Origin of the sequence: Streptomyces atratus (genome assembly GCF_014648655.1) — a bacterium.
Lineage (GTDB): Bacteria > Actinomycetota > Actinomycetes > Streptomycetales > Streptomycetaceae > Streptomyces > Streptomyces atratus.
Window position 1 is genome coordinate 225,803 of sequence record NZ_BMRN01000005.1, and the last position, 55,948, is coordinate 281,750.

Below are 55,948 nucleotides of genomic sequence, written 5' to 3' on the forward strand. Positions count from 1 at the left end.
CTCCTCCTCGAGGCGTGCGATCGGCAGGATCTTGGAGGCGTGCACGATGGCCGAGTCGAGTCCGGCCTTGACGCACTCGTCGAGGAAGACGGAGTTCAGCACGACGCGGGCGGCCGGGTTGAGGCCGAAGGAGATGTTGGACAGGCCCAGCGTGGTCTGGACGTCGGGGTGGCGCTTCTTCAGTTCGCGGATGGCCCCGATGGTGGCGATGCCGTCGCCCCGGGATTCCTCCTGACCGGTGCAGATGGTGAAGGTCAGGGTGTCGACGAGGATGTCCGACTCCTTGATGCCCCAGTTGCCCGTCAGGTCCTCGATGAGCCGCTCGGCGACGGCGACCTTGTGCTCGACGGTACGGGCCTGGCCCTCCTCGTCGATGGTCAGGGCGATCAGCGCGGCGCCGTGCTCGACGGCCAGCGCGGTGACCTTGGCGAAGCGGGACTCGGGTCCGTCGCCGTCCTCGTAGTTGACGGAGTTGAGGACGGCACGGCCGCCGAGCTTCTCCAGACCGGCCCGCAGGACGGGCAGTTCGGTGGAGTCGAGCACGATCGGGAGGGTGGAGGCGGTGGCGAAGCGGCCGGCCAGCTCCGCCATGTCCGCCACACCGTCGCGGCCCACGTAGTCGACACAGAGGTCGAGCATGTGGGCGCCCTCGCGGATCTGGTCGCGGGCCATCTCCACGCAGTCGTCCCAGCGGGCCTCCAGCATGGCCTCGCGGAACTTCTTCGACCCGTTGGCGTTCGTGCGCTCGCCGATCGCGAGGTACGAGGTGTCCTGGCGGAACGGGACGGTCTGGTAGAGGGACGCGGCGCCCGGCTCGGGGTGCGGGGTGCGGGGAGTGACGGCGACGCCGCGGACCCGCTCGACAACCTGACGCAGGTGCTCCGGGGTCGTACCGCAGCAGCCGCCGACCAGCGAGAGGCTGTACTCGCGTACGAAGGTCTCCTGGGCGTCGGCCAGCTCGGCCGGGGACAGCGGGTAGTGCGCGCCGTCCTTGCCGAGCACGGGAAGGCCGGCGTTGGGCATGCAGGAGAGCGGGATGCCCGAGTGGCGGGCCAGGTAGCGCAGGTGCTCGCTCATCTCGGCGGGGCCGGTGGCGCAGTTCAGGCCGATGAGGTCGATGCCGAGCGGTTCCAGGGCGGTGAGCGCCGCGCCGATCTCGGAGCCGAGCAGCATCGTGCCGGTCGTCTCCACGGTGACGGAGCAGATCACCGGAAGATTGGCACCGGTGGCCTCCAGGGCGCGGCGGGCGCCGATGATGGAGGCCTTGGTCTGCAGGAGGTCCTGGGTGGTCTCGATCAGGAGGGCGTCGGCGCCGCCGGCGATCATGCCCTCGGCGTTCTGCTGGTAGGCGTCGCGGAGCTTGGGGTACGGGGCGTGGCCCAGCGTGGGCAGTTTCGTGCCCGGGCCCATGGAGCCGAGGACCCAGCGCTGCTGTCCGGTGGAGGCGGTGAACTCGTCGGCGACCTCGCGGGCGATGCGCGCGCCTGACTCGGAGAGCTCGAAGACCCGCTCGGCGATGTCGTACTCGCCCAGGGCCGCCAGGTTGGCGCCGAAGGTGTTCGTCTCGACGCAGTCCACGCCGACGGCGAAGTACTCCTGGTGCACGGAGCGCACGATGTCGGGGCGCGTGACGTTCAGGATCTCGTTGCAGCCTTCGAGGTTCTGAAAGTCCTCGAGGGTGGGGTCCTGTGCCTGGAGCATGGTGCCCATGGCACCGTCGGCCACCACCACCCGGGTGGCAAGTGCCTCGCGGAGGGCTTCGGCTCGGTTCCGGCTGTCGGCGGAAGGGGTCGGCGACGAGGCCATGGATGTACTCCCTGGGATGCGACGGCTGTCGGCTTTGCGTCTTCGGCGGAAGGCGCACCACGCCAGCGTAGCCGGGCGACGCCCGGGGCCGTCACTCCGTCCCACGGAACGGACGGCATGCTGTGCCGGGAGATGTCCGGATCGGAGTGGTGCGGCAGTTTTCCTGCGGGATCGAGCACAGGTCGGCATCGACCGATAGTGTTCAGCATTGTCGAACCACAGTGGAGGAGTACGGCGCGATGGCCAAGAACATCCAGTCGCTGGAGCGGGCGGCGGCGATGCTGCGCCTGCTGGCAGGCGGCGAGCGTCGGCTGGGGCTGTCCGACATCGCCTCTTCACTGGGCCTGGCCAAGGGCACCGCGCACGGCATCCTGCGCACGCTCCAGCACGAGGGCTTCGTCGAGCAGGACGCGGTGTCCGGCCGCTATCAGCTGGGCGCCGAGCTGCTGCGTCTGGGCAACAGCTATCTGGACGTCCACGAGCTGCGGGCCCGCGCGCTCGTCTGGACGGACGACCTGGCCCGCTCCAGCGGCGAGAGCGCCCATCTGGGGGTCCTGCACCAACAGGGCGTCCTCATCGTCCACCACGTCTTCCGGCCCGACGACAGCCGGCAGGTCTTGGAGGTGGGGGCCATGCAGCCACTGCACTCCACGGCCCTGGGCAAGGTGCTCTCGGCGTACGACCCAGTGGCGCACACCGAGGCCCTGGAGGCCGAGCGGAGGTCTTTCACCCCGCGCACCGTCACCGATCCGGAGGAGTTCGAGACGATGCTCGACCTGATCCGGGCCCGCGGCTGGGCGGCCGATGTGGAGGAGACCTGGGAGGGCGTCGCCGCGGTGGCCGCCCCGATCCACGACCGGCGGCGGATGCCGGTCGGCGCGGTGGCCGTGACCGGCGCGGTGGAGCGGGTCTGCGCGGACGGGGAACTGCGCCCCGAGCTGATCGCCGCAGTGCGGGACTGCGCCCGCGCGGTCTCCAGGGATCTGGGCGCCCGGCCCTTCTGACCGCCGCAGCCGGTGATCGTTACCGACGAGCCGTCGGTAACGATCGAGTTATAGGCCACACAACCCTTGACGCCTGATTCACCTGGGGGAAGCATTGCCGTTCACCGGTCGGCATTGTCGAACAGCTAACGGAATTTCGCGTTAAGGTGTGACAGCGCCAAGGACCGGAAAACGCCCTCACATGAGGGCGCGGACCACCGGAGGGACCCGGGGTTCGGCTTCCCTGGACGAAGGACAAAGGAGTCGCGGGTGTCCAGCTCCGACATCTTCATCGGCGAGACCATAGGTACCGCCGTACTCATCCTGCTCGGCGGCGGTGTCTGTGCCGCCGTCACGCTCAAGCGCTCCAAGGCGCAGAACGCCGGCTGGCTCGCCATCACCTTCGGGTGGGGTTTCGCCGTGCTGACCGGCGCATATCTGGCCGGTGGCGTTTCCGGCGCGCATCTCAATCCGGCGGTCACGATCGGTCTCGCGATCGAGGGCGGCACCAAGTGGGGCGACGTACCGCTGTACCTCGGCTCCCAGCTGCTCGGCGCGATGATCGGCGCGGTGCTGGTCTGGCTGACGTACTACGGGCAGTTCCGGGCGCATCTCACCGATCCGGAGATCCTGGGCGCCCAGTCGGGTGAAGAGGGCCTGGTCGACAAGGCCGCCGCCCCGAAGGCGGGCCCGGTGCTGGGCATCTTCTCCACCGGCCCCGAGATCCGGCACGCGGTGCAGAACCTCGTCACCGAAATCATCGCCACCGTGGTACTCGTGCTGGCGATCCTCACCCAGGGCCTCAACAACGAGGGCAACGGCCTGGGCACGCTCGGCGCACTGGTCACCGCTCTGGTCGTCGTCGGTATCGGTCTCTCCCTCGGCGGGCCGACGGGTTACGCAATCAACCCGGTTCGCGACCTCGGTCCGCGTATCGTGCACGCGCTGCTGCCGCTGCCGAACAAGGGCGGCTCCGACTGGGGCTACGCATGGATCCCGGTCGTCGGACCGCTCATCGGCGGCGCGATCGCGGGCGGGCTCTACAACGTCGCCTTCGCCTGAGCCGCGGCGCACAGAGCCGTAACCCTCAAGACCACACAGACTTCCGGGAGCACACCGTGACCGACGCACACACCACCGGCCCGTTCATCGCGGCCATCGACCAGGGCACCACCTCCAGCCGCTGCATCGTCTTCGACAAGGACGGCCGGATCGTCTCCGTCGACCAGAAGGAGCACGAACAGATCTTCCCGAAGCCGGGCTGGGTCGAGCACAACGCGACCGAGATCTGGGAGAACGTCCAGGAGGTCGTCGCCGGCGCCATCGTCAAGGCGGGCATCACCGCCGCCGATGTGAAGGCGATCGGCATCACCAACCAGCGCGAGACCACACTGCTCTGGGACAAGAACACCGGTGAGCCCGTCCACAACGCCCTGGTCTGGCAGGACACCCGCACCGACGCGCTCTGCAAGGAGCTCGGCCGGAACGTGGGCCAGGACCGCTTCCGCCGCGAGACCGGTCTGCCGCTCGCCTCGTACTTCGCGGGCCCCAAGGTCCGCTGGCTGCTCGACAACGTCGAGGGGCTGCGCGAGCGCGCCGAGCGCGGCGACATCCTCTTCGGCACCATGGACTCCTGGGTCATCTGGAACCTGACCGGCGGCACGGACGGCGGCGTCCATGTCACCGACGTCACCAACGCCTCGCGCACCCTCCTGATGAACCTGCACACCCTGGCGTGGGACGACAAGATCCTCGCGTCCATGGAGATCCCGGCGGCCGTGCTGCCCGAGATCCGCTCCTCCGCCGAGGTGTACGGCACCGCCAAGGGCGGCGTCCTGGACGGTGTCCCGGTCGCCTCCGCTCTCGGCGACCAGCAGGCGGCCCTCTTCGGCCAGACCTGCTTCTCCGAGGGCGAGGCCAAGTCCACGTACGGCACCGGCACCTTCATGCTGATGAACACCGGTGAGACGCCCGTCAACTCGTACAACGGACTGCTGACGACGGTCGGTTACCGGATCGGCGACCAGAAGCCGGTGTACGCCCTGGAGGGCTCCATCGCCGTCACGGGCTCGCTGGTGCAGTGGATGCGTGACCAGATGGGCCTGATCAAGTCCGCGGCCGAGATCGAGACCCTGGCCTCCTCGGTCGAGGACAACGGCGGTGCGTACTTCGTGCCCGCCTTCTCGGGTCTGTTCGCCCCGTACTGGCGCTCCGACGCCCGCGGCGTCATCGCCGGTCTGACCAGGTACGTCACCAAGGCGCACATCGCCCGTGCCGTCCTGGAGGCCACCGCCTGGCAGACCCGCGAGATCACCGACGCCATGACGAAGGACTCCGGTGTCGAGCTCGCCGCCCTCAAGGTCGACGGCGGCATGACCTCCAACAACTTGCTGATGCAGACACTCGCCGACTTCCTGGACGCACCCGTGGTGCGGCCCATGGTCGCCGAGACCACCTGCCTCGGCGCCGCCTACGCCGCCGGTCTCGCCGTCGGCTTCTGGCCGGACACCGACGCACTGCGCGCCAACTGGCGCCGGGCCGCCGAGTGGACACCCCGCATGGCCGCGGACACCCGCGACCGCGAGTACAAGAGCTGGCTCAAGGCCGTGGAACGGACCATGGGCTGGCTCGAAGACAGCACAGTCGAGGAGTAATCACAATGACCACCCTGCAGAGCGTCCCGTCACTCGGGACGCACCCGGCCTCCGGCTCCCTTCCGAGCCGCGCCGAGACTCGGGAGCAGCTCTCCAAGGCGACGTACGACCTCCTGGTGATCGGTGGCGGCATCCTGGGCATCTCCACCGCCTGGCACGCCGCGCAGTCCGGGCTGCGGGTGGCCCTGGTGGACGCCGGCGACTTCGCCGGCGCCACCTCCTCCGCCTCTTCCAAGCTGCTCCACGGCGGTCTGCGCTACCTGCAGACCGGCGCGGTGAAGCTGGTCGCGGAGAATCACTTCGAGCGGCGCGCGGTGTCCCGTCAGGTCGCCCCGCACCTGGCGAATCCGCTCACCTTCTACCTGCCGGTCTACAAGGGCGGCCCGCACGGCGCGGCCAAGCTCGGTGCGGGTGTGTTCGCGTACTCGGCGCTCTCCGCGTTCGGTGACGGGGTCGGGCACGTGATCAGCCCGTCGAAGGCGCAGCGCGATGTGCCGGAGCTGCGTACGGACAATCTGAAGGCCGTCGCGGTCTACGGCGACGACCAGATGAACGATGCCCGGATGGCACTGATGACGGTCCGCGCGGCCGTCGACGCGGGCGCGGTCGTCCTGAACCACGCGGCGGTGACCGGGCTGCGGTTCACGAAGGGCCGGGTGACGGGCGCCGACCTGGAGGACCGGACGGACGGCACGGAGTTCGGTGTCGATGCCCGCCTCGTGCTGAACGCCACCGGCCCGTGGGTCGATCACCTGCGCAAGATGGAGGACCCGAACGCGGCGCCTTCGATACGTCTGTCCAAGGGCGCACACCTGGTGCTCAAGCGCACGCGTCCCTGGAAGGCCGCGCTGGCCACCCCGATCGACAAGTACCGCATCACGTTCGCCCTGCCGTGGGAGGACATGCTGCTGCTCGGTACGACGGACGAGGAGTACGAGGGCGATCCGGCGGACGTCGCGGTCAACGAGAAGGACACCGCGCAGATCCTGGACGAGGCAGCGTTCTCCATCAAGGACCAGCAGCTGTCGCGCGATCTGATCACCTACTCCTTCGCGGGCCTGCGGGTGCTGCCGGGCGGCCCGGGCGACACGTCCAAGGCCAAGCGCGAGACGGTCGTGACGGAGGGCCGCGGCGGGATGCTCTCGGTCGCGGGCGGCAAGTGGACGACCTTCCGCCACATCGGCCGTACGGTGATGAACAAGCTGGCCGCGCTCCCCGGGCACCCGCTGGCCGAGGACATGGAGCCCATGGCGCATCTGCCGAAGAAGCTCCCGCTGCCCGGTATCGCCAACCCGAACGCAGTCGCTCACCGGCTGCTGATCGACGGTGGAACGCCCGGACCGCGGATGTCCGCCGACACCGCCCGCCACCTCGCCACGCACTACGGCTCGCTCTCCTTCGACATCGCACGGCTGGCGAACGAGAACCCGGCGCTGGCCGAGCGCATCCACCCGGACGCGCCGGAGATCTGGGCTCAGGTCGCCTACGCACGTGATCACGAGTGGGCCGAGACGGCGGACGATGTGCTGCGCCGCCGCACGACGCTGACGATCCGGGGCCTGGCGACGGACGAGATCCGGGCCGGCGTCGAGTCCATGCTCGGCGACCGGAGCTGACGGGGCCGGACGGATCGGACGGGGCGGCTGCCACGGGGGAGCCGCCCCGTCCGTGTGTCCGGGATGCCACGGCCCGGTGGACGCGCCACACGGTTGCCATACGGGTGCAATGTGACGCGGGGACAGTTGAACCATGAAGCTTTCCGTGCTTTCTCTCATCGGTCACGCCCCGCACCCGCTGACCGGCCATCTCCCCTCCCCCGCCGAGCGGTTCGAGGAGGTGATCGAGACCGGGGTCGTCGCAGAGCGGCTCGGCTTCGACGCGTACGCGATCGGCGAGCGGCATGCCGGCCCCTTCCTCTCGTCGAGCCCGAGTGTGGTGCTCGGTGCGCTGGCGGCCCGTACCTCCACCATCCGGCTCCTGACCGGTGTCACGGTCGTCGCGATCCTCGATCCGGTGCGGGTGGCCGAGGACTTCGCGACGCTCGACCAGATGTCCAGGGGCCGGATCGAGCTGGTCGTCGGGAAGGGCGCGGAGGCCGGTCACTTCGACCTCTTCGGGCTCGACGAGGAGCGGCAGTGGGACCTCCAGAAGGAGAAGTACGAACTGCTGCGGCGGCTGTGGACCGAGGAGGGCGTCGACTGGGAGGGCGAGTTCCGTCCCGCGCTGAAGAACACGACGACCCTGCCACGCCCGTACGCCGGGGTGCCGCGCGTCTGGCACGGTTCGGCGACCAGCCTCAACTCCCCCGAACTGGCGGCGCTCCACGGCGATCCGCTGTTCACCGCCAATGCCGTCCAGCCCCGTGCGGCGTACGCCCGGCTGATCGACCACTACCGGGAGCGCTTCGAGGCGTACGGGCACGATCCGGCCCGCGCGCATGTGGCGGCGGGCTCGGGCGGGCTGCTGATCGCCGACAGTTCGCAGCAGGCGGTGGCGCGCTACAAGGAGCTGTACGAGGCGAAGGTGAAGCAGTCTTCCCGGCCGCACCTGGAGGGCCGGGCCGGCTACAACACGCCGTTCCGGACGATCGAGGAGGCCATCTCGGACGGGCCCCAGCTGATCGGCAGCCCGCAGCAGATCATCGACAAGATCCTCGGCTGGCACGAGGTGTACGGACACGACCTGCAATCGATCACCGTGGACGGCTTCGGACTCAGCCACCCCGAGCAGATCGAGACGCTACGGCGGTTCGCCGAGGACATCGCTCCGGTGGTACGGCGTGAGGCACCGTCCGCGCTCTGGGACTGACCCCGCCCGGCCCCGATGACCGTGCGGCAGCCGCGCACCTGGGACGACCTGCGGCAGACCTGGTCCATCCGCCTCTTCCGACCCGCATAATGAAGAGAGACATCGGATGTCTGATTCCAGTCCGGATCCAGGAGGACCGTCATGGCTGTCACCGACGAGGCGATCGAGAAGATCAAGGGAATGATCGTCTCGGGTGCGCTGCGGCCCGGCGACCGGCTCCCCAAGGAGAGCGAACTCGCGGCGGAGCTGGGGCTCTCCCGCAACTCTCTGAGGGAGGCGGTGCGCGCCCTGTCGCTGATCCGCATCCTCGATGTGCGGCAGGGCGACGGCACGTATGTGACCAGCCTCGATCCGCAGTTGCTGCTGGAGGCGCTGAGCTTCGTGGTGGATTTCCACCGCGACGACACGGTGCTCGAATTCCTCGCGGTCCGCCGCATTCTGGAACCGGCCGCGACGGCGATGGCCGCGACCCGGATCAGCGAGGCCCAACTGGACGTACTGAGCTCACAGTTGGATGCCCTGGGTGCGCAGCCCTCGGTGGAGGAGCTGGTCGCCTGCGATCTGGAGTTCCACCGCGGCATCGTGCAGTCTTCCGGTAATTCGGTGCTCTGCTCGCTGCTCGACGGGCTGTCGGGGCCGACGACCCGGGCGCGGATCTGGCGCGGTCTGACGCAGGAGGACGCGGTCAGCCGCACGCTCCATGAGCACCGGGCGATCGTATCGGCGCTGCGGGACCGGGATACCGAGGCTGCGCGGGCCTGGGCGACGGTGCACGTGGCGAGCGTCGAGCAGTGGTTGCGGTCGACGCTGTAGCGCACGGCGGGTGGGTGACCGGGGCTTTGCACCGGGCCCTGCACCTCGAACGCCGGCGGGGCTGAGTAATCAGCCCCGCCGGCGTCTGCGAGAACGGGTTCAGTCCTGCTTCTCGCCGCTCGCGAAGCGGGAGATGACCAGCGCGACGATGATGATGGCGCCGTTGAGGAACTGGTTCCAGAGCGCCGGGACACCGCCGAGGGTCATCACATTGACCACCAGCTGGAGCGTCAGTACGCCGGTCAGCGCACCGAACAGGGTGCCCCGGCCGCCCTTGAGGCTGATGCCGCCGATGACCGCGGCGGCGAACACCTGGAAGATCCAGCCGTTGCCCTGGGTCGCCGCGACCGATCCGTAGTGGCCGGTGTAGAGGATGCCCGCGAAGGCCGCCAGCAGACCGCCGATGGCGAGCACGATCCAGGTGACCCGGTCCACCCGGATACCCGCGGCTCGCGCCGCTTCCGGGTTGCCGCCGATGGCGTACAGCGAGCGTCCATGGCGCAGCCAGGCCAGTGCGGCGCCACCGACGGCGAACAGCGCCAGGCAGATCCAGACGGCGGCCGGTGCGCCGAGCCATTCGCTCTTGCCGAGGTAGCGGAAGGACTCCGGGACGTCGGTGATGGACTTGCCCTCGGTGATGCCGATGTGCAGGCCGCGCAGCATGGTGAGCATGCCGAGCGTGGCGATGAAGCCGTTGACCCTCAACTTCAGCATCAGGAAGCCGTTGACCGCCCCGATGGCGAGGCCCACCAGCAGACAGAGCGGGATCGCCGACCAGGCGGGCAGCAGACCGAGGCCCGCGAAGCGGCCGCCCTCCGCGGGCAGGACCAGCCACATCGCGACGACCGGCGCGATGCCGATCGTCGACTCCAGTGACAGATCCATCCGTCCGCAGATCAGGATCAGCGCCTGGCCCAGGACCAGCAGGCTCAACTCGGAGGACTGCTGGACGACGCTGATCAGGTTCTCGGAGGTCAGGAACACCGGCGAGACGATGAACCCGATCACCATCAGCACCAGAATCACCGGTACCAGGGAGAAGTCGCTCCACCGGATCAGCTTCAGCCGGTCCAGCGAGCTCTCGCCCGCCGGGGAGCCCTTCAGCCCGCCGTCGATGCCGTCGGCCGCCACAGGCCGTACCGTTCCGGTCATTCCCTTTCCCCCACACCTTCCATGGCGGCGACGAGTTCCCCGTCGGTCCACCCGCTTGCGAATGTTGCGACCACGCGCCCGTGGAACAGGGCGAGCACTCGGTCGCAGACCCGCAGATCGTCCAGTTCGTCCGAGATGATCACTGCGGCGTTGCCCTCGTCGGCGACCCGCCGCACGACTGTGAGCAGCGAGTCCTTGGACTTGATGTCCACACCCGCGGTGGGCCGCACGGCCACCAGCACGCTCGGCTTGCGGGCCAGCGCACGGGCGACGACCACCTTCTGCTGGTTGCCGCCGGAGAGCCCGGAGACGGGCTGCTGGGGCCCCTGTGTCTTGATGTCCAGCGAGGCGATCACCGACCGTGCGAACTCCCGGGTACGGGAGGGCAGTACGGTCCCCCACGGGCCGAGCTGGTCGGTGACCGTGAGGGTGGCGTTCTCGGCGACGCTGCGTTCCAGGACGAGGCCCTGGTCGTGCCGGTCCTCGGGGATGTAGCCGATCCCGGCGTCCAGTGCGTGCGGCACACTGCCGGTGCGCACGGTCCTTCCGTGTACAAAGACCGTGCCGCCGCCCGCCTTTCGCATACCGGCCAGGGCCTCGCCCAGGGCCGTGTTGCCGCTGGCCGCGGAGCCGGCGAGGCCGACCACCTCGCCGGGGCGGACCTCCAGGTCCAACGGTTCGAACCGGCCCTCCAGCGTGAGCCCTTCGGTACGCAGAACGGGGGCGGCCGACTGGTCCCGTACCGCCGCACGGTCACCGCCCGCATGCCAGGCGGTGGCGCCGGCGGACTGCTCTCCGGTCATCGCCGCCACCAGTTCCGCCTTGGCGATGTCGGCGACCGGGGCGCTCAGCACATGGCGTGCGTCGCGGTAGACGGTGACCGCCGTGCACAGTTCGTACACCTCCTGCAGATGGTGGGAGATGAAGAGGAACGCCACTCCCTGGCTCTGCAGTTCCCTGAGCTTGTCGAAGAGCCGCCCGATGCCACGGGCATCGAGCTGGGCGGTCGGCTCGTCCAGGATGATCAGCCGGGCGCCGAAGGACAGCGCCCGGGCTATCTCGACGAACTGCCGCTGCTCGACGGCGAGATCGCGCGCCCGGGTGCTGGGGTCGACCTGGACCCCGTAGTCGGCGAGGAGCCGCTCGGCACGCCTGCGGAGCTTCCCCCAGCTGATCCACCGGGAGTTGTCGTCGAAACGGTTGAGAAAGAGGTTCTCGGCGACGGTCAGGTCGGGGACGACCATGGACTTCTGGTAGACGCAGGCGACCTTCGACTGCCAGGCCGTGGTGTCCCCGAAGGCGGGCGCGCGCTCCCCGCCGAACGTGACCGTGCCCGCGTCCGCCTTGTGGAGTCCGGTCAGGACGCTGACCAGCGTCGACTTGCCCGCACCGTTGCGACCGACGAGGGCATGGGACTCACCGGGCTGTACGGTGAGCCGGACCCCGTCGAGCGCCACGGTGGGCCCGAAGCGTTTGACAACGCCTTCCGCCTGTACAGCAGGTGGTGGTGCCTTTTCCATCAGACCCCTTCTCAGCGAAGCGCTGCAGCAATGTCTGTGTCCTGCCCCCGGGCAGCGGTCAGGGCTTGGCCGCTGCCCGGTTCCTCGGAGCCGGGAGGGAAGCCCTCTCGGTGACGAGAGAGAGGAGTCACGGCCGGCTCTTCTTCTCCAGCTGATTGGCCCACAGTTTCGGGTCGTCCACGTTGTCCTTGGTCACCAGGGGGGCGGGAAGCTGGTCCTCGAAGCCGTTCGGGATCCTGATGATGTTCGAGTCATGGTCGGTGGGGCCTTCCTTGAAGGTCTTGCCGTCCAGCGCGGCCTTGGCGTAGTACAGCGCGTACTTCGCGTACAGGTCGGCGGGCTGGGAGATCGTCGCGTCGATCTTCCCGGCCTTGATGGCGTCGAACTCCTCCGGGATGCCGTCGTTGGAGATGATCGTGATGTGGCCCGGCGTGCCGGCCGGCTTCAGCAGCTTCTTCTGCTCCAGCAGCGCGAGGGTGGGCTGCAGGAAGACACCGCCGGCCTGCATGTAGATGCCGTTGATGTCGGGGTTGGCGGTCAGGGTGGCCTGGAGCTTGGCGGAGGCGACATCGCCCTTCCAGTCGGTGGCCAGCTCGAAGACCTCGATGCCGGGGAATTCCTTGTCCATGCAGGACTTGAACGCCTCGGACCGGTCGCGGCCGTTGATCGAGGCGAGGTCGCCCTGGAACTCGACGACCTTGCCCTTGCCCTTCAGCTGCTCGCCGAGGTACTTGCAGGCATTGGTCCCGTACGCCTTGTTGTCGGCCCGCACCACCATGTAGATGTTGCCCTTGTCGGGGCGGGTGTCGACGCTGACGACCGGGATCTTCTTCTCGTTCAGGGTGTTGAGCGACTCGGCTATCGCACCGGTGTCCTGGGGTGCCATCACGACGGCCTTGGCGCCCTGGTCCGTGAAGGTCTGGACGTTGGCGACCAGCTTGCCGATGTCATTCTGCGAGTTGGTCAGCGGCAGCGCCTTGACCTCGCCCGCCTTGACCCCCTTCTCCACGTAGTTCTGGTACGAGTTCCAGAAGTCGCTGTCGCTGCGCGGCAGGTCGATGCCGACCTTCCCGCTGCCCGCACCGTCCGCGGTGGACTCGCGGTTGCAGCCCGCGAGGGCCGTGACGGCCAGCAGTACGGCGCAGGCTGCCGCACTCGTCGTACGCACTCTCATTGGTGTCCCGTCCTTTGTGGAGTACCGGCTCGGAGCTCTGTCGGCAAAACGGCGGTGCATGGTGCACAGGGGTGCGGCCCGTCTGTGCGGCTCGTGCCTGTCCGGCCCTGGTCCGCCGGACAGGCCCGAGGGCCGCGCGCCCTTGATCAGTTCTGGGCGGGGCGCAGGCGCAGGCCCTGCATTCCGCCGTCGACGGCCAGTGCCGTGCCGGTGATCGAGGCGGCGGCGGGGCCGGCCAGGTAGACGATCGCGGCGGCCACCTCGTCCGCCGAGACCAGCCGTCCCAGCGGCTGGCGGGCGTCCAGCGCGGCTCGCTCAGCGACCGGGTCGTCGGCCTGGCCCAGGAGCCGCCCGATCCACGGGGTGTCCGCGGTGCCCGGATTGACGCAGTTGACCCGGATGCCCTCACGGACATGGTCGGCGGCCATCGCAAGGGTCAGCGAGAGGACCGCGCCCTTGCTCGCGCTGTACAGCGCGCGCTGCGGCAGTCCGGCGGTCGCGGCGATCGAGCAGGTCTGGGTGATCGAGACGGCACCGGGGCGGTCGGCCGCCGCGCGCCGCAGATGGGGCAGGGCGTGCCGGGCGGTGCGGACCATGCCGAGGACGTTGATGTCCAGGACCCGGGTCCACTCGTCGTCGGTGTTGTCCTCGACCGTGCCGATGGAACCGATGCCCGCGTTGGACACGACGGAGTGCAGACCGCCCAGTTCACCGGCGGCCAGGTCGACCGCCTCGCGCACGGCCGCGTCGTCGGTGACGTCCGCCTTGAGGGCGAGCGTGCCGTCGGGGGCGCCTGCGGTCTCACGGTCGAGTACGGCCACACGCGCACCGCGCGCCAGCAGCATCGTCGCCACGGCGGCCCCGATGCCGGAGGCGCCTCCCGTCACCAGGGCGTTCATGCCCTCGAAGTCGCTTGTGCCGGTCATCGGTCATCCTCCTCGGTGGTGCGGCGGGCCTGCCATACGGGGCCCTCCGGATAGCGGTGCGCGGCGATCGATTCGGGGAGCATCCGGGCGGAGAAGCCCGGGGAACTCGGGGCGGCGTATCTGCCGGACTCGATCACGGTGGGGTCGGCGAAGTGTTCGTGGAGATGGTCGACGTACTCGATCACACGGTTCTCCCAACTGCCGGAGACCGCCACATAGTCGAACATCGAGAGGTGCTGCACCAGCTCGCACAGTCCGACACCGCCCGCGTGCGGGCAGACCGGTACGCCGTACTTGGCGGCGAGCAGCAGGATCGCCAGGTTCTCGTTGACTCCCGCGACCCGGGCCGCGTCGATCTGGACGAAGTCGACGGCTCCGGCCTGCAGCAGCTGTTTGAACACGACCCGGTTGGCGACATGTTCGCCGGTGGCGACCTTGACCGGCTGCCCGGCGCGGACCGCGGCGTGGCCCAGGATGTCGTCGGGGCTGGTCGGCTCCTCGATCCAGTGCGGGTCGTACGGCGCGAGCGCGGTCATCCACTTCACCGCGTCGGCGACGTCCCAGCGCTGGTTGGCGTCGACGGCGATCCGGATGTCCGGCCCGACGGCCTCGCGGGCCAGGGCGAGTCTGCGGACGTCGTCGCCGAGATTGCCGCCGACCTTCAGCTTGATCTGGGTGAAGCCGTCGACGACGGCCTCCTTCGCCAGCCTGACCAGCTTGTCGTCGGTGTATCCCAGCCAGCCGGGCGAGGTGGTGTATGCCGGGTAGCCCTCGGCGCGCAGCCGCTCGGCGCGCTCGGCCCGGCCCGGTTCGGCGGCCCGCAGGATCGCGAGGGCCTCATCGGGGGTGAGGGCATCGGTGAGATAGCGGAAGTCGACGAGGGAGACGAGCTCCTCGGGCGTCATCTCGGCGAGGAACTGCCAGACGGGCCTGCCGGCCTGCTTCGCCGCGAGGTCCCAGGCGGCGTTGACGACCGCGCCGGCCGCCATGTGCATCACACCCTTTTCGGGGCCGAGCCAGCGCAGTTGGGAGTCATGGGTGAGCTCACGGTGCAACGCGGCGAGGTCGGCCGCGGTGCGGGGCACCGGGCGCCCCACCACGTACGGGCGCAACGCTTCGATGGCGGCGGCCATCACCTCGTTACCGCGCCCGATGGTGAAGCAGAAGCCATGCCCCTCGATGTCAGTGCCGTGAGCGCCGTCAACGGGGACAGTGCTCAGTACGACATAGGCAGCCGAGTAGTCGGGGTCGGGGTTCATGGCGTCCGAGCCGTCCAGTTGTTCCGAGGTCGGAAAACGGATGTCGTGGACCTCGAAATCCGTGACGGTCTGACTCATGTGCGCCCCCAGGGGAATAACATCGGACCTCTGCTCTGGTCATCCGATGTATAGCGTCACGAAGGCCCCAACGTCCAGGGCTGGAAGGAAATTGACTGGACACAGCTCGGATGTATTCAGAGACTGATGCCCTGATTCGACCGGTGATGCACCTCCGCGGGTCAGGTTCACCCGGCTGTGCACAGGGGCTGCGGCGAGCGTGGCCGGAAGCCGTAAGGTTGGTGGGTACGCAAGGGAACTTCGGAAGGAGGCCTGGGTGATCGAGCTCGAGGGGGTTCCCGAGCTGATCGACCCGGTCATGGTGGCCGCGTTCGAGGGATGGAACGACGCAGGTGACGCCGCGTCCACGGCGGTCGCGCACCTGGACCGGGAGTGGAAGGGCGAGGTGTTCGCGGCGCTGGACGCCGAGGACTACTACGACTTCCAGGTCAACCGGCCGACGGTCTGGCTGGACGGCGGGGTGCGCAAGATCACCTGGCCGACCACCCGGCTCTCCGTGGTCCGCATCGGCGGGGACCAGCCCCGCGATCTCGTCCTGGTCCGCGGTATCGAGCCGTCCATGCGCTGGCGCTCGTTCTGCAACGAGATCCTGGCCTTCGCCCATGAGCTGGGCGTGGAGATGGTGGTGGTCCTGGGCGCACTGCTCGGCGACACCCCGCACACCCGCCCGGTACCGGTCAGCGGAGTCACCTCCGACCCGGATCTGGCGCGGACCATGGACCTGGAGGAGACCAGGTACGAGGGTCCGACGGGCATCGTCGGCATCCTCCAGGAGGCCTGTACGCACGCGGGCGTGCCCGCGGTGAGCCTGTGGGCGGCGGTGCCGCACTACGTGTCGCAGCCGCCCAACCCGAAGGCCACTCTCGCGCTGCTGAACCGTCTGGAGGACCTCCTCGGCCTGCGCATCCCGCTGGGCGAACTGCCCGAGGACGCGCGTGCCTGGCAGCTCGGGGTCGACCAACTGGCCGCCGAGGACAGCGAAGTGGCGGAGTACGTGCAGACGCTGGAGGAGGCCCGGGACACCGCGGAGCTTCCCGAGGCGAGCGGCGAGGCCATCGCCCGGGAGTTCGAGCGCTATCTGCGCCGCCGGGACGTCGGTCCGGGCCAGGCGCCCGGCGGGCATGCGACGGAGAGCGGCGACGCCTCGTACCTGCGTGACACCTCCAGCGGCCGCACCCGTCCGCCGAAGCCGGTCCGGCCGGACACCGGGGGCGAGACGGGACCCGGCTCGCCGCCCACGAGCGGGCCCGGCCGGCAGCCATCGGCCGACCAGGAGAACGAGGACGGCGACGACGGCCCACAGGATTCATCGGAGGACTGATGGGACCGAAGGAGCGCCGGGCGGGTACATCCCCGCCCGGCGCTCCTTCGCCGTCCGGGTCGTTCAGGAACAGGTGAACCGCGCCGCGGCCCAGTCCCCGTGGTCACCGGTCTTGGATCCATTGGTGTCCGTGACCTTCAGGTTCACATGGCGCGCACCGTCGAGCTTCACATCGACCGGTACGATCGCCGACGCCCCCGTCACCTTCGGCGAGGTCCACAGCACCTTGCCGTCCGCCTCGACGGAGAACGCCACTTCGCCGTAGCCGTTGATCTCGTCGTCGATCCCCACGTCCGCGGTGAAGGCGGTGCAGCGCCCGCCGAGATAGACCTCGATGTCGGAGTCGGCGTGGGTGCCGATCCCCTTGTCGTACGTCTTCCCCGCGAGGGTCAGCCGGTGTCCGTCGGCCGCGCCCGACTCGCCGTTGCTGCGGTCGCGTTCGGCGGGCCCGTATCCATTGACCGACTTCAGCCACACCAGATCGCTCGCCCATGCCTCACCGGCGGGCGGCGGTGGCATCACACCGGCAGCGAACCGCTGGACGGAGGTCCGGGCCTCGCCGGCCGCCCGGTAGCGGGCGAGTGCGGTGATCCTCGCCTCCCCCGCCGTGGCGTCCTTGGCCGGGGTGACCGACACCTCGACCCGCCGGGTGGTGCCCGCCGGAATCCGGTCCACGGCCTGGGCCCGGGTGACCTGCCAGCCCTCGGGAACGTCGAGGGTGACCGCGGCGTCCGTCACGTCGGCGTTGCCCGCGGTGACATCGACGGCGACGGTGCCTTCGACCCCGGCGCCGATCTCCTGCCCGGCCGGTGCGGAGACGACGGCCGTCGCGGCCGCGTTCCTCCCGCCGACCGCGCTCGTGTTCTCCAGCTTCACGGAGAACTTCTTGCCGGTGGAGAGCGGCGCAGTCTTGATCTTCACGACACCGCCGCGGTCGTCCTGGTCGTACCACCAGCCCTGCTTCGCGGCCTTGTACGCGGCCGCGGAACCCAGCCGGGGCAGCTTGCCGTTGAGCTTGACCGCGCTCGGCGCGGAGCCGGTGTGCACGCTGAACTCGTACGGGCGGGTGCTCTGCTTGCCGGTGAACTCCCCCTCGCTCTCACCGATCCGCACGGTGACGTCGCCCGCGCCCCGTACCGGTGCGTCGACGACGGCGGTCTGTGTGGCGTACTTGCCGTCGCGGTGCTGCCGGGTGACACCGTCGTCCTCGTAGAGCGTGAAGGACGACGTGCCCTGCGGGTAGATGTCCCAGGCGAGCGGGGAGTCGGCGGTGCGGTCCTTGTACGAGCGGATGCCCGGCCACATCGGCACGCCGGCACCGCCCTTGACGAACAGCGGCAGGGTGTCGAGCGGGGCGCTGTAGTGGTCGACGGTGGTCGGCCCCTCGTACGTGCGGCCGCTCCAGTAGTCGATCCAGGTGCCCTTCGGCAGATAGATCCCGCTGCGCTCGGTGCTGTCCTGGTAGACGGGCGCGACGAGGAAGTCCTCGCCGGACATGAACTCGTACTTCGCCGCGTCCGTCGCGGCCTTCGGGTCGTCCGGGTATTCGAGGACGAGCGGGCGGACCATGCCGACGCCGGTCTTGGTCGCCTCGTGCGCGTAGGAGTACTGGTAGGGCAGCAGCGACTCCTTGAGCTTGAGGTAGTCGCGGTTGATGGAGGTGTAGGGCTCGCCGTACCGGAAGGGCTGCTTGTCGCTGGCCGCCCAGCCGTCCATGGTCATCGTGGTGCCCAGGAACATCTTCCACTGGAGATCACGGGTGTACGTCTTGGCACTGCCGCCGAAGATGCCGTCGACGTCGCCGGTGGTGTAGGCGAGACCGGACATCGTGGCGCCGGCGTAGGTCGGGATCTGCCAGCGGATGTAGTCCCAGGTGCCGTACTGGTCGCCGGACCACTGGACGCCGCAGCGCTGCGCGCCCGACCAGCTCTCGGGGGCGTAGGTGAAGCCGCGGGCGTCACTGTTGTCCTCGATGCCCTTGTACGCGTCCTTGCAGCCGTCGAGAGCGAACTTGTAGCCCGAGCCGACCCAGGCGACGTCCAGCTTGGCGACCCGCTGGCCCGCCTTGACCTGGTCGGCGATCTTGTCGATGCCGTCCTCGGTCCACAGGCCGAGCTGCATGTCGCGATCCTGGAGGCCCTTGGCGGTCTCGGCGAGGTCCTCGTAGCCGCAGCCGTATCCGTCGTTGACCAGCATCCAGCCGTTCGGCATGTCGTGCTCGACGTAGCCGTCGGCGATCTTCAGCGAGTCCAGGGTGCGGCGCTCGCCGCGGTTGGCGTTGTGGAGGTAGCAGTCGGCGTCGCCGATCTCCATTCCGTACACGGGTGGCAGGAAGGGCTTGCCGGTGAGCTTCGTGTACTGCCCGATGACGTCCTTGGCGCTGTCGCCCGCGAAGTAGTAGGCGTCGAAGCGCTTCTCCTTCGCGCTGGTGGTCACCGGGTCGGTGAACGCGTAGGTGTTGGGCGCGTAGGTGTTGCGGTAGACGCCGTAGCCGGCCGAGGAGAGGTAGAACGGCACGGAGTTGGGGTGGCCCCCGTCGTTCCAGTTGTAGTCGACGCCGACCTCGACCGTCTTGTCGCGGTGCGAGGTGTTGCCGCGCCCGTTCTGCATCCCGGCGCCGTAGAACTGCTCGTCGGCGCCGCGAGCCAGGGTCTGGGTGGTCCGCTCCCCGTCCCAGCTCAGCCCCTTGGCCTCGGACCAGATCTGGGTGCCGTCCGCCCGGTACAGCGCGAAGCGCAGGGGCGCCTTGTAGGCGCGCAGGGTGACGCTGCCGGTGGAGAGTTCGTAAGCGTCGCTCCGCTCCTTCCACCGGGTGTGCGGCGGGGTGCCCTGCGGCATGACTATGTCCTCGCCGGTCGGGTCGGAGAACGTACCGTCCGGGGCGAGTTCGATACGGAAGGTCTCGTCGGAGACGAAGCTGACGCGGGCCTCGGCGGCGCCGGCCCTCAAGTGGTAAACGGATCCGTCGGCGGAGAATCCGGTGAGGTCGCCGACCGTGGTGGTGTCCGGTTCGGCGGCGCCGGCCTGGGCTGCGCCGGGCCCCGCGAAGACGGCCATCAGCCCCAGCAAGGCTGCAAGTGCCGCCGTTCTGATGCGTGTTGATGATTGCATAGAGCGCTTTTAGCGCAACATCGAGCACTTGACCATGGACAAAACGGAACCGGCCCTGAACTTCGTCGAGAAGTCCAAGGCCGGCTCATCGGATGGCGATCAGCGGGTTGTCACCGTGCGCGGCACTACAGTGCGACACCCAGCAGCGCGTCGACGGTGCGCGAGACGAGGCCCGGTGCGCCCTCGTCCGTACCGCCCTCGGCGTTCTGGCGCTCGGCCCAGCGGTCCACGGCCGCCAGGGCTGCCGGTGCGTCCAGGTCGTCGGCGAGGGCCTCGCGGACCTCCTCGACCAGGGCCTCGGCGGGCAGTCCGTCGGGCCGGGAGACGGCGGCACGCCACCGCCCGAGCCGCTCGACGGCATCGGCGAGCACCTGGTCGGTCCACTCCCAGTCGGACCGGTAGTGGTGCGACAGCAGGGCGAGCCGGATCGCCGCCGGGTCCACGCCGTCCTGACGAAGCTTCGAGACGAAGACCAGGTTGCCCTTGGACTTGGACATCTTCTCGCCGTCCAGGGCGACCATTCCGGCGTGCACATACGCCTGGGCGAACGGGTACTCGCCGGTCAGCACCTGGGCGTGCGAGGCACCCATCTCGTGGTGCGGGAAGGCGAGATCGGACCCGCCTCCCTGGACGTCGAAGCCCATGCCGAGGTGGTCCAGGGCGATGGCGACGCACTCGATGTGCCAGCCGGGCCGGCCGGGGCCGAGCGAGGCGCCGTCCCAGCTCGGCTCGCCCTCACGGGCGGCCATCCAGAGCATCGGGTCGAGCGGGTTCTTCTTGCCGGGGCGCTCCGGGTCGCCGCCGCGCTCGGCGGAGAGCAGCCGCATCGCCTCGGCGTCGAGGTTCGAGACCCCGCCGAAATGCGGGTCGGTCTCGACGGAGAAGTACACATCCCCGTCGAGTTCGTAGGCGGCGCCGGCGTCCCGGAGCCGCTCGACGAGCGGGACGATGCCCGGTATCGCCTCCACGGCACCGATGTAGTGCTTCGGCGGGAGCATGCGCAGGGCAGTCATGTCCTCGCGGAACAGGGCCGTCTCGCGCTCGGCGAGCTCGGTCCAGTCCTGACCGTCGCGCACGGCCCGCTCCAGCAGCGGGTCGTCCACGTCGGTCACGTTCTGGACATAGTGAACCTGCCGCTTGGTGTCGAGCCACACGCGCTGAACGAGGTCGAACGCGTTGTAGGTCGCCGCATGACCCATGTGGGTCGCGTCGTACGGCGTGATGCCGCAGACGTAGATACGGGCGACGGGACCGGGGTCAAGAGTGATCCGTCCGCCGGTCGCGGTGTCGTGGATCCGAAGGTCGCGGCCCTTGCCAGGCAGGGCGGGGACCTCAGAAGCGGGCCAGGCATGCATGCCACGAGCGTAACCGGATGCATGTTCCGGATACGAACCGGATGCCGGTTCTTGACCGAAGAGGCGGTCTTGCGCGGCGTGGGTTCATCTGCTCCGGTACGGACCTCGCCCGCCTGACCCCGCTCCGCCACCGCCGGTATGGCTTGATCTCGTCACACCGGCGGCCAGGGGATCGACGGCCACTCACCGCTCGGCTCCGGGTGCTTCCCCGACGTCCTCAGCCCCTCCACGCGTCCCCGCAAGGCCTCGATCTCGACCTCGGTGATCAGCTCGGCCAGCCGGGTGACGAGCGAGCTCCCGGGCGCCAGCTCCGCACCGAGCCGGTCCACGACCTCGACGGCCTCGGCCGTCAACGGCTCCCCCGCCCAACCCCAGAGCAGGGTGCGCAGCTTGTCGTCGGTGTTGAAGGTCACTCCGTGGTCGATGCCGTAGAGCCGGCCGTCGGGTGCGGGCAGCAGATGGCCGCCCTTGCGGTCACCGTTGTTGATCACGGCATCGAGGACCGCCAGCCGCCGCAGCCGCGGATCGTCCGCGTGGACCAACAAAGCCGTCTTCCCCTCCCCGACCTCGGCGCGGGCCACGGCCTTCCAGCCCTCCCCCGGCTCCTCGTCCTCGACGAGCGCCAGGAGCGGGGGCTGACCGTCCGCGGAGGATTCGTCGCCGTCCGGCGCCGCTTCGATCCACAGCTGGCACATGCCCTCGCCGTACGGCCCGTCCCGCAGCACGGTGGGCGGTATGAGCCCCCATCCCGTTGCCTCGGAGATCTCGTACGCGGCCACCTCACGCTGGGCGAGCGTGCCGTCCGGGAAGTCCCACAGGGGCTGTTCCCCGGCCACCGGCTTGTAGACGCACGTCACCTCGTCGCCCTCGTGGGCGACCGTGCAGTAGAGCACCGCGTTGGACGCACCGCGGATCTGGCCGCGGACGGTGAGCCGGCCCTCGGTGAGGAGGGTGACCCGCTCGGTGTCGGTCAGGCTCCGCGACGGTACCCGTTCTGGCGCGGGCATACGTGTCCTTCCGGGTCGAGCGGCAGGCTGCACAGCGGACACGGCGGGCGCCCGGCGTTCACGACATCCAGGGCACGCTTGGCGAAGGCGCGGGCCTGTGCGCCGCTGAGGCGGACCCGGAGCATCGGCGGACCGTTCTCCTCGTCCTGGAGCAACCGCTCCTCGGCCTCCGCGAGATCCTCGTCGGAGTCCACGTCGAGCTCGACCAGCGCCTGCGCCTCGACGATCATGCGCTGCTCCTCGCCGTCCCAGGCGAGCGCCATCGTGCCGACCCGGAACTCCTCCTCGACGGGCACGTCGAGCGGCGCTGTGTCGGTGACATCCATCGGAGCCACGGCGGGCACCGGAGAATTCCCCCCGGTCCGCCGCACCACTTCGTCGAGCAGTTCGTCGATGCGCTCGGCGAGCGCGGCGACCTGAGTCTTCTCCAGGGCCACGCTGGTGACACGTCCGCCTGAGGATGCCTGCAGGAAGAACGTACGACGTCCAGGCAACCCGACCGTACCGGCCACGAAGCGGTCCGGGGGGTCGTAGAGGAACACCTGACGGGACACGTCCTGTCTCCCTTGAAAATTGACGGCAGATGAGGGGCGGCCGGGGTCCGGGGGATTCCCCCGGAAAGGGCGCCTACGGCGCGTCCACCCTACTGCGCAAAGCGATCACGGCGCCCCAGCGCCGCCCCCGACCGCCGCGTCCGCATCGGCGTCCGCCGCCGGGCGCCGGCCCTCGTCCGTTGCGGCTGTGTGCTCACGGGGCGCCAGCGGGGCGAGGTCCCCCGTGTCGCCGAGCCGCAGCAGGAAGGGCCGCAGCCTGGTGTAGCGGATCGCGGTGACCGAGCAGGGGTCGGCGTGGATCCGCTGGAAGAGGTCGAGATGCATGCCGAGCGCGTCGGCGACGAGGGCCTTGATGATGTCGCCGTGCGAGCACATCACATAGGCGGCGTCGTCGCCGTGCTCGGCCTCGATCCGCGCGTTCCAGTCCCGTACCGCGTCGACGGCGCGTGCCTGCATGGCGCGCATGGACTCGCCGCCGGGGAACGCCGCGGCCGACGGATGCTGCTGCACGACGCTCATCAGCGGTTCGTCGGTGAGTTCCGCCAGCTTGCGCCCCGACCAGTCGCCGTAGTCGCACTCGCTGATCCGCTCCTCGGTGTGCAGCGCCAGTCCCGGCCGCGCTTCGAGCAGCGGCTGCAGGGTTTCCCGGCAGCGCTGCAGGGGGCTGCTGACTGCGGCGGCGAGGGGCAGCGCGGCCAGCCGTCCGGGCAGCGCCGCGGCCTGGGCGGCACCGCGCTCGTCGAGCGCGACACCCGGGGTGCGGCCCGCGAGCACCCCGGCCGTGTTGGCGGTGGAGCGTCCATGGCGTACGAGGATCAGGGTGGGCATACGGGCCAGCGTAGGCCGCTGCCGCCGGTGAGGTGCGCCGGGGACCGGAGCAGGGAAGAATGCACGCCGTGATTGTGGACAGTGCGATCTACCGGGGTGGGCGTCGTACCGAAGGCCCCGCCGATCTCTCCGATGCCCTCGCGGAGGCACGTGCCACTGGGGACGCGTTTCTCTGGATCGGTCTGCACGAGCCGACGGAGAAGGAATTCGAGCTCGTCAGCAGCGAGTTCGGACTCCACCCGCTGGCCGTGGAGGACGCCTTGAGCGCGCACCAACGGCCCAAACTGGAGGTGTACGACGACTCGCTCTTCGCGGTCATCAAGCCGGTGGTGTATGAGCATCTGAGCGACACGGTCACCACCGACGAGCTGATGGCCTTCATCGGCGATTCGTTCGTCGTGACGGTCCGGCACGGGGAGGGCGCCCCGCTCGCCGCGGTACGCCGTCGTCTGGAGTCCGAGCCGGAGGTTCTCAAGCACGGGCCGACCGCGGTGCTGTACGCGATCAGCGACGCCGTCGTCGACCACTACATCGAGGTGGCGGGCGAGCTCCAGGTCGACCTGGAGGAGCTGGAGACCGAGGTGTTCGCGCCGACCGGCGCCGTGGACACCAAGAACACCGCGTCCCGCATCTACACCTTCAAGCGGCAGATCATGGAGTTCCGCCGTGCCACTGGTCCGCTGAGCGCCCCCATGGCCCGGCTGGCGAGCGCGGAGGTGCCGTTCGTCCACGAACACTCGCAGCCGTTCTTCCGCGACGTGAGCGACCATCTGACGCGCGCCAACGAGTACGTGGAGGGGCTGGACAGGCTGCTCTCCGACATCCTCTCGGCGCAGCTGGCCCAGGTGGGCGTGCGGCAGAACGACGACATGCGCAAGATCTCGGCCTGGGCGGCGATGGCCGCCGTACCGACCATGGTGGCGGGGATCTACGGCATGAACTTCGAGCACATGCCGGAGCTCCGCTGGGTGTGGGCCTATCCGGCGGTGATCGTGCTGATGGGCTCCGTGGTCTTCGGCCTCTACCGGCAGTTCAAGCGCCGCGGCTGGCTCTGACGGGCGGCCGGGCGCGGCGCCCGGATCAGGCGAACTCGGGCGCCTGCGTCGCGGGACCGCCCAGTGCGTCGCGCCGCTCGGGCGGCGCCAGGCTCACCATGCGCCGCCACCCCACGAGCCGTTCGTACGCGTAGACCCCGTGGATCCCCGCGGCCAGCACCGCCGCCCTGGCCCGGGGCCAGCCCAGGATGCGGCCCATGTGATCCATCACGGCGAGACTGACATCGCGGTACACCCGGATCTCGGTGAGCGCGCACTCGCGCAGAATGCGCTGGATCGTGCGGCCGTGTCCGAAGCGGGCGAAGCGAAGCAATTCCTCATGGCAGTAAGCCAGGTGGTTGTCCTCGTCGTCCGAGATCATCTTCACGGCGCGGCCGAGGTCGGGGTGGTCGGCGAAGTACTTGCACAGCAGCGTCATCTGCTCGGAGGCTCGCTGTTCGGTGACCCGGCTGTGGGCGAGGTAGGTGATGATGTCCCGCTCGGAGAGCGGCTCCTGGCGTCCCAGCTGCTCATGGGCGAGGCCGATGCCGTGTTTCTCCAGCAGCATCGTGTAGTCGGCCTCGCGCGGAACCTCTACCGGCTGCAGCCCGCGCTTCTTCAGCAGCGCGTTGAAGATCCGGCCGTGCTTGTCCTCGTCGGCGCCGTGCCGCGCGATCTTGGGCGCCAGGGCCCGCTGGCTCTCGGGCGCGAGGGCCGCGATACGCCCGTTCTCCCAGCCCCCCTGGGACTCCCCGCTGGCCGCGATGGAACAGAACAGCCGGAACGACTCGTCTTCGTCGAGAATCTCCAGGAACAGGTTCCTTGCCGAGAGCATCACTGCCACCTCCGTACCGGCCTCCGCCCATCGACAGTCAAGTGCGACACGCCCACCCGGGCAACAGGAACGCCCCACGGCTACGCCGGACGGGCTGCAACGCTCCAGCCCGTCCGGCGTTTGAGGACGGCACCGTCAGCCCGATGACCACGCACCGAACCGCACGCCGTTCGGCGTAACCACACGCCCCCGGATGCGTTGTTCTCCGTAACGGCCGTGGCGGGGTGGACCCCCGAGCCCCCACCACGGCCGTGGCGCTGTCCCAGAACCCCCGGAAGTCCGGAGCCCGCGCTACGCGAGCCCGGACCGCTCCAGCGCATCCGTACCGGCCCGCAGAGCCGTGATCCGCTCATCGAGCGTGAATCCGGCCGGAGCCAGAGTCAGCGTCGTGACACCCGCCGCGGCATACGCCTGCATCCGCTCGGCGATCCGCTCGACCGAACCGAGCAGCGTGGTCTGGTCGATCAGCTGGTGCGGCACAGCGGCAGCGGCGCCGTTCTTGTCGCCGGACAGGTACTTGTCCTGGATCTCGGCGGCTTCCTTCTCGTACCCCATGCGCTGCGCGAGCTGGTTGTAGAAGTTCTGCTTGCGGCTGCCCATACCGCCCACGTACAGCGCGGTGTACGGACGGAACATGTCCGCGAGGCCAAAGATGTCGTCACCGACGGCCAGCGGCAGCGTCGGGCAGACGTCGAAGCCCTCCATGGTCTTGCCGGCCTTCTCGCGGCCCGCCCGCAGGTACTTCACCGCGGTGTCCTCAAGGTGCTCCGCGGACGGGAAGATCAGCAGCGCGCCGTCGGCGATCTCGCCGGTCTGCTCCAGGTTCTTCGGGCCGATCGCGGCGATGTAGAGCGGGATGTGCTCGCGCTGCGGGTGGACGGTGAGCTTGATCGGCTTGCCCGGGCCGTCCGGCAGCGGGAGCGTCCAGTGCTGCCCCTCGTACGACAGCCGCTCACGGGACATCGCCCTGCGGACGATCTCGACGTACTCCCGGGTGCGGGCCAGCGGCTTGTCGAACTTGACGCCGTACCAGCCCTCGGAGACCTGCGGTCCCGACACGCCGAGGCCGAGCCGGAAACGGCCGCCGGAGAGCGAGTCGAGGGTGGCGGCGGTCATCGCCGTCATCGCGGGCTGGCGGGCCGGGATCTGCATGATCGCGGAGCCGACGTCGATCGATTCGGTCTGGGCGGCGACCCAGGAGAGCACGGTCGGCGCGTCGGAGCCGTACGCCTCGGCCGCCCAGCAGACGTCGTAACCGAGCCGGTCGGCCTCCTGGGCGACGGCGAGGTTGTCGCCGTCCATTCCCGCGCCCCAGTAGCCGAGATTGATGCCGAGCCGCATAGCCGCTCCCCTTACTGATCAGTAACGTCCCTGAGCCTCGGACTCTAGCGCGCGACAACAGGTTCCGGCAGGGGCGACTTGATGCCGGGTTGTCCACAGGCTTCCGCCCGGTGGGGCTCTGGCCAGTAATCTCAGCGCACATGGAGCAGAGGCATCTCGGCCGCACCGGCCTTCGAGTGTCCCGGATCGGGCTCGGCACCCTGACCTGGGGCCGGGACACCGACCAGCACGACGCTGCCGAACAGCTGAAAGCCTTCTGGGAAGCGGGCGGCACGCTGGTCGACACGGCAGATGTGTACGGCGGTGGGGAGGCCGAATATCTGCTCGGGCGGCTCACCGAGGGCCTGGTGCCACGGCGCGATCTGGTCATCGCGACGAAGGCGGGCAGCGTGGCCGACCCGTACCGCCGGTTCAACGGATCCCGCGGCCATCTGCTGGCCGCGCTGGACGCCTCCCTGGAACGGCTCGGTACGGATCACGTGGATCTGTGGCAGATCCACGCCTTCGACCCGGTGACTCCGCTGGAGGAGACCCTTCAGGCGGTTGACCTGGCCGTGTCCACCGGCCGCGCCCGGTACGCGGGGGTGTCGAACTTCTGCGGGTGGCAGCTGGCCAAGGCGGCGACCTGGCAGCTCGCGTCGCCCGGGGTGCGCACCCGGCTGGCGAGCACCCAGATGGAGTACTCCCTGTTGCAGCGAGGTGTGGAACGCGAGGTGCTGCCGGCCGCGCTCGACCTGGGGGTGGGCCTGCTGCCTTCCTCCCCGCTGGGCCGGGGTGTCCTGACCGGCAAGTACCGGACGGGCACTCCGGCGGACTCACGCGGCGCCTCGGAGCTGCTGGCCCCGTTCGTCGAGCCGTATCTCGACGACCCGGCCGGCCGCATCGTGGACGCGGTGGCAACAGCGGCCGACGGCCTGGCCACGACGGCGCTCCAGGTTGCTCTCGCCTGGGTGCGGGACCGGCCGGGAGTGGTGGCCCCGATCGTCGGTGCACGCAACGCGCAGCAGCTCACGGAGGCATTGTCAGTGGAGGCGCTTAGTCTTCCTGACGAGATCTGCCAGGCGCTCGACGATGTGTCGGCGCCCGTGCACCGCTATCCCGACCAGGACTGGAGCACGCTGTGACTGCGCTTCCCCGGGGGGAAACCCCCGGCTCCCCGGCCGCCGACGACGACAGCGTTGTCGCGGACCCCTCCGCCGCCGTGCCCGCTCCGTCCTCGCAGGACGAGGGTCACGACGGGGGCACGGGATCGACGACGGCCGATGACGCCGCCGACGCCGCGGAGACGGACGGCGACGAATCCGGGACCTCAGGGACCGACGGGGCAGCCGAAGCCGGTGCCGGGACCGGCGGCACGACCGACACCGATGAAACGGCCGACGGGACCGGCGGCACGACCGACACCGACGGGACAGCCGCGGCCGACGACGCCGTGGACCCTTCGGCTGCCGCCCCCGCACCGCTCTCCGAGGCCGAGTCCGAGCTCGCCGCCCAGCGTGAGCTGAGGGAGCGGATCGAGAAGCGCAAGGCCGAGAAGGAAGGCCCCATCGCCGCCGGTGCGAAGCTGAGCGGCCAGGCGGCCGATCTGCTGGCGGCCGTGCGTGCCGTGGAGAGCGGTGAGAAGCCCGCCGCCGCGTTCTTCGACTCGCCCGCACCCGCCGCCCCTCGCCGGACCGCTCCCGCGCCCGCTCCGGTACGCCCCAGAGCGCCGGAGCAGGCCCCGGCTCCGCAGGGCACCTCACCGGAGGCCGTCGCCGCGGTGGCCGCCGTACTGGCCGAGGGCGGGGCGCCCGGAGCGCTGGCGGGCCCGGTGGCCGAGGCCCTCGGTGCGCAGGCCGCCGATGCCCTGCGCGAGGACCCGTGGCAGTTGATGGCCGTGCCGGGAGTCAGGCCCGAGCAGGCCGACGGTTTCGCACAGGCCGTGCTGGGCACCGAGTGCGGTCCGGACGACGAGCGGCGCACCGCGGCCCTGGTCGGCTGGCTGCTGGAGCGGGCCGCGCTCCAGGGCCATACGGCACTGGACGCGACGGCGGTACGTGCCGCGCTCGCCGAGCGCTCGGTGACCGACCCCGACTCAGCCGTACAGCATGCCGTCGCCGAGGGCGTCGTCCTGGTCTTCCAGGACGGGCAGGACGACCAGGAGTCCGACGCACCGGCACAACCCGGCGAGGACGCCGAAGGAGGCGTGGAGGACCGGGCCGGGCAGGAACCGGTGCAGGTGCTGCTCGGTCTCGACCGGTACGCACTCGCCGAGGAGAGCCTCGCCGACGGGCTGGCCCGCCTGATCAACGCCTGTGAGAAGGACGCCGACTGGACGGAGCCGGCCTCGGCCGCGGGCTCCCCGTCGGCGGCCGAGCTGATCCGTGCGGTCGCGGCCCATGGCCTCGTGGCGCACACCGGCGGCGAGGCGGCCAGGGCCGAACCCGCCGCGCTGATCACCGCGGCCCGCGGCCTCGGGCTGCGCGCCCTGGGTGCCGTGCACAGCGTCGACGGCAGGCGTCGGCTGGCCGAGGCGACCGGCGATCCGTCGACGGCCGTCACACTCGCCGGGCTGCTCTCCGGCGCGGAGGGCCCGGGGCGGGACGAGGAGGGGGCGATCGCCGTAGACCTGCTCGTCGTGCTGGACGCCCCGCAGCTGGACGTCGAGACCGCCGCGATCCTCGTGGAGTCGCTGGCCGACGGCACCCGGCTGGTGCTCAGCGGCGACCCGGGCGTGCTGGGCTCGGCCGGTGCGGGGCGGGTGTTCGCCGATGTGCTGGCGGCCCGTGCCTGCCCGCAGATCGTGTCCCGTACGCCGGATCCGGGACCGATCGGCGAACTGGTCTCCGGCATCGGAATCGGCGAGCTGAACCAGGTCGCGGCGCCCGGCAAGGAGGTGGTGATCGTCCCCGTGCGCGATGCGGGCGAGGCGGTGCACCGCACCGTGCAACTGGTCGCCGACTCGGTGCCGCGCGCCATCGGCGTACCGTCGGCCGACACCCAGGTGATCACCGTCGGCCATGGCGGCTCGGCGGGCACCCGGGCGTTGAACGCGGCACTGAAGCAGCGGCTCAACCCCGGTCCGGGGCGGTTCGGCGGCTTCGACCCGGGCGACCGCGTCGTCCATGTCCCGACGCCCGGCAGGACCGTGCCCGGAGTGGTCGTCTCGGCCGACGCCGAGGGCCTGCACCTGGACTGCGCGGGCACGGAGATCGTCGTACCGCAGGAGCGGGTGGAGTCGTCCGTTCGCCACGGGTGGGCCCTCAGCGCCCACCAGGCGGCCGGGATGCGGTGGCCCGCAGTGGTCGTCGTGCTGCCGGGTGACGCCGCCCAGGGGCTGAGTCGCCCCTGGGTGTACACCGCCTTCAGCCGCGGGGAGCGGCATCTGTCCGTCGTGCACGGGGTGGATCAGGCGCTCCAGCGCGCGGTCGCACAGTCCCCGGCCCAGGACCGCACGACGCGACTGCGCACCCTGCTGGAGGCTCCGGCCGGATGACCGGGCCGCGCCCTTTCCCCCGCCGTCGGACGGGCTCGGTTTCGAGCCCGTCCGACAGACGGATCAGGAGCTGTCCACCACCAGGCCGACCGGCTCCTCGTCCGATTCGTCCTCGTCGAAGACGGCGCTGACGTCGAAGCGGCAGACCACCAGCTGCGGGTCCGCTTCGTCGAACGGTGCGCCGAGCCACTCCCCCGCCTCGGGCAGCTCCTCCGCAGCCGTGACCCAGAGCGTGGAGTCGCCCTCCTCCAGACCGAACTCCGTATGCCGGGAAGCGATCTCGTCCGGTTCGTACTCACCGAAGAGCACTCCGAGCGCGGCATGGACGCTGGAGCCCACCACCGCGGCGCTCCCGTCGGCGCGGTCGTCCGGATCGAGGTCGGCGATGCGCTGGGCCTGTGCGAGCAGCCGCGGCGGCTCCACCACCGCGTAGTCGCGCCGGATCAGCACACTCAGCGCGTTCGGCTCCTCGGGGCCGGCGTACGGCGGCAGGGAGTCCTCCGCACCCGGGATCTCGAAAGGGGTGACCTCGTCGTAGCGGTCGTAGAGCAGTTCGTCGTAGAACTCGGCGGCAGCGGCCAGTGCGTTGAACGCGTCATAGACAGCGGGATCATCGTCCCCTGTCCGGCGTTCGACCGCCTCGAGGTGATGGTCGAGCGCGGCTTTGATCGCTTCGGCGGCGGCGCGTACCTCGGCAGCGGTGGGCTGCGCAGCATCAGACATAGTGCAGACGCTATCCGTACACGGGCTCTGCCCGCACAATAGATGCGATGCCGGAATACGAATTTGTCGATGTGTACGTACCGCGCGGGGTGTCCCGGAAGGAGACGGCCCGCCTGCTGACCGACCATGCCGAGTACGGGCACTGGGAGTTGGACCGACTGACGCTGCGCCGTGACGGCAGCCGCAGGGTGCGGCTGCGCCGACGGATCATCCGCCAGCTCCGGGCCACCTGGTGAGACGGAGCGGACCCCGCAGTCGCGGGGCCCGCTCCCTTCACCGTGCTTGCGTCGCCGCTCAGGACCGCTATGCGGACATCCGGGCGCGGCGGTACAGCACTGTGCCCGCACCCGCCAGCAGCAGGCCCACGCTCGCCGGGACCAGCAGGTCGAGCCCGCCCGCTCCGGTGTGTGCGAGCTGCGCGACGTTCTGTGTCCCGTGCGCGTTCGACACGCTTCGCGGTCCGGGTGCCGGGGGCTTGTTCTCGGTGACCGGGGTGACCGGAGTGACCGGAGTGCCGACCGGCGGCGTGACGACGTCCGGAACATTTCCGCAGTCGTTGCCGGAGGCGGGATTGAGCAGTCCGCCGATGGTGACACTGTTCCCGCAGGCGTTCACGGGGATGTCGATGGGCACCGCGATGTTGTTGCCCGAAAGCACACCGGGCGAGCCGCTCGTAACCCCCTCGGCCATTGCCCCGCTCCCGGTGCCGCTCGTGACGGCCCGGTGCCTGCCGGTCCCCGCCCGGTGCGCCTGGGTCCGGTCGTCGGACTCCTGACTGCCCGAGACGTGGCGGCCCGAGGCAGCGCTCTGCGAACCGTTTCCGCAGGCGTTTCCTGCGGCCGGGTTGAGCAGTCCTACGACGCTCACGGAGTTGCCGCATACGTTGACCGGTACGTCGACCGGGATCTGGACCGAATTCCCTGAAAGCACCCCCGGGGAATTCGACGCGCCGCCGGCCGCTCCCGCGTCGGCGTGCGCATAACCGCCACTCAGCGCGAGCACGCCGCCCGCAGCCGCCATGGTGATCAGGCCTTTACGCGTGACCTGTCGCATAGATTGTTTCCTGCCTTCTACCTTCCGGAATACCCCCGGACCTGACCGTGCGGGGGCCGATTACCCAGCGGCCCCGGAGTGCATGGCGTGCACTCCGGGGCCGACCGGATTCAAACCCTTACGGGTTGACGCACAACGTCAGGCATTGGCGCAGGTGTTGCCGACGGTGGGGTTCAGCAGCCCGACCACGGAGACCGTGTTGCCACACGCGTTCACCGGCACGTGCACGGGCACCTGGATGACGTTGCCCGAGACCACACCGGGGCTGTTGGCAGCGGCGCCCTGGGCACCGGTGTCCGCGACGGCCATGCCCGCACCCGCGAGCACCAGACCACCGGTGACAGCCGCAGCAGCGACGACCTTCTTGATCATTATTCCTCCTAGTTGGCAATGCGGTCCCAGCCGCGGACCGCATCACTTGTAACGAGGAAGAGGTAATTGGGCTACGAGCGTATGGTTCCTTTCACTCGTTCCGGTCAAATACGCACACGCTGGCGATTGTTGACACAGATAATCAGCGGAAAAGCGGCAGAGACTCAGCAGTTGTCGATGAAACGGTCGAGCACCCGCACACCGAACTGCAGACCGTCCACGGGTACACGCTCGTCCACGCCGTGGAACATGCCTGCGAAGTCGAGCTCCGGCGGCAGCTTCAGCGGTGCGAACCCGAAGCAGCGGATACCGAGGTCGTCGAAGGACTTGGCGTCGGTACCGCCGGAAAGCATGTAAGGGACGGCACGCGCGATCGGGTCCTCCGCCTTCAGGGCGATCTGCATCGCATCCACGAGCGAACCGTCGAAACTGGTCTCCAGCGCCTTGTCCCCGTGCACGTCCTCGCGCTTCACGCGCGGGCCGAGGATCCGGTCCAGATCGGCCAGGAACTCCTCCTCGTAACCGGGCAGGAACCGGCCGTCGACATGGGCGATGGCCTGGCCGGGGATGACGTTCACCTTGTAGCCGGCACCCAGCATGGTGGGGGCGGCGGAGTTGCGGAGCGTGGCGCCGACCATCTTGGCGATGCCGCCCAGCTTGGCGAGCGTGGCCTCCATGTCCTCCGGGTCGAGCGGGGTGCCGAGCGCGTCGGACAGCTCGTCGAGGAAGGACCGCACGGTCTTGGTCACCCGGACCGGCCACTTGTGCCGCCCGAGCCGTCCGACCGCCTCGCAGAGCTCGGTGATCGCGTTGTCGTCGTTGGTCATCGAGCCGTGGCCGGCGGTGCCGTCCACGGTGAGCCGCATCCAGTGCATGCCCTTCTGGGCCGTCTCGACGAGGTAGAGCCGCAGCTTCTCGTTCACCGTGAAGGAGAAGCCGCCGACCTCGCCGATCGCCTCGGTGACCCCCTCGAAGAGGCCGGGGTGCTTGTCCACGAGGTACCGCGCGCCGTACGTGCCGCCCGCCTCCTCGTCCGCGACGAAGGCCAGCACGATGTCGCGCGGGGGCTTGCGGCCGCTGCGCATCCGGTCGCGGACGACCGCGAGGGTCATCGCGTCCATGTCCTTCATGTCGACCGCGCCCCGGCCCCACACGCAGCCGTCCGCGACCTCGCCGGAGAACGGGTGGTGGGTCCAGTCGTGGGCATTGGCCGGTACCACGTCGGTGTGACCGTGGATGAGCAACGCGGGCCTGGACGGGTCCTCGCCCTCGATCCGGGCCACGGTCGAGGCGCGGCCCTTGTGGGACTCGAAGATCTGGGGCTCCAGCCCGACCTCGGCGAGCTTCTCCGCGACGTACTCGGCCGCGCCCCGCTCCCCCGGTCCCGAATGGTCTCCGTAGTTGCTGGTGTCGATCCGGATCAGCTCACGACAGAGGTCCACGACCTCGTCCTCGCCCGAGACGGTCCGGGCCGTGTTGGTCTCGCTCACACTGCTTCCTTCCACTGTCGCCGTGGTGCTCCCCCTCATCCTCCCGCGCGCGGCCCGCACACCCAAGGCCCCCACCCCTCGTCATGCGCCCTTCACACTCCCCCTGGCGTGATCGAGCACCTCCGAATGTTTGCTATTGTTTTCCACGTCGGAACGGGCCGGGCCCGCGAGACAGACACCTTGTCCGGGTGGCGGAATGGCAGACGCGCTAGCTTGAGGTGCTAGTGCCCTTTATCGGGCGTGGGGGTTCAAGTCCCCCCTCGGACACAGAGAGAATGCCGATCAGGAGCGATCCTGGTCGGCATTCTGCGTTGTGCCCGCACGGTCGCATATGGACCGGAGCAGGGTGCACCCCTTGTTGAAACGGTTCATTCCTCGCTGATGTCCAGCAGCACGGAGGCCATCGCAGAGCGAGGAGTCCCATGAACCGCACACCCACGCCCGCCCTGCCCCGGTACGAGGACGTGGGTCCCGGATCGGGCGGGCTGGAGCCGCGGGCCTGGTACGCGGGGTCGGATTCCGGGCGGATGTCGCTGAACGGGGAGTGGCGCTTCCGGCTCTCGCCGGGCGCCGCCACGCAGAACAAGTCGTTCGTGCGGCCCGGTTTCGATGCTTCGGGGTGGAAAGAGGTCGCGGTTCCCGGGCATTGGGTGCTGCAAGGGGCCGGTGGGGCTCCGGCGTACACGAATGTGGTGTACCCCTTCCCCGTCGATCCGCCGTGGGTGCCTGCCGAGAATCCCACTGGGGATCATCCGCGGACCTTCGATCTGCCCGGCGGGTGGCCCGGGGACGGGAACTGCTGCCCGGCTATGTCGCCGCCGAGGCCGAGCGCATCGGGTGCGGCCCGGAGAAGGTGACGCTGCCGAGCGCCTGAGTACGGGGGGCAGGGCCCCGGTGGGCGGGCGGAACGGGCGATACTGTGCGGACACCCCAGCAGGCGATACGAGGAGCCCGCACCATGCTCACCGCTGTACCGGTCGGCGCACCCCGATGAGGGGGCGTGCGAAGCCCCCGTCGGCGCCGTTGCCGCAGCGGGACGGGATCGATCCGGTCCGGCTGCAGCTCCCCGAGGATCCGGACGGCCGGTGGGCGACGGTACGCGATCACCTGCTGGCGCGGTTCGCGGGTGCCATCGGGGAGGCGCGGGTGGACGCCATGCTCGCCGAGGGCCGGTTCGTCTCCGTACAGGGCCCGGTGTCCGCCGACGAGCTGTACACCGCCGGCCGGTACATCTGGTTCCATCGGGATTTCGCGCCGGAGGAGCCGGTGCCGTTCCCGGTCGGTGTCGTCCACCGCGACGAGCACATCGTGATCGCCGACAAGCCGCACTTCCTGGCGACGACACCGCGCGGCCGGCACATCACCGAGACCGCGGTGGCCCGGCTGCGCCGCGAGCTGGACCTGCCCGAGCTGCAGCCCGCGCACCGGCTGGACCGGCTGACCGCGGGCCTCGTCCTCTTCGTCGTGCGGCCCGAGGAGCGGGGCGCGTACCAGACGATGTTCCGGGACCGCTCGGTGCTCAAGGAGTACGAGGCGGTGGCACCGTACGACCCCGGACCGGCCTTCCCGCGAACCGTACGCAGCCGCATCGTCAAGGAGCGCGGGGTCATCGCCGCCCGCGAGGAGCCGGGCGAGCCGAACAGCGAGAGCCGGATCGAGCTGCTGGAGCACCGGGAGGGCCTCGGCCGGTACCGGCTGCTGCCCGCCACCGGACGCACCCATCAGCTGCGGGTCCATATGAACAGCCTGGGGCTGCCGCTCGTCCACGACCCGGTCTACCCGGTGCTCCGGCCGAAGGGTGCGACCGACGACTGGTCGCACCCTCTCCAACTCCTGGCCCGGGTGCTGGAGTTCACCGATCCGGTCACGGGCGCTCCGCGCCGCTTCGAGAGCGGGCTGCGGCTCTGTGCATGGCCCGGACCGGTGAGCCGCGGTTCTCAGTGACCGCGGGCGATCCACTCGTCCAGATGCGGGGCCTCCGCGCCGATGGTCGTGGAATCGCCGTGCCCGGTGCGGACGGTGGTGCCCGGCGGCAGGGCGAGCAGCCGGTCCCTGATCGAGGCGACGATCGTCGGGAAGTGGGAGAAGGACCGCCCGGTGGCGCCGGGGCCGCCCTGGAAGAGCGTGTCACCCGTGAAGACGGTGGACAGCTCGGGGGCGTACAGGCAGACGGCACCCGGGGCATGACCGGGGGTGTGCAGGACCTGGAGCGTCGTTCCGGCGATCTCCAGCTCCTGGCCGTCGGCCAGTTCGCCGTCCGGGGCGCGGTCCGGGTGGGTCTGCTTCCACAGCGGCAGGTCGTCGGGGTGCAGCAGGACCGGTGCGCCGGTGGCGTCGGCGAGGGCCGGGGCCGCGTCGATGTGGTCGTTGTGCGCGTGCGTGCAGACGATGGCGCGCAGCGTACGGCCGTTCAGCGCGGCCTCGATGGCGGCGGCGTCATGGGCGGCGTCGATGACGATCGCCTCGGTGTCGTCGCCGACGATCCAGACGTTGTTGTCGACGTCCCACTCCCCGCCGTCGAGGGCGAAGGTGCCGGAGGTGACGAGGTGGTCGATGCGGGCGGTCATCAGAAGACCACCACCGAGCGCAGCACGTCGCCTTCGTGCATCCGGGTGAAGGCCTGCTCGATGTCGCCGAGTCCGATGGTCTCGGTGACGAACGCGCCGAGGTCGATCCGGCCCTGCTGGTGCAGGTCGATGAGCATCGGGAAGTCGCGCGAGGGCAGGCAGTCGCCGTACCAGGAGGACTTGAGCGAGCCGCCGCGGCCGAAGACGTCGATGAGCGGCAGTTCCAGCTGCATCTCCGGGGTCGGGACGCCGACCAGGACGACGGTGCCTGCGAGGTCGCGGGCGTAGAAAGCCTGCTTGTACGTCTCCGGGCGGCCGACCGCCTCGATGACGACATCCGCACCGTTGCCGTCGGTCAGGGAGCGGATCGCCTCGACCGGGTCGGTGGAGCGGGAGTTGACGGTGTGCGTGGCACCCATCGTCTTCGCCGTCTCCAGCTTGCGGTCGTCGATGTCCACGGCGATGATCTTCGCCGCGCCGGCCAGCCGCGCGCCCGCGATCGCCGCGTCGCCGACACCGCCGCAGCCGATCACGGCGACCGAGTCGCCGCGGCCGACCTGCCCGGTGTTGATGGCGGCGCCGATGCCCGCCATCACGCCACAGCCGAGCAGCCCGGCGACGGCCGGGGAGGCCTCCGGGTCGACCTTGGTGCACTGACCGGCGGCGACCAGGGTCTTCTCGGCGAACGCGCCGATGCCGAGCGCCGGCGACAGCTCCGTGCCGTCGAGCAGCGTCATCTTCTGCTTGGCGTTGTGGGTGTTGAAGCAGTACCAGGGGCGGCCGCGCAGGCACGCACGACACTGCCCGCACACGGCACGCCAGTTGAGGATGACGAAGTCGCCGGGCTCGACGTCCGTGACCCCCTCGCCGACGGACTCCACCACGCCCGCGGCCTCGTGCCCGAGCAGGAAGGGGAAGTCGTCGTTGATGCCGCCCTGCTTGTAGTGGAGATCGGTGTGGCAGACGCCGCACGCCTGGATCTTCACCACGGCCTCGCCGGGGCCCGGGTCCGGGATCACGATCGTCTCGACCCGTACCGGCTCGTTCTTCCCCGGTGCGATGACTCCTTGCACCTGCTGCGACATACCGTGGTCTCCCTGTTTCCGTCATTTCGTGAAGATCGAACACGAACAACCGTACGCCCCGTGAGGGTGTCACGACGGCGCGCCGCGTTGGCGGGGAACGGCTGCCGTCCACCCGGTGGGATGTACCGGTTACGGCGCCGGGCACGGTGGCCACCACGGGCACACGGTTTCGAGCTGCTCCCTGGTGGGGGCGCCGCCGTCGATGGCGTCCATGGACCAGCCGCCGGTGATCCGCTCCTGGTCGAAGTGGCTGTCGGCGTACCCGCGCACGGCGGCGAGCGTGCCCGTCGCCGCACGGACATCCGTCAGGTTGCACTGGGCGGGTTCGAGACCGGCTGCGACGGCGTGGATGTGCGCGTCCTGGAAGCGGGGACCCTGCCGGCGAGGTCGACGACTTCGCTACCGGGGCCGATCAGCTCGCGCGCCTCGTCGTGGCCGACGGCGGTGACGCGGTCGCCGGTGACGGCGACGGTGGTGGCGCGGCTGCGTGCGGCGTCCATGCCGAGGACCGGGCCGCCGGTCAGGACGAGATCGGCGGGGGCGTGGTGCATGGGGCTGTTCCGTTTTCGCGAGGGCCATGCTCGGCGGGAGGCCGGCAGGGGTACGGGGGGTCAGGCTGTTTCGACGACCATGGGCTCGGCGGCGACGGAGCGGCCGGTGGTGAAGTACGGCGACTTCCTCACCCACTTGGCCCAGGCTGCCGCACCGACTCCGGACAGCAGCATGACGGCCGGGCAGAAGAGCATGAACCAGCCGTTGTCCGGGCTGATCTCGAAGTGGTCGGCGGAGGTGTAGAAGGACCAGCAGAGATAGCCGCCGAGGCCGAGGAGCACGGCGGCGGCGAGCACCGGGAGCACCACGGCCCGCAGGGCCTCGGACCGGCTCTCGCGCAGCGCCCCGCGGAAGCGCGCGGCGGCGGCCAGTGCGGTGAGCGCGTAGTACAGCGAGACGACGACACCGATCGCATTGACGGAGGCCAGGATGAGGTCGCCGACCTTCGGGATGACGAGTGAGGCGACGGCGATGGCGGCGGCGACACAGCCGACCGCGATGGTTCCGGCCGCCGGCGTCCCGTAGCGCGGGCTGATCCTGGTCCAGAACGCGCCGAGCGTGCGGTCGCGGCCCATCGCGAACATGCCGCGCACGGTGGGGATCACACCGGACTGGAGGGAAGCGACGGCGGAGAAGGTGAGGGCGATCAGCGGAAGTGCGGCGAGCGGCTGATGGGCGAGCCGGTCGCCGAAGTAGGTGAGTCCCTGGGCGCCATGACCGGTCAGCTCGTCCAGCGAGAGGACGCGCTGGAAGGCGAAGGAGCCGAGCAGGAAGAGACCGAGCATGGTGAACAGGGTGATGAGTCCGGCCCGGGAGGCGTCCTGCGGGTCGCGGATCTCCTCCGTGACGCTGAACGCCGATTCGAAGCCCCAGTAGCAGAAGACCGAGAGCAGAAGACCCTCGGCGAGCTGCTGTCCGGAGGGAATGGTGAACGGGTTGATCCAGTCGAGGCTGAACGGGTGCGGGCCGACGACCAGTCCGTACCCGCAGAAGCCGAGCAGAACGACGTATTCGAAGACGAGAAGGTATTTCTGCAGGCCGGCGGCGGACCGGATGCCGGTGATCGCGGTGAAGGTGACGGCGATCAGAACAACGATGCCCAGCGCGGTCGACTGGGCGGTGGAGTCCGGGTCGAGGTGGAGGCCGGCGAGGGTGTGCAGCCCTCCCTCGTCGGCGAGTTGGAGCAGGGCGGAGCCCGTGACGGTCGTGGTGTAGGAGAGGAAGACGATCGTGGAGACGATGCCGATCCAGCCGACGAGGAAGCCGAGCCAGGGGCTGAGGGAGCGGCCGACCCAGACATAGCCGCTGCCCATGTTCGGCTCGACCTTGTTGAGCCGGGAGTACGCGCCGGCGATACCCAGGATGGGCAGGAACGCGAGCAGCATGATGATCGGCAGATGCAGACCGACGGCGCCCGCGGTCACGCCCAGCCCGATACCGATGCTGGAGGTGGCGGCGGTGGAGGAGGCGGCGATGACGAAGCCGTCCACGACACCGAGGCTCCTCTTCAGTGCCGCGGGTGCCGGTGGGTCACTGCCGTAGGGGGTGGGGGTGTCCGTCACGGTGGCTCCTTCGCCGAAGGGGGCTCTTCGGCCCCGATGGCGGCACATCGAACTCTCCGGCGGGTTCACACGTCAACGCTGTTGTCATAAGGTGCCGCCATGAGCGCGAGCGAACGGGTGGTACCGGAGGGGGCGCGGCGCCGCAGGCGCCCCACCAAACAGGGCACGGTGCTGTCCGAGCAGCTGATCGTGGAGACGGCGTTGCGGCTGATCGGGGAGCACGGGGCGGCGGCGCTCACCGTACGCCGGCTCGGTGCGGCTCTCGGCTGCGATCCCAGCGCGCTCTACCGGTACTTCCGGGACACGGACGAACTACTGCTCGCGGTGGCCGACGAGTTGATCGGCCGTACGCTGCGCACCTGGCGGCCGACGGGTGACTGGCGGGCCGATCTGCGCACCCTCGGCCTGCGGATGCACGCGGACTATCTGGCGCACCCCCAGGCGGCCACGCTGACCTGTGCCCGGGTGACCGGCCGGGCGCATGAGATCCGGTCCGTGGAGGCGATTCTCGGGGTGTTGCGCGGTGCGGGATTCCCGGATGCCGAGGCGGTGCGGATCTACCACGTCTTCGTGGACCAGACGCTGTCGTTCGCTGCGCTGGACGCGTCCACGCTGGTGCTGTCGGAGCAGGCCCGCGCGCAGGAGGTACAGACCTGGCCGCAGACGTACGCCCGGCTTCCGGCCGATACCCATCCGAACATCGCGGCGACCGCCGGGGTGCTGGTCGCGGAGATGGACCGCAGCGGCTATCCCGCGGCGCTGGAGATGGTGCTGGCCGCGGCCGCGACCCGGCTGCAGCACGTACGTACGCCGGCACTGTAGGGACGGACCTCGGGGAGCGGGTACGTACGCGCGACACCGCCGCGGTACGGGCCTCAGGGTGCGAGCACGTCCAGCTCGTGCAGGGCGCCCACCGCGATCTCCTTCGTCAGCCGCTCCGCCGCCACCGTGTCGCCCTCGCGCACCGCTTCGGCGAGCCGGACGTGAAGGGTGACCGCGGCCGGGTCGGGGTCCTCGAACATCACCTGGTGGTGGGTGCGGCCCGCCAGGACCTCTGCGACGACATCGCCGAGCCGCGCGAACATCTCGTTGCCGGAGGCGTTGAGCACGATCCGGTGGAACGCGATGTCGTGCTCCAGATAGCCCTCCAGCTGCTGGCCGCGCGAGGTCGCGACCATGCCGAGCGCGCACTCGGTGAGGGCAGCGCACTGCTCCGGGGTGGCGTTACGGGCGGCGAGCCCTGCCGCGACCGGTTCGATCGCCGAGCGGAGCACGGTCAGGGAGCGCAGCTGGCGCGGGCGGTCGGCGCCGGCCAGCCGCCACCGGATGACCTGCGGATCGTAGACATTCCACGCCTCGGTCGGCTGTACGGTCACGCCGACCCGGCGCCGGGACTCGACCAGGTGCATGGATTCGAGTACGCGGACCACTTCGCGTACGACCGTGCGCGAGACGTCGAAGCGCTGGGCCAGCTCGTCGGTACGCAGTACCTGCCCGGGCCGGTGCTCCCCCGCGGCGATCTCCAGACCCAGGGTGTCCAGCACGTGCGTATGCAGCCCAGGGCCCTGTGTGGTCATGAGCACAGCCTACGGGGCACCCTTCGGGAAGAAAAAGTACGACGTTTATGTCACAGCATCTTGAATAAGTCGTACGTATGAGTTTCAGTAGCGCGACGGACCGATGTCGAGGAAGACGTCGAAGAAGACAGCGAGGCACCACCAATGAGCACCCCCCACGTCGTCGTGGTGATGGGCGTCGCAGGGACCGGCAAGACCACGATCGGCCCCCTGCTCGCCGCCGAACTCGGCGTTCCGTACGCCGAGGGCGATGACTTCCATCCCGCGGCGAACATCGCCAAGATGTCGGCCGGTACCCCACTGGACGACTCCGACCGGTGGCCCTGGCTCGATGCGATCGGCCAGTGGGCGCACGGCCGGGCGGGGCTCGGCGGGGTGGTGAGCAGCTCGGCGCTCAAGCGGGTCTACCGGGACCGGCTGCGCGCCGAGGCCCCCGGTGCCGTCTTCCTCCATCTGACCGGCGACCGGGCTCTGATCGAGGAGCGCATGGCGGAGCGCAAGGGCCACTTCATGCCCACCGCACTGCTCGACTCGCAGTTCGCGACCCTGCAGCCGCTGCAGGAGGACGAGGCCGGAGTCTCGGTCGATGTGTCCGGCACCCCCGAAGAAATCACCCAGCGAGCCGTCGCCGCGTTGCGCCGGCTCGAAAGCTAAGGATCACCACCGTGACCAGTCTCAGCGTCGAGATGCTGGCAGCGGATGCCGTCGAACCGATCACTTCGGCAGGCAACGCGCAGTTGGGCATCGCAGTCCTGGCGGGCATCGCCGTCATCGTTCTGCTCATCACCAAGTTCAAGATGCACGCGTTTCTCGCGCTGACCATCGGCTCGCTGGCGCTCGGCTCGTTCGCCGGCGCCGCACCGGCCAAGACGATCGCCAGCTTCACCGCCGGCCTCGGCTCCACCGTCGCGGGTGTCGGTGTCCTCATCGCGCTCGGCGCCATTCTGGGCAAGCTGCTCGCCGACTCCGGCGGCGCGGACCAGATCGTCGACACGATCCTCGCGAAGGCGAGCGGGCGGGCCATGCCGTGGGCGATGGTCTTGATCGCCTCGATCATCGGTCTGCCGCTGTTCTTCGAGGTCGGGATCGTGCTGATGATCCCGGTGGTGCTGCTCGTCGCCAAGCGCGGCAACTACTCCCTGATGCGGATCGGTATCCCGGCGCTGGCCGGACTCTCCGTGATGCACGGGCTGATTCCGCCGCACCCCGGCCCGCTGGTGGCGATCGACGCCCTCGGCGCCAACCTCGGTGTCACGCTCGCGCTGGGTGTGCTGGTCGCCGTCCCGACCGTGATCATCGCGGGGCCGGTCTTCTCCCGCTACGCCGCGCGCTGGGTGGACATCGAGGCTCCGGAGAAGATGATTCCGCAGCGTCCTTCGGAGGACCTGGACCGTCGGCCCAGCTTCGGCGCCACCCTGGCGACGATTCTGCTGCCCGTCGTGCTGATGCTGGTCAAGGCCCTGGTCGACATCGTCGTGGACGACCCGGAGCAGGGTGTCCAGCGGGTCACCGATGTGATCGGCTCGCCGCTGATCGCGCTGCTCGCGGCCGTCATAGTCGGCATGTTCACGCTGGGCCGGGCGGCCGGTTTCACCAAGGGCCGGCTCTCCACCACCATCGAGAAGTCCCTCGCCCCGATCGCGGGTGTGCTGCTGATCGTGGGTGCGGGCGGCGGTTTCAAGCAGACCCTCATCGACGCCGGTGTGGGCCAGATGATCCTGGACTTCTCCAAGGACTGGTCGATACCCGCACTGCTGCTGGGCTGGCTGATCGCCGTCGCGATCCGGCTCGCGACCGGTTCGGCGACCGTGGCCACCATCTCGGCGGCCGGTCTGGTCGCCCCGCTGGCAGCCGACATGTCGACCTCCCACGCCGCCCTGCTGGTCCTCGCCGTCGGCGCGGGCTCGCTCTTCTTCAGCCATGTCAACGACGCCGGGTTCTGGCTGGTGAAGGAGTACTTCGGCATGAACGTCGGCCAGACGGTGAAGACCTGGTCGGTGATGGAGACCATCATCTCCGTGGTCTCGCTGGCCTTCATCCTGCTGCTGTCGCTAGTCCTCTAGCGAGCGGCTGCCCGCACGGTCCTCCCCCCACAGCGCATGCTGTGACCGTGCCCAATGGCGCTCGACCGACCCGGTGCGCATGCCACGGCGTGCCTCCGGGTCGGCGAGCGCCATTGCCATGTGCCCGGCCAGGACGATCCCGATCGCGAGCGCCAGCCAGTCGTGGACGAAGGTCGCGCTGGTGCGCCACATCAGCGGTGCGAGGCCGGTGAACCACATCAGCGCGCCGGTGCCGGTCATCACCAGCACCGCGCCCGCGATCCAGGCCGCGTACAGCTTCTGCCCGGCGTTGAACTTTCCGGCCGGACGCGCCTCGGGCCGGTGGTCGCGGCGCCATACGGCCCGCAGCCACTGACGGTCGTGCGGCCCGAAGCGGTTGAGCCGGGACAGGTCGGCCCGCAACGCCCGTGACAGCAGTCCGGCCAGGAACGGTACGGGGGTCAGCACCCCGGACCACTGGTGCACGGTGACCACCGTGTGGCGACGGCCGACGAGCTCGGCGAGCTGGGGCAGGTACAGACACGCCGCACTCGCCACGCACAGCAGCATCAGCGTGGCCGTACTGCGGTGCACCCAGCGTTCCGCACCGCTGAAACGCCGTACACGCTCCGCGGGGTCAGGTGGTGGGGGCGTCGTCGCGGCCGTTGGACCGGCCGACCCAGGCGTCGACGTCATAGCCGAGCTCCTCCCAGTAGCCGGGCCGCACGGAGTCGGTGACGGTGATCCCGGAGAGCCATTTCGCCGACTTGTAGAAGTACATCGGGGCCACATAGAGCCGGACCGGACCGCCGTGGGAGTGGGCCAGCGGCCGGTCCTGCATGCGCAGCGCGACCAGCACATCGGCGCGGCGGGCCTGCGCAAGGGTGAGGCTCTCGCTGTAGGCGCCGTCGAAGCAGGTGAAGCGAACGGCCTTCGCCCCGGGCCGTACGCCCGCCGCGTCCAGCAGCGCCGAGAGCCGTACCCCCTCGAAGGGGGTCTCGGGCACCCGCCAGCCGGTGACGCACTGGACATCGCGGACCGTACGGGTCTGCGGCAGCGCCTTCAGGGCGTCCAGGGTGTATGCGGCCGGGCTGTCGACCAGCCCGTCGACGGTCAGCCGGTAGTCGTCCGCACCTTTCTCCGGTACGGACGAGGCGACGGAGTAGTAGCGGAAGCCGCCGCCGTTGGGGAGCAGGCCGGTCAGGCCGGTGGGGTCCTTGTCGGCGACGGCGCCCAGCCCGGATTCCAGCGTGCGTTGCAGCACGGGCGCAGCAACGACTCCGGCGGCGCCGAGACCGAGCATGGCCAGGACGACACGGCGTCCCAGGGGTGTGCCTTCGGCGTCGGGAGGGCGACTGTTCACCCGACCATTCGAGCATCTGCGGCCGCGGGTCACCAGGGGGGCGCGGGCACCTGCCCGTACCCGAGGTCAACTCTGCTCATTCCCGGCACAGTTGACGAGCCCCGATCGGGTGCGCGTTCCGACGTCGCGCCCGGCCGGACATGTCAGAATTGGCACCATGTCGAACCATGAACCCCTCAAGCCCTTTCTGCTCGCCTTTCCCGGGCCGCTCCGCGACCGGCTGGTGGGGGCGGTGCTCGCCGGTGACAAGGTGTCGACGACCGGGCTGCTCGCGGAGTACGAGGCGGAGAAGGAGGAGCTGCCTCCGGTGGGTGAGCGGTCCGCGCTGATCGACTCGGACGGCCGGGAGATCGCGGTGCTGGAGGTGACGGAGGTGCGGGTGCTGCGCCTGGGCGACGTCGATCTTCAGCATGCGATCGACGAGGGCGAGGGCGACACCTCGGTGGCCGAGTGGCGTGCTGGTCACGAGAAGTTCTGGCACAGCCAGGAGATGCGGGAGGCGCTCGGCGACCCGGAGTTCACGGTAGACGACGACACCATGGTCGTCGCCGAACGGTTCCGGGTCGTCGAGCTGCTGGATCCCGTCGTGGGCGCGGCACAACGGTAGGCGGAGCCCGCCGGGTCCTCTACGTCGGCGGGGCGGGGATCTCGCGGCAGAATGTTCATGCCGTGCGCATGTGCTCCGAAGGAGACACCGCCTGTCCCGACGGGGCCGACCAGTGGTTCCAGGGTCCAGGTCAGGCGGTCCTCGCCGTGCGGGCGCCGGTCGAGCGGCGGTCCCATCACCGCGTCGAGCCCGGACGGCAGTTGCGGACGGATCTCGCCGCTCGGCAAGCGGGCGTGTCAGACACCACGGGCCGGACGGGGCTCCGCGGGCATCCTCCAGGACGTGGCCTGCGCCGATGTGAAGCCATCCGACCTGAGCCGCCGATGGGCCAGGCGTCATCGGGGACGCCGAGGACGGAGGCACGCTGGGCGTGCCGCCGGATCGTATCTTTCGGCCTTACGGAAGGGGGCAACTCAGACCCGCGCACGGGGTAGGGGCCCAGCCTCCTCCGCTCGGCCCTGGACCGGGCCCGGCTGCGCGGCCCGGAGCTGACCTTCGTGACGGACCTCGCGCCCTGGTACGTACGGGCCGAGCCGGCGGCGCTCGAACGCGCCCTCGTCAACGTCCTGGACAACGCGGTGAAGTTCTCGCCGCCGCGGGGCACGGTCGAGGTGTCCCTGATGCGGGGCGAGTCGACCGTCCGCGACCACGGCCCCGGCATCTGCCCCGACGAGCTCCCGCACGTCTTCGACCGCTTCTGGCGCTCCCCGTCGGCCCGCAGCCTCCCGGGCTCGGGCCTCGGCCTGTCGATCGTGGCCCGCACGGTCCACCACGCGGGCGGCACGATCGCCCTCACCCCGGCGCAGGGCGGCGGGACGGTGGCGACGCTACGGCTGCCGGGGGCGCCGACGCCGCCGCCGGACGCGCCCCACTCATGACGAACTGCACCTGACTGCGTTCACACGGGGGCCGGGCATCCGCGTCACGACGGATACCCGGCCCCGGTGTCATCGCTGGATCACAGCAGGTCCTTGTAGGCCCCCCAGTCGGTGGCGGTCGACATCTTCGACGGGGCACCGAAGGTGCCGTCGCCCTTGCCGGGCCACTGCCACAGCCGGCCACTGCTGTCGACGCCGGCCATGTCGCCGTAGCGGTCGCCGTTGAAGTCACCGGCGAACACCTTGGTGACCGTGCCGAAGCCGTTCGGCGCCCAGGTCTGCCTGGTGCCTGTGCCGTAGGAGGCGTCGCGCGCGAGGGGACCCGGGTTCAGCTCCAAGACCGTCGGGGAGGCCATCCTCGCGATGTCCATGCGGCCGTCACCGGTCACGTCCAGCGGGGAGAACTCGGTCTCCGAGCGCCATGCGTAGAGATACTCGTAGCCGGGACTCGCTCCCAGGGTGGCGTTGATCCCACCGTCCCCGTCGCCGGGCCACCACCAGATGGCGTCGTCGTCGTAGTTGCCCTGTTCCGAGCCCTGGCCGCAGGCAGCCGCGATGTCCGTCTTTCCGTCGCCGTTGAAGTCGGCGGCAAAGGCGACCCGACACGGCGCGTGAAGGCCCGGGTCGAAGCCGGCCTGTGTTTTGTACCGGTTGTCCATCAGTGGATGAGCCGTCGTGCCGACCCCGCTGTTGCCGTCTCCGGCCCACCACCACACACGGCCACCGCCAAAGCCCCCGATGTCGCCGATCCCGTCCCCGTTGAAGTCGCCGGTGAAGACGTTGGTGTACGCGCTGCCGCGGCCGTCGGTCCACAGCATCCGCTTGCTCCCGAGGGTGCCGTTGCCGATGCCCGGGTGGAGGGCGAGATTGCCGTCCGCCTGGAGGGCCACGACATCGGACAGTCCGTCGGAGTTGAAGTCCTGCGGCGGGGTGATACCGGGGGTGACGTTATAGACACCGCAGGCCGGCAGCCCGGGGTAGGGCTCCGCACCCACACCGGTGATCTTGTCAGCCGGTACGAAACCCCAGCCCCGCCAGCCTGTCCAGCCCGACGCCGTATCGCCCTTGACGTAGTACCAAATGCGGTTCCCCGCGCCGTTCATGTCACCGCTGCGCCAGCACACGAAGCCGTGCGGGCCCGCCAGCAGCTGCCCGGTCGACTGCGCCGTGGTGTACGGCTCGGCCTTCACGTCGGACGCCAGGCTGCCGCAGTTCATCTCCTTGGTGAACGACCTGCCGTCGGGGTCTGTATAGCTCACGTCCGTGACCAGGAAGCACTCGCCGTTGTTCGCGATCTCCACGGTGAACTTCGCGTAGGCCGTGAGGAATTGCCGGGTGCTCTCAGCCTTGGCACTCTCGGCGGTGAGGGAGGTCCGTACCCCCAGGTCCACAAGACTCGTGCCACTCTGCGCGGCAGCCTGCGCCGCGCTTGTCGCGCCCAGAGTCACCGTGCCCTTGGGGCAGGAGTAGGAGGAGTTCTTCGTCTTCCACAACGGCTGGTTGTTCCACGTCGTCGTGGCACCGGCGCGGCCTGTCTCCCACAGTTCCACAGGGGCGAGGGAACAGTCCCCTGTCCACCCCGAAAGATCCTTGAGGGACAGCGACGCGTTCAGCACCTGCCGCCCGGCCAGGTAAGGAACGTCCACCTGGAAGAACGAGCGCGTACGCGAGAACTTGCCATCGGTTCCCTTGTAGTTCCCCATCCAGAGACGTTCAGTGTCCCAGTGCTGCCACTCGGGGGAGAACTCGTGCACCGCGTATGCGCCGGGCAATTCCGTGCTGAACGACGGGCCCACGTAGACCGGGTAGGTGGTACCGGTGTCGGTCAGCAGTTTCTGGTCGGGGACGACCGTGAGGCTTTCACCCGCGGCCGTGGTCTCCATGACCGCCTGCTTCTTCTTCGTGCCCTTACCGCTGTCCCACATCCGGGGCGCCGGCCCGGAGAACGTCGTACGGCCCTTGGCGTCGGCCGCCTTCAGGCCCTGCTTCTCGTCGGCGGTCACCTTCAGGCCGTTCGACTTCATGCCGTACGTGAGTTTCCTCAACTCGGGGTTCTTCGCGGCCTTGGCGTCCTTGACCACCAGCAGCTGCTGGAAGCCCTTCGCATTCACCTCGACCTGGAGGTCGACTCCGGGCATCACCTCGGGGTACGTCGCCACCGCGCCGGCCAGCCTCGGCTTGGGCAGCTTGCCCGGCCAGCTGTACTCCAGCACGTGCATGTCGTCGTTGAGCCGGACCAGCGGGCCCGTGCCGCCGTCGGAGAGCTCGATGCCCGCCGCCGCGGCCTTGGGCGTCACCCTGTTCTTGCCGACCACCAAGTCGGTGTCGACCGCGACCCACTTGCCGCCCTGACGTACCCGTACCGGCGACAGGTGCGTCGTCACGGTCAGCGTGCCGGACGGATTCGCGTGCACCTCGGAGGTCTCGGTCCGCCGCTCCACGATCTCCACCGGCTCTCCGGAGGATTTCGCCTTCGCAAGCGGCGACACCTCGACGCCTCTGCCTGCCTCACCGGAGTCCGGGTCGGAGGCCGTCGCGGCTATTCCCAGCCCTGTTCCCAGGGTGGAAAGGGTCACGAGCAGACCGAGGGCGAGCACGGAGCTACGACCGCGCCCCCGCCCTGTGTCATTCCTCATCAGCATGGAAACTTCTCCGGATCTGTCAGTACCACGGGCAGCGGGGAAGCCCCGGGAAGGGATGCGGAATGCCGGACGGGGTCAGGAGTTTGTTGGACTCCATGGCCCCCCAGCCCTCGAAGGTCTCAAAGGGCGAAACCGCCGTGTCACCCTTGGTGTAGTACCAGACGGTGTTTCCGCCGGAGTGCGGCTGACCACGCGTCCAGCAGACGAAGGTGCTCAGCGCCGAGGTCTTCTTTCCGGTGAGCGGGCTGTCGTAGGAGGCCCGGCCGTAGACATCGCCCGTGAGGTTGTCGCACTTGACGTCGGTCCGGAAGACGTTGCCGAGCTTGTCCTGCTGGAGGATGTTCTCCTCCAGGACACAGGTGGCGGCGTGGGCGGTGCCGGTGCCGAGACCGCTGGTCAGCACAGGGACGGCCAGGGCCATGACGGCCAGTCCGCGGGCGGTCCGGGCGAGGCGGCCGAGCCGCGGCCTGCGCTCCTGCCGGGCCGTGTCGTCGGTTGCGTGCATGCGTACGAACACCCCTATCCCCACGAGCACTTTCGCAGCCCTGGGAAGGGCGCCTTGGTGGTGCCGAGCGCACTCGCCGGCATATAGCCCCAGCCCTGCTGGCCGGGGTTGTTCACGACTTCGTCGCCCTTGGTGTAGTACCAGACGCTGTTCTTCCCGGAGTGCGGAGCCCCGATCTTCCAGCAGACGAACCAGCTCGTGGTTTTCGTCATCCTCCCGGTGACAGGAGACCCGAAGAAGGACTGGGATGTCACGTCTCCGGGTGTGTTGGTGCAGTAGAGGTCGATGGGGAAAGACATCCCTCCCCAGTCGGCGTGCGGCGAATTCTCGCGGATTTCACAGCCGGGTTCGGCGGAGACAGCGGGGGCGCTTCCGACCACTCCCCATGCGCCGGCCATGGCGAATGCGGGTAGGCAGACCCACAGCCGGGTCCTTCTTGTTCTCATCCAAGCTCCCTGTGAGGCAGACCTCGCCAGGGTGCCGGAAGCCCCTGACATGCCCCTGATGATCTGCCTCCGGAGTGATGACGCATGACCCGTCCCGCGAATACCGCACGGTCGGTATTCAGTATCCTGGCACCCCAGCGGAACGACGTCCTGACCAGACGCTCAATCGACCCACACTTGACCAGGGGGGTTCTGATGGCCAAGCAGCAGCGTGCGATACGTACACGTCGACTGATCCTCGACTCGGCCGCCACGATGATCGAACGCAACGGGTATACGGCGACCAGCATCGACGGCATCTCCACGACAGCGGGGACGACCAAGGGCGCTGTCTACTTCCACTTTCCGTCGAAAGGCGACATCGCCGCCGCCCTGTTCGACGAGGCGCACGACTCGCTCCGCGCGATCGCGACCCGGGCCCGCGGCCCTGAGGCCTCGCCGCTGCAGAGCCTGATCGACACGACTCATCTGCTCGTACGACAGTTCAACGGGGACCCTGTGACCCGAGCATGCATCCAACTCTGCCTGGAGCGCCACAGCCCGGCACCCCAGGCGCGCGCCTACCGGCTCACCTGGGCGAGCACCGTGCGGCTGCTGCTGGAATCGGCCGCCGCCCGCAGGGAGTTCAGAGAGGGCGTCAGCGCCCATGCCGTCGCCGCCCTCGTCATGTCCATGGGCGCCGGCGCTGAACTGCTCGCCGGACGGGAGGGCAGGATGTTGCGACCGCACATGACGACCGCGATGTGGCGGGTGATCCTGCCGGGACTGGTCACCCCGAAGCACGCCGCGACGCTGCACCCGGAGGGCTCCCCCGGGATACAGCTCGCGGATCCAAGTCCTCAGGCACACTGAGGCGCACCGGACGACTCCGCCGGGCGATCCTCAGCCCGCGGAACCAGGGACTTCCGGGCCGTCGGGGAACTTCACCGCACCCTCCGGCTTCAGGCGCCGCAGCGCCTCCGGCATGGCCAGCCCCGGCAGCACCACCCGCCAGAAGGCAGTGATCCGCTCATCCAGGTCCTCCCACTGTGTGAGCACCTGGGCCATCAGCTGCGTTCCCGTGAAGAGCGCGACGATGAGCTGGGCCACGGCCAGCACGTCCACCTCGGGGCACAGCTCCCCTTCCGTACGAGCCTGCTCCAGGAAGGCCTGCGCCGGCTCGACCCAACGCAGATAGGGCTCCGGGTCCGGCTCGGTGAACGACCCCTGTTCGATGACCAGCCGGACTCCGGCGCGCACCAGGGGCACATGCTGCAGCGCGTGGGCCACCGCATGCGTGGAGTCGATCGCCTGCTGCAGCGGAGAGCCTTGCAGCCGAAGCTGCCCCATGGCCGAGAACTGCGCCTCGATCACCCCGCGGGCCAGTTCCTCCTTCGACGAGAAGTGGAAGTAGAGGGCCCCCTTGGTGACGCCCGAGGCAGCGATGATCTCCGAGAGGGGAGCCGCGACGAAGCCCCGCTTCTCGAAGACGATCGACGCGGCTTCCAGAATCGCCCGGCGCGTCCGCAACGCCCGCTCCTGTATGACCACTTGGATCCCCTTGCCCCTCACATCACCAACGCTTCACAGTCATCCTGCGTCCCGCCTGCGATCTTTACCAACTAAAAACCGGACGGTAGGTATCGTACTGCTGAAGCAAGGCACACACCTCATCCGCTCCTCTCTGATGCAGGAGTGACCACGTGTCGATGACCGACGCCACCCTCATCCCCGGCACGTCCGTCCCGAAGGCGTCCCCCACGCAGGCGGTCCCGCCCCAGCGCTTCACCCGCACCGTGCCTCGTTCCTACGTCCATCGCGCCGCCATCGCCGAGGTGCCGGCCTCTTGCGCGGCGGCCGTCATGGGCGTACGGACCGGCCCGCGCATCCCGGTGGTCACCGGGACCCTCGGCTCAGGGGCGGCACTCCTGGGCCTCACCCGGCTGGGCCCCGCAGAGGGTTACGGCGCCCACTGGTGGCTGCTCGCCCTCCTCGGTACGGGCATCTCGCCGGCCGCGGCGCCTGCCGAGTGGCCCTCCTCGGCGCCGTACCGGTGGCCCGGGCGGGCACCGCCTCAGGGGTGTCCAACACCTTCCCCCAGCTGGGCAGCGCCCTCGGGGTGGCGGTCTCCGGGGCGACGGTGTCCGCCCAGGGCCTCGTGCCCGGTACCGCCTCGGCGCTGCTCCCGGCCGCGGGTCCGGTACTGACGGCGGGCCTGCTCGCCCTGGCGCTGCTGCGGCGTCACAGGGAAGCGGGTGCAGCCGACGCGCATCGGGCGGAGCAGGACGCCGGGGTGGCGAGCGGCGTGTGAGCACCACCACCGGCGCCGTACTCAACCCCGTATGGTCACGCCACTGCGGACCGGCGCGGGATTCCCCGTCCCTTCTCGTGTGGGAGCACGTCCGCCATGTCGTGCTGGAGGATCGCCTGCATCCGCGACTGCACGGTGGGCGTCGGATCCAGGCCGAGCTCGCCACGCAGTGCGGTCCGCAGCCGCCAGTAGACGTCGAGCGCCTCGGCCGGACGGCCGGAGCGGTACAGAGCCACCATCAACTGCTCGGAGAGCCGCTCGTGCAGCGGGTACAGCATGGTGAGCCGCCGCAGCTCCGCGACCGTGCCGGCGTGCCGGCCGCCGCGATGCTCCAGCTCGATCTTGTCCTCCAGGGCGAGCAGCCGCTCCTCGTCGAGGCGGGCAGCGGCGCTGCCGCACAGCACACCGCCGCCGACGCCCTCCAGCGCGGGGCCACGCCACAGCCCAAGCGCCTCCTCAAGGGCGGCAGCGGACCGGGCCGGGTCACTGGTCATCAGCCCGTGCGCCTCGGAGCGCAGCGACTCGAACTCCCGGAGGTCGACCGTCTGGTCGTCCAGCCAGAGGCTGTATCCCGACTGTTCGGAGACCAGCCGCTCGCGGGCGAAGCCCGATCCGCACCAGGCGTCCAGCGACCGTCTCAGTCGGGTGACGACGGCCTGCAGGGCGTTGTCGACCTGGGCTGGTAGATCGTCGCCCCATATTTCCCCGATGAGTTGGTCCTTGGAGACGGAGGCCCCTTCACCGAGCAGGAGCAGGACCAGGAGGATGCGCTGGCGTCCTCCCCTGATGTTCGCCGGCCGGCCTTGCACCCGGACCTCCAGAGGACCGAGCAAGTTGAAGCGCACCACGACTGCCACCCTTCTACGGAAGCCGACCGACAGTAGCGAGCGTGCGACCGTCGGTACATCGTCAGCAAAAAACCGACGGACCGGTTTGTCAATGTAACAACAGTTCAGGTGGCTGTAATCGATCGGTGCACAAGGCGGGTGCGGCGTGAAAGCCCCACGCGAGCGGACGACCCACCCCGGCGCGATCCGGGGGGCAAGCCGCCGTAAAGGCCCGTCAGAAGCCCGCGGACTCCGTGCGGACGCCCCTCTTCGTCCTGGAACACGCCGCGGATCCCGCCCAGCATCGCCTCGGCCCGAACCGCGTCCAGCATGGCTCGATCATGTCCGAACCGTCCCACGCGGCGGCCGTCATCGCGCCGTGCACCGCGAGGCCCGGGCGGCGGCGCTCGTCGTGACACCGCCGTGTGCGACGTCGGTCGTCGTGGGGCAGAACATCGGTGAGGAGTACCCGGCCTGTGGCGTCCCGGCCGCCGACATGCCGTCCGTCTCGGCGGCGGAGGCGATCAGGGCAAGGACCTCCTGGACCTGCTCCGGGGGGAGCTCGTCGACGATGTCGATACGGCGGCCCGACTCGATGGCTGTTGCGGGAGCTTCAGTCGTCATACGACGGTGGGCCGTTCAGCGAGTGTCGTTGGGGGCGCCGTCGAGTGATGGCAACCAGGTCGTTACCCGTACCCGTCTGTTGCGCTACGCGCGTTGACCTTAGGCTGCGCTCGGCAGACCAGCGGCCATGGCCTCACCGCCCGGAGCTTCCCGGGGGAGGGGCGGGGGTGGACGGGGTGATGAGGCGCCAACAAGCCCGCATTGCCGCTCTTTTCGCCATGACATGGCACTGCCGGATCCATCGGGCGTGCAGGGAAGAAGGAGACAGATGTCGGAGACTCGTCACAAGAAGCGTGCGGGGCGGCGGATACTCGCCACCGCCGCCGGACTCGCCACCGCCGGTGCTCTCGTGGCCGCCATGCCTGCCGGCGCGGCGCAAGGTAACGGGCCGAGCAACGGCAACGGCTGGGCGTACGGCAAGGGCATCGGCCGTACCGTCGACGTGCAGCTGCTCTCCTTCAACGACCTGCACGGCAACCTGGAGCCGCCGGCCGGCTCTTCCGGCGAAGTCCACGAGCACGGCGCCACCGAGGGCATCAAGGCGGGCGGCATCGAATACCTGGCCACCCACCTGCGGGACGCCCGCAAGGGCAACCCGTACTCGATCACCGCCGCCGCCGGCGACATGGTCGGCGCCTCCCCGCTGATCTCCGGCCTCTTCCACGACGAGCCCACCATCGAGGCGCTCAACAAGCTCAAGCTCGACGTCACCTCCGTCGGCAACCACGAGTTCGACGAGGGCGCGGCCGAGCTCGCCCGCCTCCAGAACGGCGGCTGCCACCCGACGGACGGCTGCGCGACAGAGGGCAGCACCTACCAGGGCGCCGACTTCCCGTTCCTCGGCGCGAACGTCACCGGCGAGAAGACCGGCAAGCCGATTCTCGACCCGTACTTCATCTGGCAGAAGAACGGCGTCAAGATCGGATTCATCGGCGTGACCCTGAAGGGCACGGCGAACATCGTCAATGCCGAGGGCATCAAGGGCCTGAAGTTCGGCGACGAGGTCGAGACGATCAACAAGTACGCCAAGAAGCTGGAGGGCAAGGGCGTCAAGTCCATCGTCGCGCTCATCCACGAGGGCGGGCTCCCGGCCTCCGACTCGTACAACTACGACTGCGACAGCCCCGGCCCCGGCGACGGCATCTCCGGCCCGATCGTCGACATCGCCAAGAACATCGACCCCCAGGTCGACGCGCTGGTCACCGGCCACACCCACCAGGCGTACGCCTGCACCATCCCCGACCCGTCCGGCACGCCCCGCACGGTGACCTCCGCGGCGTCCTTCGGGCGGCTCTACACCGACACGACGCTGACCTACGACCGGAAGACGAAGGACATCGTCCGTACGGCCGTGACGTCCGCCAACCATGTGGTGACCCGTGACGTCGACCGGGCGAGGGACATGGAGCGGCTCGTCAAGGAGTGGGGTGCCCTGGCCGCGCCCATCGCCAACCGCCCGGTCGGCCACATCTCCGCCGACATCGAGGGCCGCGGCTCGAAGGCGTACGAGAAGCCGCTCGGCAGTCTGATCGCCGACGCCCAGCTGGAGGGCATGGCCCCGGCCGACAAGGGCGGCGCGCAGATCGCCTTCATGAACCCGGGCGGCATCCGCTCCGACTTCGTGCACAAGGGCCCGGACGGGGGCGAGGGCGACGGCGTCCTGACGTACGGCGAGGTGTACACCGTCCAGCCGTTCACCAACATGATGACCGTCCAGGACCTCACCGGTGGGCAGATCGTGACCGCGCTCCAGCAGCAGGTCAGCGGCCGCAACGAGGAGTCCCCGAAGATCCTCCAGGTGTCCGGGGGCTTCACGTACACCCTGGACCTCACCAAGACCGGCGCCGACCGGATCGAGGCCGCGTCCGTGAAGCTGAACGGCGAGCCGATCGACCCGGCCACGACGTACCGCGTCGCCATGAACGAGTTCCTGGCGGGCGGCGGCGACGGCTTCGCGGCCTTCACCGAGGGCACGAACAAGCTGGTCGGCGCCTCCGACCTGGACGTCCTGCTCGACTATCTGGCGGCCCACTCCTCGGCCGACGCGCCGATCGCGCCTCCGGCGGCGGGGCGAATCAACATCGTGCAGTGACAGTGGCTCTCCTGCTGCGGGGCGGCGGGGCGGCGGGGCCTTCGGGACCCGCCGCCCCGCCGCCTTGTGCGCGCTTGTGCACCAGCCGTCACGCATACCTCTCCCCGCTCATGGCTCGTTTACTGATGCGCCGTCAGCCCACAAAGGCTGTCCGGGTCTTGCCGGTTGACAGCGGGCCGGTTCTTGGATTTTCACTACTTGATTAGTGAAAGGGTGATGGAAGGGATCGTGCTCGAGTACCGCATCGACCGGCGCAGCGGCGTCGCCACCTACCTCCAGATCGTCCAGCAGACGAAACAGGCCCTCCGGATGGGCCTCCTGGAACCCGGCGACCGCCTGCCCACCGCACGCGAGGTCGTCGAAGCGACGGCCATCAATCCCAACACGGTCCTCAAGGCCTACCGCGAACTGGAACGCGAAGGCCTCGTCGAAGCCCGCCGCGGCCTCGGCACCTTCATCCGCACCACCCTCGGCACCGCCTCCCCCGCCGACTCGCCCCTGCGCGGCGAACTCGCCGACTGGGCACGGCGGGCGCGGGCGGCGGGGCTGGAGCGGGAGGACGTGGCCGCGCTCTTCACATCCGTACTGAAGGAACACTTCGAGGGGGACGAATGACC

51 protein-coding genes, 1 tRNA gene and 2 pseudogenes (1 of these 54 only partly in view) are annotated in these 55,948 nt (G+C 69.7%); 23 read left to right on the top strand and 31 right to left on the bottom strand.

Annotation, left to right across the window (positions count from 1 at the left end; translation table 11 throughout):
* On the bottom strand, positions 1-1,806 hold the 5' portion of the coding sequence (metH, locus tag IEZ15_RS11090) for a methionine synthase (protein ID WP_189276202.1). The gene continues 1,707 nt to the left of window position 1, outside the view; only the first 1,806 of its 3,513 coding nucleotides appear in the window; it begins with the start codon at positions 1,804-1,806; the stop codon falls past the left edge of the window.
* Between the two features lie 239 nt (positions 1,807-2,045).
* Here metH and IEZ15_RS11095 point away from each other — a divergent pair, with 239 nt between their 5' ends.
* From IEZ15_RS11095 to IEZ15_RS11120, 6 genes are all read left to right on the top strand, one after another.
* Complete coding sequence (locus IEZ15_RS11095) at positions 2,046-2,810, top strand: IclR family transcriptional regulator (RefSeq protein ID WP_229845830.1); 765 nt, start codon at positions 2,046-2,048, stop codon at positions 2,808-2,810.
* 249 nt (positions 2,811-3,059) lie between these two features.
* Positions 3,060-3,851 (top strand): MIP/aquaporin family protein, encoded by a 792-nt coding sequence (locus IEZ15_RS11100; protein WP_189276204.1) that lies wholly within the window; start codon positions 3,060-3,062, stop codon positions 3,849-3,851.
* Between the two features lie 56 nt (positions 3,852-3,907).
* Positions 3,908-5,443 (top strand): glycerol kinase GlpK, encoded by a 1,536-nt coding sequence (glpK, locus tag IEZ15_RS11105; RefSeq protein WP_114243638.1) that lies wholly within the window; start codon positions 3,908-3,910, stop codon positions 5,441-5,443.
* 5 nt (positions 5,444-5,448) lie between these two features.
* Positions 5,449-7,059: a glycerol-3-phosphate dehydrogenase/oxidase gene (locus IEZ15_RS11110; RefSeq protein ID WP_114243639.1), complete on the top strand. Its 1,611-nt coding sequence runs from the start codon at positions 5,449-5,451 to the stop codon at positions 7,057-7,059.
* A gap of 133 nt (positions 7,060-7,192) precedes the next feature.
* Positions 7,193-8,251, top strand: a complete 1,059-nt coding sequence (locus IEZ15_RS11115; protein ID WP_189276207.1) for an LLM class flavin-dependent oxidoreductase — start codon at positions 7,193-7,195, stop codon at positions 8,249-8,251.
* A 141-nt stretch (positions 8,252-8,392) separates the two neighbouring features.
* Positions 8,393-9,064 (top strand): FadR/GntR family transcriptional regulator, encoded by a 672-nt coding sequence (locus IEZ15_RS11120; protein WP_114243641.1) that lies wholly within the window; start codon positions 8,393-8,395, stop codon positions 9,062-9,064.
* A gap of 99 nt (positions 9,065-9,163) precedes the next feature.
* Here the strand turns inward: IEZ15_RS11120 and IEZ15_RS11125 are convergent, their stop codons facing one another.
* The 5 genes from IEZ15_RS11125 to IEZ15_RS11145 form a co-directional block, all read right to left on the bottom strand.
* Positions 9,164-10,216, bottom strand: a complete 1,053-nt coding sequence (locus IEZ15_RS11125) for an ABC transporter permease (protein ID WP_189276209.1) — start codon at positions 10,214-10,216, stop codon at positions 9,164-9,166.
* Positions 10,213-11,736, bottom strand: a complete 1,524-nt coding sequence (locus IEZ15_RS11130; protein WP_189276211.1) for a sugar ABC transporter ATP-binding protein — start codon at positions 11,734-11,736, stop codon at positions 10,213-10,215. The genes IEZ15_RS11125 and IEZ15_RS11130 overlap by 4 nt, the downstream gene beginning before the upstream one ends.
* 127 nt (positions 11,737-11,863) lie before the next feature.
* The gene (locus tag IEZ15_RS11135) at positions 11,864-12,910 is read right to left on the bottom strand and encodes a sugar ABC transporter substrate-binding protein (protein WP_189276213.1); all 1,047 of its coding nucleotides are present in this window, start codon (positions 12,908-12,910) and stop codon (positions 11,864-11,866) included.
* Positions 12,911-13,056: 146 nt separating this feature from the next.
* Complete coding sequence (locus IEZ15_RS11140; protein ID WP_189276215.1) at positions 13,057-13,836, bottom strand: SDR family NAD(P)-dependent oxidoreductase; 780 nt, start codon at positions 13,834-13,836, stop codon at positions 13,057-13,059.
* Positions 13,833-15,173 (bottom strand): L-fuconate dehydratase, encoded by a 1,341-nt coding sequence (locus IEZ15_RS11145; protein WP_189276217.1) that lies wholly within the window; start codon positions 15,171-15,173, stop codon positions 13,833-13,835. The genes IEZ15_RS11140 and IEZ15_RS11145 overlap by 4 nt, the downstream gene beginning before the upstream one ends.
* A 256-nt stretch (positions 15,174-15,429) precedes the next feature.
* Between IEZ15_RS11145 and IEZ15_RS11150 the strand changes: the two genes are divergently transcribed.
* A complete protein-coding gene (locus IEZ15_RS11150; RefSeq protein WP_189276220.1) occupies positions 15,430-16,494 on the top strand; it encodes a PAC2 family protein in 1,065 nt (354 codons plus the stop codon).
* Positions 16,495-16,557: 63 nt separating this feature from the next.
* Here the strand turns inward: IEZ15_RS11150 and IEZ15_RS11155 are convergent, their stop codons facing one another.
* The 5 genes from IEZ15_RS11155 to IEZ15_RS11175 form a co-directional block, all read right to left on the bottom strand.
* Positions 16,558-19,605 carry an NPCBM/NEW2 domain-containing protein gene (locus tag IEZ15_RS11155; protein WP_189276221.1) on the bottom strand — a complete coding sequence of 1,016 codons (3,048 nt, stop codon included), beginning with the start codon at positions 19,603-19,605 and terminating at the stop codon, positions 16,558-16,560.
* 125 nt (positions 19,606-19,730) lie between these two features.
* A complete protein-coding gene (gene mshC / locus IEZ15_RS11160; protein ID WP_189276223.1) occupies positions 19,731-20,960 on the bottom strand; it encodes a cysteine--1-D-myo-inosityl 2-amino-2-deoxy-alpha-D-glucopyranoside ligase in 1,230 nt (409 codons plus the stop codon).
* Positions 20,961-21,112: 152 nt separating this feature from the next.
* Entirely contained in the window at positions 21,113-21,967 is an 855-nt protein-coding gene (locus tag IEZ15_RS11165; RefSeq protein WP_114243650.1) for an SCO1664 family protein, read from the bottom strand.
* The gene (locus IEZ15_RS11170) at positions 21,931-22,521 is read right to left on the bottom strand and encodes a DUF3090 domain-containing protein (RefSeq protein WP_072484378.1); all 591 of its coding nucleotides are present in this window, start codon (positions 22,519-22,521) and stop codon (positions 21,931-21,933) included. The genes IEZ15_RS11165 and IEZ15_RS11170 overlap by 37 nt, the downstream gene beginning before the upstream one ends.
* A gap of 105 nt (positions 22,522-22,626) precedes the next feature.
* Complete coding sequence (locus IEZ15_RS11175; protein ID WP_114243651.1) at positions 22,627-23,349, bottom strand: histidine phosphatase family protein; 723 nt, start codon at positions 23,347-23,349, stop codon at positions 22,627-22,629.
* A gap of 59 nt (positions 23,350-23,408) precedes the next feature.
* Between IEZ15_RS11175 and corA the strand changes: the two genes are divergently transcribed.
* Positions 23,409-24,404, top strand: coding sequence for a magnesium/cobalt transporter CorA (gene corA / locus IEZ15_RS11180; protein WP_189276225.1), 996 nt, complete (start codon positions 23,409-23,411; stop codon positions 24,402-24,404).
* 25 nt (positions 24,405-24,429) lie between these two features.
* On the opposite strand, the gene IEZ15_RS11185 is transcribed toward corA, so the two are convergent.
* Both IEZ15_RS11185 and IEZ15_RS11190 read right to left on the bottom strand, forming a co-directional pair.
* Positions 24,430-25,218 (bottom strand): ferritin-like domain-containing protein, encoded by a 789-nt coding sequence (locus IEZ15_RS11185; RefSeq protein WP_189276227.1) that lies wholly within the window; start codon positions 25,216-25,218, stop codon positions 24,430-24,432.
* Positions 25,219-25,509: 291 nt separating this feature from the next.
* Positions 25,510-26,559 carry an LLM class F420-dependent oxidoreductase gene (locus IEZ15_RS11190; RefSeq protein WP_189276229.1) on the bottom strand — a complete coding sequence of 350 codons (1,050 nt, stop codon included), beginning with the start codon at positions 26,557-26,559 and terminating at the stop codon, positions 25,510-25,512.
* 140 nt (positions 26,560-26,699) lie between these two features.
* Between IEZ15_RS11190 and IEZ15_RS11195 the strand changes: the two genes are divergently transcribed.
* On the top strand, positions 26,700-27,683 hold the full coding sequence (locus IEZ15_RS11195) for an aldo/keto reductase (RefSeq protein WP_114243654.1): 984 nt from the start codon (positions 26,700-26,702) through the stop codon (positions 27,681-27,683).
* Positions 27,680-30,034 (top strand): ATP-dependent DNA helicase, encoded by a 2,355-nt coding sequence (locus tag IEZ15_RS11200; RefSeq protein WP_189276232.1) that lies wholly within the window; start codon positions 27,680-27,682, stop codon positions 30,032-30,034. Before IEZ15_RS11195 ends, IEZ15_RS11200 begins: the two co-directional genes overlap by 4 nt.
* Positions 30,035-30,097: 63 nt before the next feature.
* Here IEZ15_RS11200 and IEZ15_RS11205 read toward each other — a convergent pair whose 3' ends face one another.
* Complete coding sequence (locus IEZ15_RS11205; RefSeq protein WP_114243656.1) at positions 30,098-30,757, bottom strand: hypothetical protein; 660 nt, start codon at positions 30,755-30,757, stop codon at positions 30,098-30,100.
* 47 nt (positions 30,758-30,804) lie between these two features.
* Between IEZ15_RS11205 and IEZ15_RS11210 the strand changes: the two genes are divergently transcribed.
* Positions 30,805-30,993 carry a DUF5703 family protein gene (locus IEZ15_RS11210; protein ID WP_030918345.1) on the top strand — a complete coding sequence of 63 codons (189 nt, stop codon included), beginning with the start codon at positions 30,805-30,807 and terminating at the stop codon, positions 30,991-30,993.
* Positions 30,994-31,060: 67 nt separating this feature from the next.
* Here the strand turns inward: IEZ15_RS11210 and IEZ15_RS46720 are convergent, their stop codons facing one another.
* The 3 genes from IEZ15_RS46720 to IEZ15_RS11225 form a co-directional block, all read right to left on the bottom strand.
* Positions 31,061-31,810, bottom strand: coding sequence for a chaplin (locus tag IEZ15_RS46720; RefSeq protein WP_114243657.1), 750 nt, complete (start codon positions 31,808-31,810; stop codon positions 31,061-31,063).
* A 138-nt stretch (positions 31,811-31,948) separates the two neighbouring features.
* Positions 31,949-32,182 carry a chaplin gene (locus IEZ15_RS11220; RefSeq protein WP_189276235.1) on the bottom strand — a complete coding sequence of 78 codons (234 nt, stop codon included), beginning with the start codon at positions 32,180-32,182 and terminating at the stop codon, positions 31,949-31,951.
* A 164-nt stretch (positions 32,183-32,346) separates the two neighbouring features.
* Entirely contained in the window at positions 32,347-33,672 is a 1,326-nt protein-coding gene (locus tag IEZ15_RS11225) for a M20/M25/M40 family metallo-hydrolase (protein ID WP_189276237.1), read from the bottom strand.
* A 182-nt stretch (positions 33,673-33,854) separates the two neighbouring features.
* On the opposite strand from IEZ15_RS11225, the gene IEZ15_RS11230 reads away from it, so the two are divergent.
* The 3 genes and pseudogenes from IEZ15_RS11230 (at position 33,855) to IEZ15_RS11240 (ending at position 35,616) form a co-directional block, all read left to right on the top strand.
* Positions 33,855-33,939, top strand: a tRNA-Leu gene (locus IEZ15_RS11230).
* A 155-nt stretch (positions 33,940-34,094) separates the two neighbouring features.
* Positions 34,095-34,466 (top strand): annotated as a pseudogene (locus IEZ15_RS11235) (sugar-binding domain-containing protein); the annotation flags it as partial.
* A 196-nt stretch (positions 34,467-34,662) separates the two neighbouring features.
* Entirely contained in the window at positions 34,663-35,616 is a 954-nt protein-coding gene (locus IEZ15_RS11240; protein WP_189276241.1) for a pseudouridine synthase, read from the top strand.
* On the opposite strand, the gene IEZ15_RS11245 is transcribed toward IEZ15_RS11240, so the two are convergent.
* The 5 genes from IEZ15_RS11245 to IEZ15_RS11265 form a co-directional block, all read right to left on the bottom strand.
* On the bottom strand, positions 35,610-36,239 hold the full coding sequence (locus IEZ15_RS11245; protein ID WP_114243662.1) for an MBL fold metallo-hydrolase: 630 nt from the start codon (positions 36,237-36,239) through the stop codon (positions 35,610-35,612). The two genes, IEZ15_RS11240 and IEZ15_RS11245, sit on opposite strands and share 7 nt — an antisense overlap.
* Positions 36,239-37,324: an S-(hydroxymethyl)mycothiol dehydrogenase gene (locus IEZ15_RS11250; RefSeq protein WP_114243663.1), complete on the bottom strand. Its 1,086-nt coding sequence runs from the start codon at positions 37,322-37,324 to the stop codon at positions 36,239-36,241. The genes IEZ15_RS11245 and IEZ15_RS11250 overlap by 1 nt, the downstream gene beginning before the upstream one ends.
* Positions 37,325-37,453: 129 nt before the next feature.
* A complete protein-coding gene (locus IEZ15_RS46725) occupies positions 37,454-37,594 on the bottom strand; it encodes a hypothetical protein (protein ID WP_157987073.1) in 141 nt (46 codons plus the stop codon).
* Positions 37,595-37,629: 35 nt separating this feature from the next.
* A complete protein-coding gene (locus IEZ15_RS46730; protein ID WP_189276243.1) occupies positions 37,630-37,875 on the bottom strand; it encodes a hypothetical protein in 246 nt (81 codons plus the stop codon).
* Positions 37,876-37,935: 60 nt separating this feature from the next.
* Entirely contained in the window at positions 37,936-39,438 is a 1,503-nt protein-coding gene (locus IEZ15_RS11265) for an APC family permease (protein WP_229845831.1), read from the bottom strand.
* Positions 39,439-39,537: 99 nt separating this feature from the next.
* Here IEZ15_RS11265 and IEZ15_RS11270 point away from each other — a divergent pair, with 99 nt between their 5' ends.
* Positions 39,538-40,260 carry a TetR/AcrR family transcriptional regulator gene (locus tag IEZ15_RS11270; RefSeq protein ID WP_189276248.1) on the top strand — a complete coding sequence of 241 codons (723 nt, stop codon included), beginning with the start codon at positions 39,538-39,540 and terminating at the stop codon, positions 40,258-40,260.
* Between the two features lie 53 nt (positions 40,261-40,313).
* On the opposite strand, the gene IEZ15_RS11275 is transcribed toward IEZ15_RS11270, so the two are convergent.
* Positions 40,314-41,015: a FadR/GntR family transcriptional regulator gene (locus IEZ15_RS11275; RefSeq protein ID WP_189276251.1), complete on the bottom strand. Its 702-nt coding sequence runs from the start codon at positions 41,013-41,015 to the stop codon at positions 40,314-40,316.
* Positions 41,016-41,159: 144 nt separating this feature from the next.
* Between IEZ15_RS11275 and IEZ15_RS11280 the strand changes: the two genes are divergently transcribed.
* Positions 41,160-41,669: a gluconokinase gene (locus IEZ15_RS11280; protein ID WP_114243667.1), complete on the top strand. Its 510-nt coding sequence runs from the start codon at positions 41,160-41,162 to the stop codon at positions 41,667-41,669.
* A gap of 11 nt (positions 41,670-41,680) precedes the next feature.
* Positions 41,681-43,078 carry a GntP family permease gene (locus IEZ15_RS11285; protein WP_189276253.1) on the top strand — a complete coding sequence of 466 codons (1,398 nt, stop codon included), beginning with the start codon at positions 41,681-41,683 and terminating at the stop codon, positions 43,076-43,078.
* Here IEZ15_RS11285 and IEZ15_RS11290 read toward each other — a convergent pair.
* Positions 43,067-43,753 (bottom strand): cytochrome b/b6 domain-containing protein, encoded by a 687-nt coding sequence (locus tag IEZ15_RS11290; protein ID WP_189276255.1) that lies wholly within the window; start codon positions 43,751-43,753, stop codon positions 43,067-43,069. The two genes, IEZ15_RS11285 and IEZ15_RS11290, sit on opposite strands and share 12 nt — an antisense overlap.
* Positions 43,695-44,360, bottom strand: coding sequence for a molybdopterin-dependent oxidoreductase (locus tag IEZ15_RS11295; RefSeq protein WP_229845848.1), 666 nt, complete (start codon positions 44,358-44,360; stop codon positions 43,695-43,697). Before IEZ15_RS11295 ends, IEZ15_RS11290 begins: the two co-directional genes overlap by 59 nt.
* A 217-nt stretch (positions 44,361-44,577) precedes the next feature.
* Between IEZ15_RS11295 and IEZ15_RS11300 the strand changes: the two genes are divergently transcribed.
* Both IEZ15_RS11300 and IEZ15_RS11305 read left to right on the top strand, forming a co-directional pair.
* Positions 44,578-45,027, top strand: a complete 450-nt coding sequence (locus IEZ15_RS11300; protein ID WP_189276259.1) for an ASCH domain-containing protein — start codon at positions 44,578-44,580, stop codon at positions 45,025-45,027.
* 443 nt (positions 45,028-45,470) lie between these two features.
* Positions 45,471-45,905 (top strand): annotated as a pseudogene (locus IEZ15_RS11305) (sensor histidine kinase); the annotation flags it as partial.
* 80 nt (positions 45,906-45,985) lie between these two features.
* Here IEZ15_RS11305 and IEZ15_RS11310 read toward each other — a convergent pair.
* From IEZ15_RS11310 to IEZ15_RS11320, 3 genes are read right to left on the bottom strand one after another with little or no spacing between them, the layout of a single operon-like run.
* Positions 45,986-48,541: an FG-GAP-like repeat-containing protein gene (locus IEZ15_RS11310; protein ID WP_189276262.1), complete on the bottom strand. Its 2,556-nt coding sequence runs from the start codon at positions 48,539-48,541 to the stop codon at positions 45,986-45,988.
* Between the two features lie 25 nt (positions 48,542-48,566).
* Positions 48,567-49,052: a hypothetical protein gene (locus IEZ15_RS11315; RefSeq protein ID WP_157987074.1), complete on the bottom strand. Its 486-nt coding sequence runs from the start codon at positions 49,050-49,052 to the stop codon at positions 48,567-48,569.
* A gap of 14 nt (positions 49,053-49,066) precedes the next feature.
* Entirely contained in the window at positions 49,067-49,498 is a 432-nt protein-coding gene (locus IEZ15_RS11320; protein WP_189276264.1) for a hypothetical protein, read from the bottom strand.
* Positions 49,499-49,693: 195 nt separating this feature from the next.
* Here IEZ15_RS11320 and IEZ15_RS11325 point away from each other — a divergent pair, with 195 nt between their 5' ends.
* A complete protein-coding gene (locus tag IEZ15_RS11325; RefSeq protein ID WP_189276266.1) occupies positions 49,694-50,350 on the top strand; it encodes a ScbR family autoregulator-binding transcription factor in 657 nt (218 codons plus the stop codon).
* A 30-nt stretch (positions 50,351-50,380) separates the two neighbouring features.
* On the opposite strand, the gene IEZ15_RS11330 is transcribed toward IEZ15_RS11325, so the two are convergent.
* Positions 50,381-51,028 (bottom strand): ScbR family autoregulator-binding transcription factor, encoded by a 648-nt coding sequence (locus IEZ15_RS11330; protein WP_189276268.1) that lies wholly within the window; start codon positions 51,026-51,028, stop codon positions 50,381-50,383.
* A gap of 424 nt (positions 51,029-51,452) precedes the next feature.
* On the opposite strand from IEZ15_RS11330, the gene IEZ15_RS11335 reads away from it, so the two are divergent.
* The gene (locus IEZ15_RS11335) at positions 51,453-51,788 is read left to right on the top strand and encodes a hypothetical protein (RefSeq protein ID WP_189276270.1); all 336 of its coding nucleotides are present in this window, start codon (positions 51,453-51,455) and stop codon (positions 51,786-51,788) included.
* 35 nt (positions 51,789-51,823) lie between these two features.
* Here IEZ15_RS11335 and IEZ15_RS11340 read toward each other — a convergent pair whose 3' ends face one another.
* Together IEZ15_RS11340 and IEZ15_RS11345 are read right to left on the bottom strand one after the other, a co-directional pair.
* Positions 51,824-52,636, bottom strand: a complete 813-nt coding sequence (locus IEZ15_RS11340; RefSeq protein ID WP_189276272.1) for an AfsR/SARP family transcriptional regulator — start codon at positions 52,634-52,636, stop codon at positions 51,824-51,826.
* Positions 52,637-52,984: 348 nt separating this feature from the next.
* A complete protein-coding gene (locus tag IEZ15_RS11345) occupies positions 52,985-53,239 on the bottom strand; it encodes a hypothetical protein (RefSeq protein ID WP_189276274.1) in 255 nt (84 codons plus the stop codon).
* 268 nt (positions 53,240-53,507) lie between these two features.
* Here IEZ15_RS11345 and IEZ15_RS11350 point away from each other — a divergent pair, with 268 nt between their 5' ends.
* Positions 53,508-55,331: a bifunctional metallophosphatase/5'-nucleotidase gene (locus tag IEZ15_RS11350; protein ID WP_189276276.1), complete on the top strand. Its 1,824-nt coding sequence runs from the start codon at positions 53,508-53,510 to the stop codon at positions 55,329-55,331.
* 216 nt (positions 55,332-55,547) lie between these two features.
* Positions 55,548-55,946 (top strand): GntR family transcriptional regulator, encoded by a 399-nt coding sequence (locus tag IEZ15_RS11355; RefSeq protein WP_189276278.1) that lies wholly within the window; start codon positions 55,548-55,550, stop codon positions 55,944-55,946.
* Positions 55,947-55,948: the final 2 nt, after the last annotated feature.

Coding starts and splice junctions, on each gene's coding strand:
- IEZ15_RS11280 (WP_114243667.1), top strand. CDS start 41,160: ATGAGCACCCCCCACGTCGTCGTGGTGATGGGCGTCGCAGGGACCGGC.
- IEZ15_RS46730 (WP_189276243.1), bottom strand. CDS start 37,875: ATGCACCACGCCCCCGCCGATCTCGTCCTGACCGGCGGCCCGGTCCTC.
- IEZ15_RS11310 (WP_189276262.1), bottom strand. CDS start 48,541: ATGAGGAATGACACAGGGCGGGGGCGCGGTCGTAGCTCCGTGCTCGCC.
- IEZ15_RS11275 (WP_189276251.1), bottom strand. CDS start 41,015: ATGACCACACAGGGCCCTGGGCTGCATACGCACGTGCTGGACACCCTG.
- IEZ15_RS11155 (WP_189276221.1), bottom strand. CDS start 19,605: ATGCAATCATCAACACGCATCAGAACGGCGGCACTTGCAGCCTTGCTG.
- IEZ15_RS11270 (WP_189276248.1), top strand. CDS start 39,538: ATGAGCGCGAGCGAACGGGTGGTACCGGAGGGGGCGCGGCGCCGCAGG.
- IEZ15_RS11140 (WP_189276215.1), bottom strand. CDS start 13,836: ATGACCGGCACAAGCGACTTCGAGGGCATGAACGCCCTGGTGACGGGA.
- IEZ15_RS11110 (WP_114243639.1), top strand. CDS start 5,449: ATGACCACCCTGCAGAGCGTCCCGTCACTCGGGACGCACCCGGCCTCC.
- IEZ15_RS11205 (WP_114243656.1), bottom strand. CDS start 30,757: ATGTCTGATGCTGCGCAGCCCACCGCTGCCGAGGTACGCGCCGCCGCC.
- IEZ15_RS11130 (WP_189276211.1), bottom strand. CDS start 11,736: ATGGAAAAGGCACCACCACCTGCTGTACAGGCGGAAGGCGTTGTCAAA.
- IEZ15_RS11240 (WP_189276241.1), top strand. CDS start 34,663: ATGAGGGGGCGTGCGAAGCCCCCGTCGGCGCCGTTGCCGCAGCGGGAC.
- IEZ15_RS46720 (WP_114243657.1), bottom strand. CDS start 31,810: ATGCGACAGGTCACGCGTAAAGGCCTGATCACCATGGCGGCTGCGGGC.
- IEZ15_RS11325 (WP_189276266.1), top strand. CDS start 49,694: ATGGCCAAGCAGCAGCGTGCGATACGTACACGTCGACTGATCCTCGAC.
- IEZ15_RS11250 (WP_114243663.1), bottom strand. CDS start 37,324: ATGTCGCAGCAGGTGCAAGGAGTCATCGCACCGGGGAAGAACGAGCCG.
- IEZ15_RS11350 (WP_189276276.1), top strand. CDS start 53,508: ATGTCGGAGACTCGTCACAAGAAGCGTGCGGGGCGGCGGATACTCGCC.
- mshC (WP_189276223.1), bottom strand. CDS start 20,960: ATGCATGCCTGGCCCGCTTCTGAGGTCCCCGCCCTGCCTGGCAAGGGC.
- IEZ15_RS11300 (WP_189276259.1), top strand. CDS start 44,578: ATGTCGAACCATGAACCCCTCAAGCCCTTTCTGCTCGCCTTTCCCGGG.
- corA (WP_189276225.1), top strand. CDS start 23,409: ATGCACGCCGTGATTGTGGACAGTGCGATCTACCGGGGTGGGCGTCGT.
- IEZ15_RS11295 (WP_229845848.1), bottom strand. CDS start 44,360: ATGCTCGGTCTCGGCGCCGCCGGAGTCGTTGCTGCGCCCGTGCTGCAA.
- IEZ15_RS11175 (WP_114243651.1), bottom strand. CDS start 23,349: ATGCCCACCCTGATCCTCGTACGCCATGGACGCTCCACCGCCAACACG.
- IEZ15_RS11165 (WP_114243650.1), bottom strand. CDS start 21,967: ATGCCCGCGCCAGAACGGGTACCGTCGCGGAGCCTGACCGACACCGAG.
- IEZ15_RS11135 (WP_189276213.1), bottom strand. CDS start 12,910: ATGAGAGTGCGTACGACGAGTGCGGCAGCCTGCGCCGTACTGCTGGCC.
- IEZ15_RS11315 (WP_157987074.1), bottom strand. CDS start 49,052: ATGCACGCAACCGACGACACGGCCCGGCAGGAGCGCAGGCCGCGGCTC.
- IEZ15_RS11355 (WP_189276278.1), top strand. CDS start 55,548: ATGGAAGGGATCGTGCTCGAGTACCGCATCGACCGGCGCAGCGGCGTC.
- IEZ15_RS11195 (WP_114243654.1), top strand. CDS start 26,700: ATGGAGCAGAGGCATCTCGGCCGCACCGGCCTTCGAGTGTCCCGGATC.
- IEZ15_RS11345 (WP_189276274.1), bottom strand. CDS start 53,239: ATGACGACTGAAGCTCCCGCAACAGCCATCGAGTCGGGCCGCCGTATC.
- IEZ15_RS11120 (WP_114243641.1), top strand. CDS start 8,393: ATGGCTGTCACCGACGAGGCGATCGAGAAGATCAAGGGAATGATCGTC.
- IEZ15_RS11095 (WP_229845830.1), top strand. CDS start 2,046: ATGGCCAAGAACATCCAGTCGCTGGAGCGGGCGGCGGCGATGCTGCGC.
- IEZ15_RS11185 (WP_189276227.1), bottom strand. CDS start 25,218: ATGCTCTCGGCAAGGAACCTGTTCCTGGAGATTCTCGACGAAGACGAG.
- IEZ15_RS11290 (WP_189276255.1), bottom strand. CDS start 43,753: ATGACGTCGACGCCTGGGTCGGCCGGTCCAACGGCCGCGACGACGCCC.
- IEZ15_RS11220 (WP_189276235.1), bottom strand. CDS start 32,182: ATGATCAAGAAGGTCGTCGCTGCTGCGGCTGTCACCGGTGGTCTGGTG.
- IEZ15_RS11115 (WP_189276207.1), top strand. CDS start 7,193: ATGAAGCTTTCCGTGCTTTCTCTCATCGGTCACGCCCCGCACCCGCTG.
- IEZ15_RS11190 (WP_189276229.1), bottom strand. CDS start 26,559: ATGCGGCTCGGCATCAATCTCGGCTACTGGGGCGCGGGAATGGACGGC.
- IEZ15_RS11125 (WP_189276209.1), bottom strand. CDS start 10,216: ATGACCGGAACGGTACGGCCTGTGGCGGCCGACGGCATCGACGGCGGG.
- IEZ15_RS11210 (WP_030918345.1), top strand. CDS start 30,805: ATGCCGGAATACGAATTTGTCGATGTGTACGTACCGCGCGGGGTGTCC.
- IEZ15_RS11320 (WP_189276264.1), bottom strand. CDS start 49,498: ATGAGAACAAGAAGGACCCGGCTGTGGGTCTGCCTACCCGCATTCGCC.
- IEZ15_RS11245 (WP_114243662.1), bottom strand. CDS start 36,239: ATGACCGCCCGCATCGACCACCTCGTCACCTCCGGCACCTTCGCCCTC.
- IEZ15_RS11145 (WP_189276217.1), bottom strand. CDS start 15,173: ATGAGTCAGACCGTCACGGATTTCGAGGTCCACGACATCCGTTTTCCG.